At 42.9% G+C, this 57,671-nt stretch carries 59 protein-coding genes (2 of these 59 cut by a window edge); 20 read left to right on the forward strand and 39 right to left on the reverse strand.

Annotated features, from left to right (window positions below):
• From RIF25_RS00270 to RIF25_RS00290, 5 genes are all read left to right on the forward strand, one after another.
• On the forward strand, positions 1-1,111 hold the 3' portion of the coding sequence (locus tag RIF25_RS00270; RefSeq protein WP_322876567.1) for a murein hydrolase activator EnvC family protein. It extends 83 nt beyond the left edge of the window; 1,111 of the gene's 1,194 nt are visible here — the last part of the coding sequence; its start codon lies beyond the left edge, outside the window; the stop codon is at positions 1,109-1,111.
• Positions 1,112-1,243: 132 nt separating this feature from the next.
• Positions 1,244-1,870: a DUF3038 domain-containing protein gene (locus RIF25_RS00275; RefSeq protein WP_322876568.1), complete on the forward strand. Its 627-nt coding sequence runs from the start codon at positions 1,244-1,246 to the stop codon at positions 1,868-1,870.
• Between the two features lie 10 nt (positions 1,871-1,880).
• Entirely contained in the window at positions 1,881-2,564 is a 684-nt protein-coding gene (locus RIF25_RS00280; protein ID WP_322876569.1) for a DUF4335 domain-containing protein, read from the forward strand.
• Between the two features lie 3 nt (positions 2,565-2,567).
• Positions 2,568-3,056, forward strand: coding sequence for a GNAT family N-acetyltransferase (locus RIF25_RS00285; protein WP_322876570.1), 489 nt, complete (start codon positions 2,568-2,570; stop codon positions 3,054-3,056).
• A gap of 38 nt (positions 3,057-3,094) precedes the next feature.
• Positions 3,095-3,472 carry a (2Fe-2S) ferredoxin domain-containing protein gene (locus RIF25_RS00290; RefSeq protein ID WP_322876571.1) on the forward strand — a complete coding sequence of 126 codons (378 nt, stop codon included), beginning with the start codon at positions 3,095-3,097 and terminating at the stop codon, positions 3,470-3,472.
• A 7-nt stretch (positions 3,473-3,479) separates the two neighbouring features.
• On the opposite strand, the gene galE is transcribed toward RIF25_RS00290, so the two are convergent.
• The 16 genes from galE to RIF25_RS00370 all read right to left on the reverse strand — a co-directional run bounded on the left by galE (position 3,480) and on the right by RIF25_RS00370 (position 19,599).
• Positions 3,480-4,475: a UDP-glucose 4-epimerase GalE gene (galE, locus tag RIF25_RS00295; protein ID WP_322876572.1), complete on the reverse strand. Its 996-nt coding sequence runs from the start codon at positions 4,473-4,475 to the stop codon at positions 3,480-3,482.
• The gene (locus RIF25_RS00300; protein WP_322876573.1) at positions 4,472-5,338 is read right to left on the reverse strand and encodes a glycosyltransferase family 2 protein; all 867 of its coding nucleotides are present in this window, start codon (positions 5,336-5,338) and stop codon (positions 4,472-4,474) included. The genes galE and RIF25_RS00300 overlap by 4 nt, the downstream gene beginning before the upstream one ends.
• A gap of 39 nt (positions 5,339-5,377) precedes the next feature.
• Positions 5,378-5,938, reverse strand: a complete 561-nt coding sequence (locus RIF25_RS00305) for a WcaF family extracellular polysaccharide biosynthesis acetyltransferase (RefSeq protein ID WP_322876574.1) — start codon at positions 5,936-5,938, stop codon at positions 5,378-5,380.
• A 225-nt stretch (positions 5,939-6,163) separates the two neighbouring features.
• Positions 6,164-6,328 (reverse strand): hypothetical protein, encoded by a 165-nt coding sequence (locus RIF25_RS00310; protein WP_322876575.1) that lies wholly within the window; start codon positions 6,326-6,328, stop codon positions 6,164-6,166.
• A 37-nt stretch (positions 6,329-6,365) separates the two neighbouring features.
• Complete coding sequence (locus RIF25_RS00315; protein ID WP_322876576.1) at positions 6,366-7,367, reverse strand: DUF4351 domain-containing protein; 1,002 nt, start codon at positions 7,365-7,367, stop codon at positions 6,366-6,368.
• 2 nt (positions 7,368-7,369) lie between these two features.
• Positions 7,370-8,539, reverse strand: coding sequence for a glycosyltransferase (locus RIF25_RS00320; RefSeq protein WP_322876577.1), 1,170 nt, complete (start codon positions 8,537-8,539; stop codon positions 7,370-7,372).
• A 76-nt stretch (positions 8,540-8,615) separates the two neighbouring features.
• Positions 8,616-9,743: a glycosyltransferase family 4 protein gene (locus RIF25_RS00325; RefSeq protein ID WP_322876578.1), complete on the reverse strand. Its 1,128-nt coding sequence runs from the start codon at positions 9,741-9,743 to the stop codon at positions 8,616-8,618.
• A 27-nt stretch (positions 9,744-9,770) separates the two neighbouring features.
• Complete coding sequence (locus RIF25_RS00330; protein WP_322876579.1) at positions 9,771-10,721, reverse strand: GDP-mannose 4,6-dehydratase; 951 nt, start codon at positions 10,719-10,721, stop codon at positions 9,771-9,773.
• On the reverse strand, positions 10,718-12,058 hold the full coding sequence (locus RIF25_RS00335) for a hypothetical protein (protein ID WP_322876580.1): 1,341 nt from the start codon (positions 12,056-12,058) through the stop codon (positions 10,718-10,720). The genes RIF25_RS00330 and RIF25_RS00335 overlap by 4 nt, the downstream gene beginning before the upstream one ends.
• A 23-nt stretch (positions 12,059-12,081) precedes the next feature.
• A complete protein-coding gene (locus RIF25_RS00340; RefSeq protein ID WP_322876581.1) occupies positions 12,082-13,323 on the reverse strand; it encodes a glycosyltransferase family 4 protein in 1,242 nt (413 codons plus the stop codon).
• Entirely contained in the window at positions 13,323-14,348 is a 1,026-nt protein-coding gene (locus tag RIF25_RS00345; protein ID WP_322876582.1) for a glycosyltransferase family 4 protein, read from the reverse strand. The genes RIF25_RS00340 and RIF25_RS00345 overlap by 1 nt, the downstream gene beginning before the upstream one ends.
• A 246-nt stretch (positions 14,349-14,594) precedes the next feature.
• Positions 14,595-15,668: a hypothetical protein gene (locus tag RIF25_RS00350; protein WP_322876583.1), complete on the reverse strand. Its 1,074-nt coding sequence runs from the start codon at positions 15,666-15,668 to the stop codon at positions 14,595-14,597.
• A 156-nt stretch (positions 15,669-15,824) separates the two neighbouring features.
• Positions 15,825-16,634, reverse strand: a complete 810-nt coding sequence (locus RIF25_RS00355) for a 6-hydroxymethylpterin diphosphokinase MptE-like protein (RefSeq protein ID WP_322876584.1) — start codon at positions 16,632-16,634, stop codon at positions 15,825-15,827.
• A 14-nt stretch (positions 16,635-16,648) separates the two neighbouring features.
• Positions 16,649-17,308, reverse strand: coding sequence for an HAD family hydrolase (locus tag RIF25_RS00360; RefSeq protein WP_322876585.1), 660 nt, complete (start codon positions 17,306-17,308; stop codon positions 16,649-16,651).
• A complete protein-coding gene (locus RIF25_RS00365; protein ID WP_322876586.1) occupies positions 17,301-17,987 on the reverse strand; it encodes an acylneuraminate cytidylyltransferase family protein in 687 nt (228 codons plus the stop codon). Before RIF25_RS00365 ends, RIF25_RS00360 begins: the two co-directional genes overlap by 8 nt.
• Before the next feature lie 4 nt (positions 17,988-17,991).
• Complete coding sequence (locus RIF25_RS00370) at positions 17,992-19,599, reverse strand: aldolase catalytic domain-containing protein (RefSeq protein ID WP_407682275.1); 1,608 nt, start codon at positions 19,597-19,599, stop codon at positions 17,992-17,994.
• Between the two features lie 553 nt (positions 19,600-20,152).
• Between RIF25_RS00370 and RIF25_RS00375 the strand changes: the two genes are divergently transcribed.
• Positions 20,153-20,644 (forward strand): acyltransferase, encoded by a 492-nt coding sequence (locus tag RIF25_RS00375; RefSeq protein WP_322876588.1) that lies wholly within the window; start codon positions 20,153-20,155, stop codon positions 20,642-20,644.
• A 244-nt stretch (positions 20,645-20,888) separates the two neighbouring features.
• Here the strand turns inward: RIF25_RS00375 and RIF25_RS00380 are convergent, their stop codons facing one another.
• The 10 genes from RIF25_RS00380 to RIF25_RS00420 form a co-directional block, all read right to left on the reverse strand.
• Entirely contained in the window at positions 20,889-21,818 is a 930-nt protein-coding gene (locus RIF25_RS00380) for a glycosyltransferase family A protein (RefSeq protein WP_322876589.1), read from the reverse strand.
• Positions 21,819-21,827: 9 nt separating this feature from the next.
• A complete protein-coding gene (locus RIF25_RS00385) occupies positions 21,828-22,880 on the reverse strand; it encodes an NAD-dependent epimerase/dehydratase family protein (protein ID WP_322876590.1) in 1,053 nt (350 codons plus the stop codon).
• Positions 22,877-23,779, reverse strand: a complete 903-nt coding sequence (locus tag RIF25_RS00390; protein ID WP_322876591.1) for an NAD-dependent epimerase/dehydratase family protein — start codon at positions 23,777-23,779, stop codon at positions 22,877-22,879. The genes RIF25_RS00385 and RIF25_RS00390 overlap by 4 nt, the downstream gene beginning before the upstream one ends.
• Complete coding sequence (locus tag RIF25_RS17010; RefSeq protein WP_407682263.1) at positions 23,776-24,174, reverse strand: DUF29 family protein; 399 nt, start codon at positions 24,172-24,174, stop codon at positions 23,776-23,778. Before RIF25_RS17010 ends, RIF25_RS00390 begins: the two co-directional genes overlap by 4 nt.
• A gap of 231 nt (positions 24,175-24,405) precedes the next feature.
• Positions 24,406-25,752 carry a lipopolysaccharide biosynthesis protein RfbH gene (gene rfbH / locus RIF25_RS00395; protein WP_322876592.1) on the reverse strand — a complete coding sequence of 449 codons (1,347 nt, stop codon included), beginning with the start codon at positions 25,750-25,752 and terminating at the stop codon, positions 24,406-24,408.
• On the reverse strand, positions 25,749-26,939 hold the full coding sequence (rfbG, locus tag RIF25_RS00400; protein ID WP_322876593.1) for a CDP-glucose 4,6-dehydratase: 1,191 nt from the start codon (positions 26,937-26,939) through the stop codon (positions 25,749-25,751). The genes rfbH and rfbG overlap by 4 nt, the downstream gene beginning before the upstream one ends.
• Positions 26,900-27,673: a glucose-1-phosphate cytidylyltransferase gene (rfbF, locus tag RIF25_RS00405; RefSeq protein WP_322876594.1), complete on the reverse strand. Its 774-nt coding sequence runs from the start codon at positions 27,671-27,673 to the stop codon at positions 26,900-26,902. The genes rfbG and rfbF overlap by 40 nt, the downstream gene beginning before the upstream one ends.
• Before the next feature lie 158 nt (positions 27,674-27,831).
• Positions 27,832-29,655, reverse strand: coding sequence for an ABC transporter ATP-binding protein (locus RIF25_RS00410; protein ID WP_322876595.1), 1,824 nt, complete (start codon positions 29,653-29,655; stop codon positions 27,832-27,834).
• Between the two features lie 151 nt (positions 29,656-29,806).
• Positions 29,807-32,062 carry a GumC family protein gene (locus RIF25_RS00415; protein WP_322876596.1) on the reverse strand — a complete coding sequence of 752 codons (2,256 nt, stop codon included), beginning with the start codon at positions 32,060-32,062 and terminating at the stop codon, positions 29,807-29,809.
• Between the two features lie 21 nt (positions 32,063-32,083).
• On the reverse strand, positions 32,084-33,187 hold the full coding sequence (locus RIF25_RS00420; RefSeq protein ID WP_322876597.1) for a polysaccharide biosynthesis/export family protein: 1,104 nt from the start codon (positions 33,185-33,187) through the stop codon (positions 32,084-32,086).
• A 464-nt stretch (positions 33,188-33,651) separates the two neighbouring features.
• Between RIF25_RS00420 and RIF25_RS00425 the strand changes: the two genes are divergently transcribed.
• Positions 33,652-34,149 (forward strand): Spy/CpxP family protein refolding chaperone, encoded by a 498-nt coding sequence (locus RIF25_RS00425; RefSeq protein ID WP_322876598.1) that lies wholly within the window; start codon positions 33,652-33,654, stop codon positions 34,147-34,149.
• 185 nt (positions 34,150-34,334) lie between these two features.
• Complete coding sequence (locus tag RIF25_RS00430) at positions 34,335-34,547, forward strand: hypothetical protein (protein ID WP_322876599.1); 213 nt, start codon at positions 34,335-34,337, stop codon at positions 34,545-34,547.
• Positions 34,548-34,552: 5 nt separating this feature from the next.
• On the opposite strand, the gene RIF25_RS00435 is transcribed toward RIF25_RS00430, so the two are convergent.
• Together RIF25_RS00435 and RIF25_RS17015 are read right to left on the reverse strand one after the other, a co-directional pair.
• Positions 34,553-34,984 carry a GNAT family N-acetyltransferase gene (locus tag RIF25_RS00435; RefSeq protein ID WP_407682276.1) on the reverse strand — a complete coding sequence of 144 codons (432 nt, stop codon included), beginning with the start codon at positions 34,982-34,984 and terminating at the stop codon, positions 34,553-34,555.
• Positions 34,893-35,153, reverse strand: a complete 261-nt coding sequence (locus tag RIF25_RS17015) for a DUF29 family protein (protein WP_407682264.1) — start codon at positions 35,151-35,153, stop codon at positions 34,893-34,895. The genes RIF25_RS00435 and RIF25_RS17015 overlap by 92 nt, the downstream gene beginning before the upstream one ends.
• A gap of 196 nt (positions 35,154-35,349) precedes the next feature.
• Here RIF25_RS17015 and RIF25_RS00440 point away from each other — a divergent pair, with 196 nt between their 5' ends.
• Entirely contained in the window at positions 35,350-35,736 is a 387-nt protein-coding gene (locus RIF25_RS00440) for a helix-turn-helix domain-containing protein (protein WP_322876601.1), read from the forward strand.
• Positions 35,737-35,780: 44 nt separating this feature from the next.
• Complete coding sequence (locus tag RIF25_RS17020; RefSeq protein ID WP_407682277.1) at positions 35,781-36,146, forward strand: transposase; 366 nt, start codon at positions 35,781-35,783, stop codon at positions 36,144-36,146.
• 30 nt (positions 36,147-36,176) lie between these two features.
• On the opposite strand, the gene RIF25_RS00445 is transcribed toward RIF25_RS17020, so the two are convergent.
• From RIF25_RS00445 to RIF25_RS00465, 5 genes are all read right to left on the reverse strand, one after another.
• A complete protein-coding gene (locus tag RIF25_RS00445; RefSeq protein WP_322876953.1) occupies positions 36,177-36,479 on the reverse strand; it encodes a DUF2887 domain-containing protein in 303 nt (100 codons plus the stop codon).
• 72 nt (positions 36,480-36,551) lie between these two features.
• Positions 36,552-37,400: a DUF1838 domain-containing protein gene (locus tag RIF25_RS00450; RefSeq protein ID WP_322876602.1), complete on the reverse strand. Its 849-nt coding sequence runs from the start codon at positions 37,398-37,400 to the stop codon at positions 36,552-36,554.
• Between the two features lie 31 nt (positions 37,401-37,431).
• A complete protein-coding gene (locus tag RIF25_RS00455; protein ID WP_322876603.1) occupies positions 37,432-38,580 on the reverse strand; it encodes a pyridoxal-phosphate-dependent aminotransferase family protein in 1,149 nt (382 codons plus the stop codon).
• 58 nt (positions 38,581-38,638) lie between these two features.
• Positions 38,639-39,655: a type I glyceraldehyde-3-phosphate dehydrogenase gene (locus tag RIF25_RS00460; RefSeq protein WP_322876604.1), complete on the reverse strand. Its 1,017-nt coding sequence runs from the start codon at positions 39,653-39,655 to the stop codon at positions 38,639-38,641.
• 131 nt (positions 39,656-39,786) lie between these two features.
• Complete coding sequence (locus RIF25_RS00465; RefSeq protein WP_322876605.1) at positions 39,787-41,382, reverse strand: photosystem II high light acclimation radical SAM protein; 1,596 nt, start codon at positions 41,380-41,382, stop codon at positions 39,787-39,789.
• Between the two features lie 196 nt (positions 41,383-41,578).
• On the opposite strand from RIF25_RS00465, the gene RIF25_RS00470 reads away from it, so the two are divergent.
• Entirely contained in the window at positions 41,579-41,941 is a 363-nt protein-coding gene (locus RIF25_RS00470; RefSeq protein ID WP_322876606.1) for a DUF1830 domain-containing protein, read from the forward strand.
• A 39-nt stretch (positions 41,942-41,980) separates the two neighbouring features.
• Here the strand turns inward: RIF25_RS00470 and RIF25_RS00475 are convergent, their stop codons facing one another.
• On the reverse strand, positions 41,981-42,757 hold the full coding sequence (locus tag RIF25_RS00475) for a slipin family protein (protein ID WP_322876607.1): 777 nt from the start codon (positions 42,755-42,757) through the stop codon (positions 41,981-41,983).
• Between the two features lie 228 nt (positions 42,758-42,985).
• Here RIF25_RS00475 and RIF25_RS00480 point away from each other — a divergent pair, with 228 nt between their 5' ends.
• Together RIF25_RS00480 and RIF25_RS00485 are read left to right on the forward strand one after the other, a co-directional pair.
• The gene (locus RIF25_RS00480; RefSeq protein WP_322876608.1) at positions 42,986-43,552 is read left to right on the forward strand and encodes a photosystem I assembly protein Ycf4; all 567 of its coding nucleotides are present in this window, start codon (positions 42,986-42,988) and stop codon (positions 43,550-43,552) included.
• Positions 43,553-43,935: 383 nt separating this feature from the next.
• Positions 43,936-44,610 (forward strand): Uma2 family endonuclease, encoded by a 675-nt coding sequence (locus RIF25_RS00485; protein WP_322876609.1) that lies wholly within the window; start codon positions 43,936-43,938, stop codon positions 44,608-44,610.
• 94 nt (positions 44,611-44,704) lie between these two features.
• On the opposite strand, the gene RIF25_RS00490 is transcribed toward RIF25_RS00485, so the two are convergent.
• The 4 genes from RIF25_RS00490 to RIF25_RS00500 all read right to left on the reverse strand — a co-directional run bounded on the left by RIF25_RS00490 (position 44,705) and on the right by RIF25_RS00500 (position 48,619).
• Entirely contained in the window at positions 44,705-44,899 is a 195-nt protein-coding gene (locus RIF25_RS00490) for a DUF6887 family protein (RefSeq protein ID WP_322876610.1), read from the reverse strand.
• The gene (locus tag RIF25_RS17025) at positions 44,889-45,071 is read right to left on the reverse strand and encodes a DUF6888 family protein (protein WP_407682278.1); all 183 of its coding nucleotides are present in this window, start codon (positions 45,069-45,071) and stop codon (positions 44,889-44,891) included. Before RIF25_RS17025 ends, RIF25_RS00490 begins: the two co-directional genes overlap by 11 nt.
• 39 nt (positions 45,072-45,110) lie before the next feature.
• Complete coding sequence (locus RIF25_RS00495; RefSeq protein WP_322876611.1) at positions 45,111-47,735, reverse strand: TIGR03960 family B12-binding radical SAM protein; 2,625 nt, start codon at positions 47,733-47,735, stop codon at positions 45,111-45,113.
• A 101-nt stretch (positions 47,736-47,836) separates the two neighbouring features.
• The gene (locus tag RIF25_RS00500; RefSeq protein ID WP_322876612.1) at positions 47,837-48,619 is read right to left on the reverse strand and encodes a DUF3800 domain-containing protein; all 783 of its coding nucleotides are present in this window, start codon (positions 48,617-48,619) and stop codon (positions 47,837-47,839) included.
• A 243-nt stretch (positions 48,620-48,862) separates the two neighbouring features.
• On the opposite strand from RIF25_RS00500, the gene RIF25_RS00505 reads away from it, so the two are divergent.
• From RIF25_RS00505 to RIF25_RS00520, 4 genes are all read left to right on the forward strand, one after another.
• A complete protein-coding gene (locus RIF25_RS00505) occupies positions 48,863-51,007 on the forward strand; it encodes a polyribonucleotide nucleotidyltransferase (protein WP_322876613.1) in 2,145 nt (714 codons plus the stop codon).
• A 715-nt stretch (positions 51,008-51,722) separates the two neighbouring features.
• Positions 51,723-53,453, forward strand: coding sequence for an ABC1 kinase family protein (locus RIF25_RS00510; protein WP_322876614.1), 1,731 nt, complete (start codon positions 51,723-51,725; stop codon positions 53,451-53,453).
• A gap of 14 nt (positions 53,454-53,467) precedes the next feature.
• Complete coding sequence (locus RIF25_RS00515; RefSeq protein ID WP_322876615.1) at positions 53,468-53,761, forward strand: DUF5666 domain-containing protein; 294 nt, start codon at positions 53,468-53,470, stop codon at positions 53,759-53,761.
• 121 nt (positions 53,762-53,882) lie between these two features.
• Positions 53,883-55,115 (forward strand): DUF445 domain-containing protein, encoded by a 1,233-nt coding sequence (locus tag RIF25_RS00520; RefSeq protein WP_322876616.1) that lies wholly within the window; start codon positions 53,883-53,885, stop codon positions 55,113-55,115.
• Positions 55,116-55,132: 17 nt separating this feature from the next.
• On the opposite strand, the gene bchM is transcribed toward RIF25_RS00520, so the two are convergent.
• Positions 55,133-55,843 (reverse strand): magnesium protoporphyrin IX methyltransferase, encoded by a 711-nt coding sequence (gene bchM / locus RIF25_RS00525; protein WP_407682279.1) that lies wholly within the window; start codon positions 55,841-55,843, stop codon positions 55,133-55,135.
• A gap of 79 nt (positions 55,844-55,922) precedes the next feature.
• Here bchM and RIF25_RS00530 point away from each other — a divergent pair, with 79 nt between their 5' ends.
• The 3 genes from RIF25_RS00530 to dnaK all read left to right on the forward strand — a co-directional run.
• Positions 55,923-56,336: a gamma-glutamylcyclotransferase family protein gene (locus RIF25_RS00530; protein ID WP_322876618.1), complete on the forward strand. Its 414-nt coding sequence runs from the start codon at positions 55,923-55,925 to the stop codon at positions 56,334-56,336.
• A 244-nt stretch (positions 56,337-56,580) separates the two neighbouring features.
• Entirely contained in the window at positions 56,581-56,964 is a 384-nt protein-coding gene (crcB, locus tag RIF25_RS00535; protein ID WP_322876619.1) for a fluoride efflux transporter CrcB, read from the forward strand.
• A 169-nt stretch (positions 56,965-57,133) separates the two neighbouring features.
• Positions 57,134-57,671, forward strand: the 5' end (the start) of a protein-coding gene (gene dnaK / locus RIF25_RS00540) for a molecular chaperone DnaK (protein ID WP_322876620.1). Its footprint extends 1,499 nt past the window's final position; only the first 538 of its 2,037 coding nucleotides appear in the window; it begins with the start codon at positions 57,134-57,136; its stop codon lies off the right edge, out of view.

A 57,671-nucleotide genomic window follows, 5' to 3' on the forward strand; every position in this document is an offset into this window, starting at 1 on the left:
GTTGGCTTGGGTGGGTTCCGCCGGATGGGCCACAGGCACTAAAGCTCCCCCTTCCACGACACAACTTCAGCAATGGCAGGAAACGATTAAACAATATCAAGTCGGCGTGAGTCAAAAAAAGGAAGAACTGGAACGGATTGAAACCGCTGCCCGCCAACGCCTCCAGGCCCTACAAACCAGCATCCAGTTAACCGATGATCAAATTGCTACGGCTGAAGCCAACATTGCCACCGCCGTTGCCCAACTCGAGGATTTGGAAGCCCAACAAAAGCAAGCCGCCGCCAAGTACCAGGCCCAGTTTGATCTCACAGCGGTGCGCCTGCGCTTTTTACAACAACAACGGAGCCAAAATACCTGGGCTTTTCTCCTCGACAGTGGCAGCTTGAATCAATTTCTCACCCGTAGGCAACGGCTAAAACAGCTATACCAGGCCGACCAACGCCAACTGATTACCCTCAAGGCCGAACAGGACAAAATTCAACGGCAACAACAACTGATTACGGCCAAACAACAGCAGATTGCCTACCTAAAACGTCAACTGGAGGTTCAGAAAAACACCCTCACCACCCAGGCCAAGAGCCAAGATCAGATGGTGAATAAACTCAGCCAAGATCGACAAATCCTCGAAAACGCTGAAGCCCAACTGGATCAAGATGCCGAAACCCTGACCCTGCTGATCCAACAACGCCTTGGCTATGTCACTCCCCAACCTGGCCCGATTACTGGCACTGGACGCTTAAGTTATCCAATTCGGGCCCCGATTACCAGTACCTTTGGCTGGCGGATTCATCCAATTTTAGGTACCCAACGCTTTCACAATGGCCTGGACTTTGGCGCACCCACCGGAACTCCGATTCAAGCCGCAGAACGGGGGCGGGTGATTTATGCGGGCTGGTATGGGGGCTATGGCAACGCGGTGATTGTGGATCATGGCAATGGCGCGACAACTCTCTATGCCCATGCCAGTCGCCTAGTGGTTGCCGAAGGGGATGTGGTGCAGCGGGGACAGGTGCTGGCCTTGGTGGGTTCCACGGGTTTGTCCACAGGCCCCCATTTACACTTTGAAGTCCGAATTAATGGTGAACCCCAGGATCCAAGTTATTACCTCTGAGCCGGACAATGATCCTAAACTCCATGTCTAAGGCTATGGTCTGTGGTGTAACATCATTAAGGCTGGGGTGGTTTTTACCGATGGCCGCACTGATCTGGAGTATTTAGGGTTTTTTAGGCTTGAAATGAATTGATGGAGACACAGAACCCCACCACGGCTTTGCCCCCACCCCTGGAATCCAGTCCCATACCCCTACTGGCGAAATTACCAAATCCCCCAGGCCTGGCCAGCTGTCCGCGCCGGGCCCGTTGGCAGTTGGATTTAATGCTGATGGCCCTTGAGTCTTTAGATTTAACTGCGGCGGAAGCGATGCTGCAAATTGTTAAGGACTTAAACTTAACGGTAATGATTCCCAACCGGGTCGTGTTTTGGTTATTGCGCTCCACCAATCCATTTCGCAACTTAGCCCAACGGCTACCCATGCCCTTAGATGAAGGGAAGGTGCTGGCGATGATTGTTTGTGATTTAGCCCGCCGCCAAACTGCGAATCTGCGTCATTTAGTCTTTGTGATCCCCCAAATTGAACAACAAAATCTCGACTATGCGGCCTATGCTCCCTTGGCTGAGTATTTAGATCGGTTTCGCCGAAACTTTCGCAAGCGGATGAACTTAAATCGCTCCAGTTTGTTGATTTATCGGGATACCGCCAAGTTGGATGAATTAGCCATCAAACTCTTGCCCCAGTTGTTGTTTTGTACGGGAACGGCTGGCCTGGAGCGGTTATGGTTTAGTTTGTTTGACGGGGAAATTGAGGCTTAGGAACTCGATCATGCTCAATCAACGCCACTATAGTTTGCCCAATTGTGTCATTACTCTGGAGGGGATGAGTAGCCAGGCCGGGAATAGTCTCCTGCTGGATTTGGTGACCTCTTGTCAAATTCAAATTATCGGGGAGTCGGAACCCCTAAAAGGCGGTCGGGAATTTTTAGAAGCCTTGATTGCAGCGATCAATCCCGTGATTCAAACTTGGCTGAGTGGGGTTAAGCCCTTAAAACATTGGTTTCAGTTGCCGGATCAGAATCAAGTCACCAAAATCCATGTCCAGGCCCAAACCCCCGATGCCCACTCATTCTTAATTTTGATCCCCAAGCAACTCCTGGTTCCCACAATCACCGATACCACTACTACGGATACCCCAGCCCCAGAGACTAAGGACTTTCTAGAGCTAAAACTGTCCACGGTGCAAATGTTTGATTTAGTGGAAGCCTTGGATCAACTCTGTCAGGACGAATTGACCTTGCCAAGCTTGCAGTTAGAACTCGCCTCTCTTCCCCGCCGGGATGTGGCCCCAACCATCACCCTAGCCGCACAAGCCACCCCCATTGGCCTGGGAGCCGTGAGTTTAGCCATTGCTGCCACGATCTTCTTTTTTGTCCCTGTTCCCGCTCCCCGCCAAGAATCCCCCATTACACCAGCACCCTCTCCTGCTCCCACGGCTCCCCCTAGTCCCTAATTGATGCTCTTGAGTAAATTTTCCCAATCTCCGGCGTTCTCCCATCCCCTGAAAATTTGCCTGGGCTTTTCCCAAGGGATGATTCCCACCCCAACTGAAGTCCAGCAAGTCCAGGCCCTCTTGAATCAAGGTACGTTTTGGGCCCAAGGGCGAGATTTGGCTGAGTTAACAACGGCTCTTTTGGCCAGCGATGTTGTGGTCACGGCCTGGGATGGGGGAAAATTGATTGGCATGGCCCGGGCGCTGTCGGATCGGGTTTATCGAGCCACGATTTGGGATGTTGTCGTCTTGCCAGATTATCGAGGCCTGGGCCTGGGGAAACAGTTAGTCAAAACCTTGTTAGAGAGTCCAGAACTAAAAAATGTGGAGCGAGTTTATTTAATGACGACCCATCACCAGGCCTTTTATGAACGCTTTGGCTTTCAAATCAATGCCACAACTACAATGGTAATGGTTCTGACGCAACCACCCCCAAGCCATCATCCCGCCTAGATTCTCGTGAGTCCACCCATTGATACCCTGACTGATTTATGACAATTGCTGCCGAACTTAGCCCCAGGATCCAAAAACTGGGAATTCCCCAAATTAGTCGCCACTTGTTTTTATGTGCGGATCAGAGTAAACCGCTCTGTTGTGATCAAGAACTGGGTTTACAGGCCTGGGATTATCTGAAACAGCGATTAAAAGAATTAGGCCTGGATCAATCCTCAGAGCTACGGGATAGCTGCATTTTTCGGACTAAAGCTAACTGTTTGCGAGTTTGTCAACAGGGGCCGATTCTCCTGGTTTATCCAGATGGGGTTTGGTATCACTCGGCAACTCCAGAGGTAATCGAAAGAATTATCCAAGAGCATCTTCTAGCTGGGCAAGTTGTTCATGACTATTTGTTAGTGACCCATCCCCTATGAGACCTGATTAACCATGTCGTTTTTGATGCCATTTCCAGGCGTGGGCAATAATATCTTCCAGGCCTGGATATTTTGGATTCCAACCTAGTAACTTCCGGGCTTTTTCGGCACTACCAACTAACAGTGGCGGATCTCCCTCGCGACGGTCACATTCGATGGCTTTAATGGATTTACCTGTGACTTTTTCAGCAGTTTCAATGACTTCTTTCACTGAAAACCCGTTGCCATTGCCTAAATTAAACACATCACTTTGGTTATGCTCTAAAAGATACTGCAACCCGAGAACATGGGCTTCGGCTAAGTCATTCACATGAATATAATCCCGAATACAAGTGCCATCAGGGGTGTCGTAATCGGTGCCAAAAATTGAGATGGCCTCCCGTTTACCTAAGGCGGTTTGCAGCACCAAAGGAATTAAATGGGTCTCTGGGTTATGGTCTTCCCCTAACTCCCCACTGGGATCGGCTCCGGCAGCATTAAAATAACGAAAAATAATCGATTTCAACCCATAGGCCTGGTCAAAGTCCGCTAACATTTGCTCGACCATGAGCTTACTTTTGCCATAGGGATTGATCGGGGCCTGGGGATGGGTTTCGGGGATGGGAATGGCCTGGGGAACACCGTAAGTCGCGCAGGTTGAAGAAAAAACCAGATTTTTGACTCCGGCTTTGACCATTTCTTCCAAAAGGGTTAAGGTTCCAGCGACATTATTCCGATAGTATTTGGCTGGATCTGTTACCGATTCTCCTACATAGGCATAGGCAGCAAAGTGAATTACCGCATCAATGGCATCACTTGCAAATATCTGATCTAAAAAAGCTCTGTCATTACAGTCGCCAATAATGAGTTTAGTTTTAAGAACTTGATCAACTAAGTCTTGATGGCCATAAACCAAGTTATCTAAAATAATGACATCATACCCAGCATTGGCTAAAAGATTGACAGTGTGGACACCAATGTAACCTGCACCGCCGGAAACTAATACTGTTAATTTGTCTTTCATAAATTAGTCCATCGACTTTTCTTGTTTAACTCTAAGATTTTGACATCGACGAGAAATCGAAACCAAAATGCCTGCAAAACAGAGTGGATCAAGCCTATCCTACCATCCAAGAAACCAAGCTTTATAAAATAACTATATACAAAAAATATAAAAGGTCGAAGTAATAAAGGTAAACGATACCATACGTTATTTTTCAGCCATCTTTTCTGCATTCTAGAATCTCCCCAGAGTTTAGCCTGGAGTGTAGAATCTTTTGGCTGACGTTTAGTGCGGTTAAATATTTCTTGAGCTTCTAAGCTAGACCAACGATTGTGAGTTGCCGTCCACCGATCTATAGAAGTTATTTGCAAATCCAGTAACCAGCCAGACAACTGTTTGGTTGAGCCATTAACAATAAAGTGCTGATCATAAAGTCTATCTTCACATTTACCCTTTCCTGATCTGAATAGTCTTAAATGCCAGTTTGGATGTAGATGACCATATTTAATTGGCTGGCCTAAAAAATGAGGTAATCTGCGAAATAAATAACCGTCAACATTCTGAAGCTTAGAGTGAAACTCTTTTTGAATACTTATTGCTAGCTGGTCTGATAAGATTTCATCACTATCAAGATGTAAAACCCATTGACTATCATCGAGACTTGCATAATTCTGCGCCCAATTTCTCTGTCTAGAATAGTTTTCAAACTCGTGCTGAACAACTTCACAATTATAAGATCGAGCAATATCAACTGTTTTGTCGGTGCTGAATGAGTCAACAACTAGAAAATCAGTAGATAATTGCAAACATGAATCAAGAACCTGAGCAATAGAATCTTCTGAGTTAAATGTTAAAACGATAACCTTTATTGGTAGTTGATTCATATCTTTAGGTTGGTTATTAAGCCATAATAATAAATGTATCTAATGGGCTTGAATAGTCCTGACTTTCAAAGGCTTACAGGGGTTGCCAGCACACACCATCCAGGCCGGGATATCCTTGGTAACAACAGATCTAGCTCCAACAACTGCCCCCTCACCAATCGTAACACCTGGACAAATAAAACTTTGTGCACAGATCCAGGCCTGGTCTCCAACATAAATTGGCTTAGCATAAAGTTGAAAATTGTGACTTTCATAGTCATGAGAACCACTACATAAATAAGTTCCCTGCGAAATAACAACTCTTTTCCCTAGATGGATAGTCGCCATTGAGTAGCAGATCACATCATCAGCCATGCCGGAGTAGTCTTCCATAATTAAGTTCCAAGGGGCCCAAATCTTAGCGTTGGGATAAACATGGCAATGCCTACCAATTTTGGCTCCAAATAGACGAAGTAATTGCGATCTCCATTCGTGTAAGGGTCGCGGTGAAAAACGAAATAATAGCTGGTAAAATATATTCCAGATGAATCGAAGTAGCCGATTTCTAAGTGAAAAGCTCGGTTGTGTATAAGGATCATTACTTCTAAGCGTATCACTCATAGATAATTATGTTGCAATTCATTCACTTATTCTACGTTAAGTAGTTAAAAAGTACAAAAATTATAATTTTTATAAAATTCTATTTCAAATCAAGATTTTAATCTCAGCCCCAATTTGTCTAATTGTTCAAACTTTAAGGCTGTCATTAAATATTTTCAAGGATGCTAAATCTCAGTATTTGATTGCATTTTAGCCTTGGGTATCACAACTTATTAGGGTATTGGATTATGGTTGAAGAAGACAGGACTGGATGGTTTTTAGAAATGATTCTGTGGCCTGGTGAATTTCAAAGCGGGACAAAAAACAGGCCTGGGCATTTTGGCGCATTTGTAATTTATCGTCATTAGGAAGATTGAGCCAACGAGTTAAAAGTTCGATCGTCCCGGCCAATGTATCTGGAGCAACAAACCCGGCCTGGAAAAAGCTCCTATCTTAAACTCCCAAGCCAATCCCTAAGGTCGCTAATACCTTCAAAGTCTAAGAGTGCCAGGCCAAGGGTTTCTAATTGCTCTTTCGGTAGTGATTGAACCTGGGCCACCTGTTCCACAGATAAATCCCCAACCTTCCGCTCCAACATTCGGATAATTAAAGCAGCTTCTTGTTTCAATCCTTGCTGTAACCCTTGTTCTAATCCCTGCTGTAATCCTTGCTGTTGTCCTTTTTCGATCCCAATGCGCTCAACACTTGTAATGTATGGCATTTTTTTCTCCTGTTCATAGACAGCTAACTCCTGCCAAAAGTCTAGCGTAAGTTGTTGGGGTAAGCTCAGTAACCAATCAATAAACCGGAATAGATTCACAATTTTGCTTGTCTCATATCCTTTTTCATAGAGTAACTTCACCAGTTCTAATTTCCATTGTTTGCGGAGAATTCGATCTTTTTTCGTGGCCAACGCTCGTAAATGTGCGACCACAGCCATTGCAAAGGGATTAGTTGCCGCTAACAGGGTCTCTTCTTGGGATTGATAATCTAACAGTTTAATGCTCCGAAATCGGGTATAGTCCTCACTTCCCCATAGCTCTTGCCGAAATTCACTGGGTCGCCAACTTAAAGATTCATCCGCTAAAATTGCCACACTGGCTACAGGTTTCCGAAAACGGTCATAAATTCGGTAACGATAGACAAACATCCGCTCGGCAAAATCTGGAGTTGATGTACTTTGAACTTCCACATGAACTAACACCCAGGCCTCGATATTATCAACTTTCCAAATTCTAATCAGCTTATCGGTAGTACGACGACCTAGTTCGGCATCGGCTGTAATTTGTTGGAGTTCATTGTCTAAAAATTGATAGCCTCGACTCCAGTTAATTTCGGTAAATGCTTCTGGTAAAAAGAACTCGATAAATTCGGGGAAGAAGGCTTCAATTAATTCCTTCCAAGGAGAATCACTATCTGTATGTGGTGATATTTCATCAGAGGGGATCATTTTTAGTGGATTGATGGTTGATCAAGATAAGAATGAATAGTTTCTAAAAAAGATTCTGTGGCCTGGTGAATTTCAAAGCGGGACAAAAAACAGGCCTGGGCATTTTGGCGCATTTGTAATTTATCGTCATTAGGAAGATTGAGCCAACGAGTTAAAAGTTCGATAGTCCCGGCCAACGTATCTGGAGCAACAAACCCGGCCTGGTCTGCTTCTATTTCTTGCCAAATATTAATTTGATCAGAGATGAGAACGGGTAAGCCACAGGCCAGAGCTTCCGCTACTGCTATTCCAAAATTTTCCTGATGAGATGGCAAACAAAAAACCTCAGCACTATGAAAAACTCCCCACTTTAAGTCTCCTTGCAACATTCCTGTCCAAGTGATGCGATTTGCAATTCCTAAATTTTCCGCTAATTTTTCCAAATCAGATTGCCACCCCGTTTGATCAGGGCCAGCCATGACTAAATGAAACCTCTCATCGTGATTACAAATTTTGGCAAAGGCCTGGATAAGCAAATCACAGCCTTTTTTGACATGAATCCGGCTCAAGAACAGAACGAGTCGTTTATTGAGTAGATGGGGAAATTTTTCAGAAAATAATCGAGATTGAATATCTGGATTCCCTGTAGGTGCAGCGGTTCCATAGGCAACAACTTTTTCTCGACATTGATACAGCCAAAATGATTGACGGGCAAGAACCTTTTCGGCTTCAGAGGTAAAAAGAACGGCTTTGGCATCTCGCAGTACTCGATAGTCTGCCCAGGGCCAATACAGCCATTTTTTCAAATGTTTGAATGGATACGTCCGCTTAAACCAAGGATCTAGCATCCCATGGGTAAACACAAAATAGGGAACCGAACTACGATGCAAAGCTAGCCAAGTTCCAAAGCTATTAAACTGCCAAATCCCATTAATAATCACACAGTCATAGTTTTTTGCATTTTTTTTCAACCAGGGAACAAGCTTAGAACTATATCCATATCCGGTCAGGCCTGGGCCAAGAGGATAAACTTTGACTGGTAGATTTTCCAAAAAATCAGCATTTGGTGCATCTAAACTAACAATTTTGATCAGATGTCCCCACTGCTTTAAGACAAGCCCACGGGCAATTACCCCAGAAATTGGCCCACCACCTTTGGGATTGACAGATCGAATACAGTGGAGTATCTTCATTTTTTCGTGAAAACAAGCGTCATCATACTGTCTGCAACTTTTGATTGAGTTATCTACTCAAAATTGAGTTATCTACTCAAACTTGATCATCAATAATTTTTTGATACAGTTCTAGATATTCATTTATCATTCTTTTTGTAGTAAATTTTTTTGTATTTTCATACCCTTCCCTAATCATTTGTTCTCGAGTTTGTTGATCATGTATTGCTTTCTCAAGTAATCGCGCCAACTCCTTTTCATTCTCAGCAGGCGCTGTTAAAGCTCCACAAGCAGCAACTTCTGCTAAGGCACCATTATTACTACACACAACCGGACATCCACAAGCCTGAGCTTCAATCACTGGCCAACCAAAGCCTTCATCAAGAGATGGAAACAATAGGGCCTGGGCAGCTGAATACAAGGCTTCAAGTTGTTCATTGGTGGGTTTGATACATTCAATTACTTTTTCTTTTAGTCCCAACTCATGAATATATTGCTTTAAGGAGTGTGATAATGGCTTGCCAGCTAATACCAATTTAACTTGAGACGCTGGATTCTGTTTAAGGTAAAGAGAGTAAATTCGGAGCAGTCCCGGGCGATTTTTGTACCATTTCTCATCACCAATATGAAGAATAAAAGGGAATAGGGTTAAATCTGATAGCTCACTTAATCGATATTGAATATTTTCTTTTTCAAGCTTGTGATAACTGAAGTTCTGTCCCGAGTAAATTACTTGTGTTTGAGAATCATTTAATTTGACTAAAGATATCAAGGCCTGTCGGGTTGCTTCAGAAACACAAGCGGCAAATTTTACTTGTGATAAAGCACTGGCAATCAAATTCTGAAATATACGACCACTTCTTAATGTAGGATTCTCCGGAACTAGACCTAATGCAGAACGTATAGCTAATAAGTCATGGCATGTCACCAAGTGCTTTTTGTATTTGATGTACGGGATAAGCATGGCATTTCCGTGATCGCAAAGATGAATAATATCTGCCTTTATATAAAATAGTTTTAGTGAGAATAGAAAAAATTTGTCAATGTATCCTAACCATTTACCTAAGCCTTGATGAGGCTTACCAAAACGACCCAAAATTATTGGTGGATGAATAATTTTAACATCATGACCAATATCTTGATAATTTTTGTAGAGTAGGCGCGCAAAACGTAACATACTCTCTTGTCCGTCAGGAATATAGTTACTAATGAGGACAATTTTCATGCTAATGTTTTAAACATAGATTAATAATTATAGAACTGAATCTACCATACGTTTTGCAATTTCCTTGAGTGATGTTTGGGCCTGCCAGTTGAGTTTTACAGCTGCTTTGGCTGGGTTACCGCAGCTGTAGGCAATATCTGTTGGACGAAATAGATCGGAGTCACTGATCACGTGCTCTTGCCAATCTAGGCTCAAGTATTCAAAAACATAGGTAATAAATTGTTCCAATGAGTGACTCTTTCCGGTAGCAATCACATAATCTTCTGGTTCAGTTTGTTGTAGCATTCTGTACATGGCCTGGACATATTCAGGTGCCCACCCCCAATCACGCACAATCTTTAAATTACCTAATCTTAGTTTTTCTGATGTTCCACGAGTAATATCGCAAGCAGACTGAACAATCTTCTGCGTAACAAATCGCTTGGGGCGAAGGGGTGACTCGTGATTAAATAAAATCCCTGAACAAGCATAAAGATGATAAGCCTCACGATAATTTGCAACTTGCCAAAATGCAGCAGACTTAGCTACAGCATAGGGGCTGCGAGGGCGAAAGGGAGTTATTTCATCTGCAGGGAGTTGATCAGTATCTCCAAAACATTCACTAGAACCTGCATTGTAGAGCTTGATTTCTGGGTTAAAAAAGCGAATAGCCTCTAATAAATTAAGAGTTCCTAAGGAAATACTCTCCATTGTCTCTACAGGTTGCTCAAAAGACAAGCCAACTGATGTTTGTCCAGCTAGGTTGTAGATTTCATCGGGTTGTACTCGGCTCAAAACCTGCAAAACACTTCTAAAATCATTCAGTGACATAGAGTATAAACAAACTTTATCTCTTATGCCCAACTTAACTAGATTACCAAGTGTACTAACTTGAGCATCGCGAGACGTTCCAAAAACTTTATAACCTTTATTTAATAAAAGTTCAGCTAGATATGATCCATCTTGACCAGCTATTCCACAAACTAAAGCATGTTTCATAAGGCCTTAGAATCAACCCGTATAGCTTTAATCTCATCATACCTTTCCTCATTCATATTATTTAGAGCAGCTAGACATAATCCCCCTCCTAAAACCATAAACCCCAGAGTTGTTGGTTGACCAATCTGCCCATTAAGAATACCAGGCGCAGCAAATAAAAAAAGTAACAGCGGCAAAGAATTGCCAATTGCAGCAGCTTTAAGAGACAACCAGGCCATATTTAAGAGAATGAGAACCCTTAAAAGAATGAACACAAAACCAAAGTAGATGCCAGATTCTAAAATCACCCTTGCCCACTCTCCTTCTGCCAGTAAAAAGGTTGCCTCACCTGTTATGAGAATAGAAGCAAAGTTAGTTCCTAGACCCAATCCATATCCCAATAAAGGCACCAAGTCAATCACATCAAATACACCTAGGAAGTCCTCAGCAACTCGTGAAGGTAAATCAGCACCAACATCTGCATTATAAGAGCGCGAGACATTTTCTAAACGTTGGCTAAAGATATCTAAACCTTCGGAAAAAGCTGGAATATAACTCAGGAAGAAAAGGCTAGTAAGAGCAGAAACAAAAACCATTGGAATCCGCTTACCTGATACTGGATTTAATAGAAACTGGATTGGTAATGCTATAAAAATAAGTAAACAACCAATTACTGAGGTACGGCTTGTTGACACGCCTAGTGCTAAGGGAATGGAAATCGCTGCGCCAAGAAGTAGCCACTTGGGGTATGTTTTCGGTGTGAGTAGACCCCAAAGCATGAAAGATGTTGAAAAAGCTAAAAACTGGGCTGCACCCGAAATAAAAGAAAACAGGCCTGGCGGTCTAATTTTGTTACCCACTCCAACTATTTGTCCAACTTCATCTCCCATTGTCCCTGCATTAATAAAGGCTGTGGGGGGTGAAGAAAATTGCATTATCATGGTTATTGCAATGACAGGTGACAATAGTAGAACCCATTTGCCCATTTCCTTGACATCAGATATTGTAAAGATTGAAGGAATTATGTAAATTAACGGTAAATGTAAAAAGTAAACTCGCCAGCCAAAAATTGTGATGAACAAGTTAGCTTCAGGATTCGTAAGGAGCTGCAAAAACCCAAGAATAATAAATATAAAACCAAGAAATAAAACTAAATTCATTATAAATCGTTTGGGGAAGCAACCAGCACGCATAGCAAAGAAATAAATTGCTAGCACGACAGGATCTCGGATGATTAAAAGAGGGCCAGAAAGACCTGGAAAAATCCACTTGCGGATTGCGCCTTCAAAAATTAGCAGCCAAAAATATGACCAAATTGCCAGCTTAACAAGCTTAAAATTTTTATCTATAGAATTCATGGATGCTAACTTATTAATGTTAACTACATGGCAGAAAGGACTAAGCTGACTATCTTTTTAGAATACTTTTCCCACGTTAAGGCTTTCGCTTTATTAAACGCAGCATAGCTCATTTTAGGTATCTTATCGCGATTGTCAGCAAACCAGGTCAACTTTTCAGCAATGCTCTCCGGTGAACGGATTGGAACCAAAAAACCTGTAACACCATCTTCAACCAAGTCATCCGCTCCAGCATTATAAGTTGTAATCAATGGAAGACCAGAGATCATTGCTTCTTGTTGAACTAGGGCGCGACCTTCTACAATCGAGGGAAACAGAAAAACATCACAAGTACGCATAAGTTTTAAGACTTCAGAGTGGGGGCGAGGAGAAAAATATTGAAAATTTGGAAACTCTTCTTTATAAAATTTCATTGAAACAACAGGAGATCCCAAAACTAATAATTCTATGTCATAACGTTTTAGCAGCCTAAACGCAGCAAATATATCGGCTAAACCCTTGCGCTGAGTCATTGAGCCGACAAAGAGAACTCTCAAAGGCACACCTTTGTTTAGATATTGAAAATCGTGTTGCGATAGATTAAGTTGAGGAGAACCAAATTCAGAGACAAGAATTTTTTTGGAGTCAACAATATTTTGTGGTAGAGAATCCCTGACAAATTTACTGGGACAAATTACATAGTTAGCTAGTTGTAGTTCTTGGGTTTTACGCTCTAACTTGGCCGAAGAATTACGAGTCCCGATTAGTGTAGACTCCCATTGTGGATATCGAGCTGCTTCTTCTTGCAACAATTTTAGGCTGGTTTCCCAGTAGGCAATCGGTAGATCATAAAAACAGGTTATCCCCTTTTGCCTTGCAGTCTTAAACGTTTGTAACGCACCATCTTCATAACAATAGACAGCTTGAATGGAACCTACTTTGGTATCTTGAGATAGATATTCACTAATATTCTGATCTAGATCCTGATACACGGCATCAATGCAAGCAAAACCTGTTTCGTGTTTAATTAAGAAATGTGCCCCAAGTTTTGGAGCTATCAATCTAATTATTTCTCGAAACGGCCTAGTACGAATATGGTGAGGAGTAATACTAAAGTTTCTTCTTAGTATTTCAGCTCTTACAAAAGACGGTAGAAAAGATAACAAGCGTGATTTCTCATCTACACTCAACGTCGTAAAAAATAAAAAATCAAGATCCTCGTCCTCAAGTTCTTTTAAGAGAGACCTAGAGAAGGTATTACCAGTAGGGTGAGAAATAATAAACATTAGTTTTTAATGAGTGAATTAATCAGAACGTTAAGATATCGTTGAACGACATAACTTGATGAATGCTTTTTAAGATGTTCTTCTCTATGAATTTTAAAGCTTTCGAGGTATTTATTATTGGATAGCAAGCGGATTAAAGCATTAGCAAGAGCAACGTGATCGCCATTAGGAAAAGTTAACCCACAAAGACCAATTGCATCCTTTAAGCCACCTCCTTCAGAACCGACAACAACACAACCACAAGCTATACCTTCGAGGGCGACAATTCCGAATGGCTCTGCCCATCTTGATGGCACTACCATTATCTTAAATTGATTCAGTAAACTAACTAAGACTTGACCAGATTTAACACCTTCAAAGATGATATATCTCTCTAAATTTAGATCTCTAACCTGTGATTCCAAAACAAGACGCTCACTCCCGTCTCCAATAATAGATAGATGAGCTTTTATACCGTAATCATGAACTATCTTAAGGGCGGAAATTAAGGTATCAACCCCTTTATCACTAACAAGGCGCCCCAGAAAAACCAAATCCTTAATTCGTTGATTACACCCAATCACCCTAAATAGCTTGTCATTGTAGGGATTACCAATGATAACAGAGGGAGTTTTTATACTGTCAGCAACAGATTTTGAAATTGAAATAACATTTGAGAATCTTAAACAAGTAAGTTTAACTTTATCAATCAATCGAATTTGGCCATCCGATCTCTGAATCCAAGTGCGTACTGCTATCACACAAGGTTTTTGATAAAGAAAGTTAGGGTACAGGTACAGAAGAGATATATTATTTTGAAATAAAACATCACACCACTTAAGACATTTAAGCATTCTATTTAAGTTTGGCCTACGAATTACTTGGAAGTCAAACTTCTTAGAGCAATTTACCCCTGAGTCTAATGCATGTGTAACTACAATGACCTCATGCCCAAGAGCCACAAAATTTGTAGCTAATAGTTCAGATATTGCTTCAATACCTCCAATATTTGGAAAGAAAGTATATGAGACAAGCAGTATTTTCATAAAAATTATTAGCGATTGCTATTCAAATTTCAATAAGTATAAAGAAAGCTCTCTGTTTGTTACTAAATCCTTGAAATTTTGTCAAAGCTTGGATAAATTCAGAATAACTTGACATAGATTCAAAAAATATTTTGTCAGTAGTATTAATACAAGTGAAGTCGTATGGCTAGGTAGACGATGTATCAAAATCCTTTATCTAAATCAATAAGTCTATAAATACTAAATCTATTTAGTTATTCTTGCCAGTTAGTCTTTAATTATATCAGAAAATATTTTAGTTTGCTTTTCTAAAGTATGGGATTGATACCAATCAAAAACTTGATTTGAAATTGTCTGAAGCTCATGTAAGTTTTCAAAGCTACTAGATGGAGTTAAATAATGAGTTCCATACGCAATATCATCTTTAACTTTCTGATATTTTGTTTCTAGTATTGGAATGATGCCATGAGAACAATATGCTGCAAATACGGTTGATTTTGCCAAAACATTGCTTGGATAACTTAAAAAAGCAGCCATTGAATTAGTTAGATAATAACATATAATATTACGTTCTTGTTTACCAATACACATTACATCAATATTTATAATATCATAATTAATTCCACTAATTGGTTCACCTATATCTATAATCTTAGTAATATCAAGGCTGTTACAAACAAAGTTTAATTTATCTACAGAATTTTTATAGATTAAACGTCGCTTGCTTTTTCCCCCGAATATTATTAAATGCTTGTCTCGTTCAATAAGAGGCTTATTATAAGCAGCTTCACCTACGTTTGAAAATACTGGCAGTGACAATATTTTCAGTTCCGTATTATTTTGTAATTTTTGAAGTAATTCTACATAATGCCTATTACTTGTTATAGAAGCTTGGCTAATAGATAGGATATTTTGACAAATTTTTTTCTGAATATTATGTAACCAAAAAGCGCTGCTTTGAATTGTACCTGAGGCATAGAGTTCATGGAACATGGTTATTAGCTTACAGTTTCTTTGTTTTTTCCATTCTTCCAGGCCATGCACTAACCAAAAGGGACATCCTCGTTTTGCGTATCCATAACCCACATAATGTAAAATAACGATTTCATGATCTTTGATTAGTTCTACTAGAGCATCAGCTTTTCGAGATTGAACGGGTGTTGCTTTGAAGTTTTCGACATACCCAGGTCTATCAGTACTTTTCCAGTTTGGATTACCGACAGCAAATTCTGTAACAATACCATAATTACTATACAGCGGCCTGGCAAGATTTAAGGCATAGTCACCAAGACCATTGACTGATGGAGGTAAATCGGGAACTATTTGTAACAGTCTGACCAAAATAATACCTGAACAATTAAGTAATATTGACAAATTATATTCAAAAATAACAGTCTTATTCTAGCTTAAAAATAAAGCCTTCCAACACTGGATAATCAATTAAGGAGTTCTTCCGAAAATACGTAAAAAGATACAAATATTAGGATAAACATACCATCAATTTACCAGCCAATCTTCTAAAGACATCCTTGGGAAAGTTTCAAGGTATCCGCCCTCTGTACAGTTTATAATTCGACCATTATTAAACTCATATGCGGCCTTCGCAATTGAGTAGCCTAGCTCCATTCCAGCAATATTTGAAACTTGCCATTTATCACCACTTTTGGTATAGTTTGGGTGAAAATGATTAATATCTTTTTCAGCAGTTATTTCGATCGAGCCAAAAGTTTTTCGAGTTTTATAGCTATGATCACAACCAATAATTGCAACATCTCTAAAACCCATATGGAGAGCTAACTGTAAAGCAGTGTAGGTTACTGTTCCACAATTACCGATATTCCAGGAACAATCCTGGGCAAATGAAAAAGTATTTAAAAATGATGAATATATATAAATATTATTATTGTGCTGGAGATTGCTTTTGGAGAACTCATGTGCAAGAAACAAAGGAATTTCAGTTGTTTTGAAAAAGTCAAGATTCTGATAGAAAATAATCGGATCAACACAAACAATAGATGATGGACGAAAAGATGATTTATCAAACAAAAGATTAATTTTGTTTAACCCAAAAGTATATATACCATTTAGGTTTGATAAATTACTCTTTAAAAGTGAAGGTCCATTACAAATAATTACAGCTTTTTCATTGACATATTTATCTTTAAGATGCAATAGTTGAGTTCTAGATTCCCAAGAAAGAGGATCAATATCCCAGAGCACTCTTTTACTTACTTCTAAACAACTTCTTAGAAAACTACGATAGGGATTAATACTTTTACGTTGATATGAAAAAGGATTATTAACCATCAGTTCATCCATATCTATAGTAATGATAAAAGACTTGAAATAGATTTAGTAGATTGAATTTTATGGAAATCAACAAAACTTTTCCAATCCTGTAGTTCACTCCATTCCGATAAAAAAATAAAATCGATTTCAGTATTAGCAGTTACTTCATAATCATATTTACTATCTCCAAAAAATATACTTGGAAAGAGATTTTTTTCTGCCTTTAGCTCTCGCTCAAAGATTGCTTTTTTATCATCTGGACTTCCAAATATACCGCCATCAAAAAAACTATGAATTCCTCTACGATTGAATACTTCTCGTAGTTCAGCTTGATCACCACCAGATACAACTAGCCATTTAGTATTAGATGCCGCTTTTCGAAGCGCACTCAGACCCGGAGCCATTTCACAAGAATATAATCCTTCACGAACATATGAAGCATATGATTCCAAAAGCAGTCTCATTTGTTCGTGATCGATAGGAATTTCAAGGATAGACTGAAAGAAATAGTTAAATTTACTATAACGTGAAATTCCTCCATGATTGATATGATATGCTCTTAGAGCTTGAGCAGCTTCTTCGCCATAAGGTAGAGCCGCGTAATAAAAACCTTCAGTTTTTAATTTGTTTGAATTAAGTATTACACCATCACAATCAAAGATAAAGGTCTTATATCTTCCTAAGTCAAACATACGCTACCTTTTTATCTAACAGAGATTCCGCAATAATAAAATCTTCATCCCAGTCAATATCAAATCCCTGAATCTTATCTAAAGTATAAAGAAAGGGGTTTTCTCCAATCCTATCATTATAGTTTTTATAGATATATGCATCACACAAGAAAGCACCACTATTAACCTCATGCAGTGGGGTAATCGTCTGTGTTCTAGGCCATTTCTCAATAACCCTGTCATAGTTAACTGGGCCATTTTGATTCCATATAAAAGATCGTAGCTCAGTTGTCGTCATCAATGAGTCATAGCCTTCGTCAAGACTTTTGAAGTAGAGCTTAATTATTTCTACATAAGATTTAGAAGTCAAAAATGGCGATGTCACATGTGTCCAGAGAATATGCCCTTGGTCAATAATTTTAGAAACATAGTGAATTAAGTCGTCCGTTCTAGTTTGGCTAGCACATAAAGAATCATCACGTTTATCGATCACGAGCTTTTCAAGGCTAAGAGTCTTAGCAAACTCAATAATAGTATTATCATTGGTTGACAATACTATTGTATCAATTAAATCTACATTTGCAAGTTGATTAATTTTAATTTCGATAAGCCCATGATTGAAACCAGCAAATGGCTTTATATTTTTATTTTTTATTCGTTCACTTCCTTGTCGACAGGGTAAAAAGCACGTCACAGTCATTGAGTTAACCTACCTCATAAACACTAGTTCTCTTAATTCTATATTTAGTCGGTGTGATAGCAACAAGAGGCAATGCCCCTGGAGTTGAACTGTAAAGATTCAACAGGTAATCCATTTCATGATTTCGCAAATCATCCGATCCATAACCATCAAAGCCAGCCAGTAGGATTTTTTTAGCCCTCCCACTGGTCGCAATTGCCAAGGAGTAGGCGATAACCATAGAAGTAGGTAATATACAGTAGTTGTCTTCAAACTTAAAGGTTTCAGATTGTACTACCAAGCCAAAGTCTAAAAGCTCTTTACCTTCTAATTCATTTCTAATATCTTTAGATAACATTGAATATGGAATAACTAAGGGCTGAGATAAATTTAAGTGTTCTTGACAATCAGCTAATAAGCGAACCGGATGACATGCTGCTCTTAAGTCAATTAAATCTGAAGCAATATGAGTCTGAGTATTTAAAGCAATAACGATAGGGTGCTGAGAACTAATAAAATTTTCCAAAGCTTGCTGATGAACTTCTACTCCAGGCCCTGTTCCTAGAATTAAAACATCTCTACCGGCAATTAATGATTTTGGAGACCAAGTTCCAATAGGTTCTCCTGTATAGAAATGTCGTGCTGAATTAAGAGCATTAAGACTAAACCTCTTCCCACCTGATGATTTTAAATGATCAATTACACCTAAAATATCCTCATCCAAATAACGATTATCTGCTAGCATTTCTTGAATATAAGTCGGATGAATACCATACTTTCCGGCCAAATAATAGTACGTGTTTGTCCCCCAACCATATTCATGTTGCATTGGACTAAAGTAGTTTGAAATCAATTCCATCAGAGGTATAATGTTACATGACACATTAGGACGAATTTCAGCTAATTCAACAACAAGATACTCAGTTTTAACATTTCCGGCTCCACGTCCCATACCTGTTACAGTTCCATCAATCCAGGTAACACCATCCTTAACTGCTTGTACACAGTTAGATAATGCTCGTCCCATATTATCGTGGGTATGAATCCCTAAGTCTCCTGACCAGCCTTCACGTAGGGCATGGATAATCTGTGATGTTTGTTTAGGATTCATACTACCCATACTATCGGCAAAGTACAAAACATCTAAATGATAATGACTAGCAATTTGGGACAACTGTTGAACTTCGACTAATGAACGATCTGCAACTTGCATTAAGTTAATACCTACCTGATAGCCTTGGTCTTTCAACCATTCACATCCTAATAAAGTTTGTTCAAATTCATAGTAGTGACAAGGAATACGGACTAATGAAACTGGAGAATCACTAGCGGGCTTAAACAACTGATGAAGGGCAGGGATAATTCCATCTGCATATTTAATTAACTCACTCGCATTAACCATTACCCCAATCTTTAAGTTCTCTGGTATGGTTAGACTGCGTATAAATGTATCGGTAGTATATGCACACCCACCCAAAAAATCATCCTGAGGAAATCCACGGAAGCCCAGCTCAACATAATCCACGGAAATAGCCGCCATAGACTGAAGATAATCATGGATTAAATTTTGTGAAAAATTCCAAGAATTATAGTATCCACCATCTCTCAAAGTACAGTCTAGGAGCTTAATCATAATTACTGATTGGCGTTGTAAAGTTTTCTTTGGGTTTATGTGATTATAGCACGCACGGCACATATTTTTTACTTTTTTTGTCAATAAATAAGGTTTAGGTTTAGACAGTCTTTTGTTTGCAGTACTACGATATTTCGGTTTTGCATTTTTCATCAGTTTTGATTAATTATAGGTGACAAGTAAATAATTTGCAGAACAGAATAATATTTATAAGAAACTGATGTTATTCTTATATCTTGATTAATAAAATAGCCTTACTTATATAAAACTAAAGAAAGTGAGCGAAAGCTTTCGCCATCCATCTAATGAAAGGCCCTTGTAATAATGTTTATAATCAAGAATTTGGAAAGTACTTATCTCAGCAAAGCAGTATTAAAATAGGAAAAATGAATCATTTAAGTCTGGCATTTACATCTTTTCTACCGGGAAAATATCAGACAAAGAAAAGTATGGAAAAAGTTAATAAATAAAACTTTCAATATTTAGTTCAGTTAAAGTAGTTTATGTAATGCTATGCTTTCTTGATATAAGTAGAGTGATAGAAGTTTATATTATGTTTCAATTTTTATTGAATTTTATATTTAGAGTATTTGATAGGTTCATGCGTGATTATGAAAAATTTAAAATTAAACGTATGAAAAGCTGCTTTAAATCCTGCGGCAATAATGTTGAAATTAATAATGTGGCAATTACCCCTTGGCCAAAAGTTGAAGTTGGTGATAATGTTATCATCAATTCATATACAAATATCTTTGCTGGTGGGGGAGTAATAATTGGTTCAGGGACACTGATTTCCAGTAATTGTGTTATTGTAAGCGTAACCCATCCAACTAACACCACTGATCGGTTCAATGCAGAGTGTATTCGTAAGCCCGTTACGATTGGTCAAAATGTTTGGATTGGAGCAGGAGTGATAATTTTGCCAGGAGTATATATTGGCAACAATTCTGTTATCGGAGCTGGAGCTATTGTCACAAAAGATGTTCCCTCAAATACAGTTGTCGTTGGTAATCCAGCACGGATTTTAAGAACTATGGAATTCTAATTTTTTTATTTTTCTAAAGTTGTTAGCAGGTGATCTTTAATGTCAAGAATGCATTACAGCAGATTCGATACTAGGCTGATACAGCTAAAAGTCATCCCTTATGTGAAAAAGGATTTACTGTGCCACATGGATGCTGAAACCGCTGTATTTATCTAATACTGTAGGAAGTAATATTTTTATTTTTGAGATCTGTATTTTCAAAATATTTAAAATATGCTGAGTTATTAAGATCATAGTTACAGTGCTATCTTAAAATTCTTTGAAAAAGGCTGTAAGAGGATGCGTATATAAAATAAGCTACTAGTGCTCCTTTTAAGCTTATAGGGATTCTATTGCTATGCAATATATTATTCAAACTTCTAAACGACTTTTTAATACTTCCAATTCTAAGTCTCCATTTTTGCTTATCCGTAAATACAATACAAGCAAGAATTCCTTTGAATATATTTTTTTGATATAACAATAAATAATTCAAATAATTATCAATTAGTAACCCTGATTCATCAAAGTTCCAATGTCTATGATTAAAGTGAGAAACAAGTATCTTATATTTTTCAGCATAAATGGAGCTCTTGATATTTATATTGAATGCGATAAAATAAATAAACAACTGAATATTTCTATATTTACTAGTTGTGTATTTTTCAATCATTGTCTCATCTCTTAAGAATGTGAGACCACTGAGTTGATGTCCAAAATAGGAGATTTTTAAAACAGACTTAAATCCTGGTTTTAAGTAAGTTAGCTTATCTTTATCCCCATGAGCAATTTTTATATCACCATTAGAGTATAATCGAGAAGATCCAGGAATAATACAGCCTAAATCACGCCTTGTTGAAACTTGCTCGATAATAAATTCTAAATATTCATCAGGCAAATAATCATCATCTCCTAAAAACATGACCCATGGAGCAGTTGCAGCATATAAAGCATTAACAGCATTTATTTCTAAGCCCCTATTGCAATCCTGCTGTAACAAGCGAATTTTTAATGATGATTTCGCTATATATTCTTGAACGACTTTAACTGTATCATCACTTGAACAATTATCAGAAATAATAACTCCTACTTGAGTAGGATTGGGCAGTTTGGAGATTTGAGAGTTTAATAAATCAAGGTTTTTGATTAAAAACTTTTCTCGATTAAATGTTGGAATAAGGATTTCTAAGAGCATGTGAACCCTTCATATTTGATGTTGATTTTTAATCCAAACAAGCTGCTTTACTATACCATCATTTTTACTTAGTTGAGGCGACCATTGAATTAGATTCTTTACCTTACCTATATCTGCAACAAAGATCTTTTGATCAGAATGACGCCATTCTAATGATTTATACAATAACTTGACTTTCAATATTTCTTCCAAGTAATGAAATAGTTCGAGCAGGGACAAGCTATTATCCATCCCACCACCGATATTAAATATTTCGCCTTGGATTTTATCTCCAATTTCAAATGCCTGATGATACAGTCTAACCAAATCTTCTGCATGAAGAACATCTCGCACCTGCTTGCCATTTCCTGCAATGGTAAATGAATCAATGGACAAGCCATCTTTCATTCGTTTTTCCTGCTCGAGAGCTTGAGCAATAAACCATCCTACCCATCCCTGATCAAAGGTAGAAAACTGACGGCCACCAAAAATTGAAGAGTGACGAAAAACAATTGTTTTTAGGCCAAAATTTCGATGCCAATCGCGCATATATTGATCTGCAGCCCCCTTAGAACAACCATAGGGACTTGAGAAATCAAGAGGGTAAGTCTCATCTAAGCCACGGGGATAATCGGGAGCGACAAATCGAGTTTCTTCCTCAATAAAAACTAAATTTTTCAATTCTCCGTAAACCTTATTGGTACTTGAGTAAATGAGAGTTGCATCTGGAGAAAAGTGTCGAGTTGCCTCAAGAATATTAAATGTACCGACAACATTAGTTAAAAAATCTCTGTAAGGATCTGTCATTGAAGTTGTCATTGCAACTTGACCAGCCAAATGAGCAATTCGATCAAATCTTCCATGAGTCTTGAAAAAGTGCTCAACATCAATTTTATTGGCAACATCAAATTCTTCAATAGTTAACTGATTCTTAGCTGCTTTTTGATTCAGCCATTCCTTATTTTTCTCAGAGCCGAGACGAAAAAGCGCATCAATAATAAATACTTCAGCACCCTGATCTAAGTAAAAGGAGGCAATATTGCTACCCAAAAAACCACAACCACCTGTAACTAGAACTTTCATAGTGCTACCTCATCCATGCAACTATTTACTGATTCCGCTTCGTACATTAACTGTAGGGCAGTATTTAAAGAATACTTAGGATACCACCCAAGAGAGTTTAGTATTTCAGTCTTGGCCTGCGAAATCATTATTTCATTTTCTCTATAGGGTATCACACCAAAGTTAAGGTGTGAACTTGAGAGTGTAATTCGATGAATCATCTCAACTAATTCACGGATCGAAATTACATTACCTGTACCTACTTCAACTTGGATAAAATTACTATAAAGTTTTTCTACATTATTAAACAGAGACAAGTAAGCGGAAATGACATCATCAATATAAATAAAGTCTCTTTTTTGATCGCCAGGAGTAAGGTCAATAGACCTAAAGTTTTGAAGACACTTTTTCATGATGCTGGTTACAAATTTTGAGTCATCATCACCAGGCCCATAAATATGCTGTAGCTTAATGTTAATAAATTGTGTCTTTTTATTTTTTAGTAACTGCCTTGCCCAGTCAAGAAAATGTTTCTTACTCAATGCATAGTAATTCAAAGACGAGTCAAGAATAGTATCAGTATTAAAAAAAGTATTGATATTAAAAGAAATTGCAGTTTCAAGTAAGTCAAGAGGAAATTCTATATTAGACCTTAGGATTGTTGCTGCTGATTCATTATTCCTTCCATAGCAGGTGGCCGTGTGAACCACTATATCAATCTGCTTCAAATCTTCAAACGGCTGATGCAACTCACATTGATCAATATCATAAATAATACATTCAGATAATATATTTTCAATACGAGTGGTGTTTGAGAAGCTTCGCTTCAGGATAACCACCTGATGGCCATGACCAAGAAAGGCTCTAACTAAATGACTGCCAAGAAAACCCGTTGCACCAGTTACTAAAACCGTAGTCATAGATTATCACCTTTGCCTATTACCGATTCAAAATCCAATGTCGAATTACAGATGAACTCGGAATCTAAAACTTTCTCAATCGTGTAAGGGAAATCATACTGACATAAAGTGGCATTCTCTTTTAACACATCTTGGAGATCATCTCGCTGGTGAGTAATAGCAGTGAACGAGCCAATTGAATGATGAGATGATGGAGACGGCCCTTTCAACAAATAAGCTAATAAAATGACTAACTGACTCTTGATTTCATTTTTTTGATTACTCCTCACTAAGACTAACTCTTGAGCCAGATACTCCCAGTTCAAACATTCGACCCGATGCTTAGCTAAAGAATGGACTTGTTCGCTAACCCAAATATAAAAATTTCGTTTATATCGTGATGAATTAGGTGTCATTGATATGCCTTAAAATTTAACTTGTTGACATAGTTTTTGCATTGATATCTAAAAATCAATAGAATTTAAAGTTGACTTTTTACCCTTGAAATGGAATCAAAAGACCACCATTCATCTTCCTGCTTACTAAATTTCTCCACATAACAAGCGGATTGCAAAATGAGGATATTGATCAGATAGCCTTGAAGAATATGGCTCCTAGCGTGTAGTTGTAAAATCATAATTTTTGTCCTAATATCTCCAACAAAAATCTTTGATAACAGTCACGACATAATCTAACATTTCCGTAGTTAGTCCTGGATACAGACCAATCCAGAAACTCCGCTCCATCACATCATCCGTATGTTTCAGATTCCCCACCACTCGATAATTTAAGCTCTTATAAGCTGGTTGCCGGACAAGATTTCCTCCAAATAATAATCGAGTTCCAATCCGCTGCTCTTCTAGGTATTGGACTAACTCATTACGAGAGAACGGTGCATCTTCCCTGACATAGAGCAAAAAACCAAACCAGCTTGGAGTCGAATTAGGTGCAGGTTCTGGCAAAATCAAATAGTTCGCCAGGTCTTGCAATTTCTCATGCAAAAATTGATAGTTGGCCTGACGTTGGGCAATAAATTGAGGTAACTTCTCTAGCTGGGCTACACCGACAGCAGCTTGCATATCAGTCATTTTCAAGTTATAGCCCACATGACTATAGGTATATTTGTGATCATAACCAAAAGGTAACATGCCTAATTGCCAGCCATACCGCTTGTTACAGGTATTATCTACACCTGGTGGACACCAACAATCTCGCCCCCAATCTCGGAAAGATTCAGCAATTTTTTTAAGTCGAGTGTCATTAGTCAAAACAGCCCCCCCTTCGCCCATAGTCATATGATGCGCTGGGTAAAAACTCACTGTAGCTAAATGTCCAAAGCTCCCAGTTTTTCGACCGTTATATTCACTCCCCACAGCATCACAGTTATCTTCAATAACCCAGAGATCATATTTTTCAGCAAATGCCATAACCAGATCTAGGTTGAAGGGGTTGCCTAAGGTGTGAGCAACCATAATGGCCTTAGTCTGGGGGGAATAGGCCGCTTCTAGTTGAGAAGTATCAATATCATAGGTTCCCAATTGAACATCTAAAAAAACTGCCTTCAGTTGATTTTGAAAAATGGGATTGACTGTAGTTGGAAAACCTGCTGCCACAGTAATAACTTCATCACCAGGCCGTAAACGTTTTTCACCCAGTTTTTCTGAAGTTAGAGTTGACAGTGCCACTAAATTCGCTGAAGAACCAGAATTAACAAGCAGACAATGCCTAACGCCCATCCACTGAGCAAACTGAGTTTCAAATTCAGCGGCATAGCGTCCTGTTGTCAACCAAAAATCCAAGGATGCATCAACAAGACTAACTAGCTCATTTTCATCAAAAACCTTGCCAGAAACCGGAACATAGGTTTGGCCTGGATGAAACTCTCGTTCGGCAAATTTATATTGATAGAACTCTTTAACGGCATCGAAAACTTTTTCCCGCAAAGACTCTTCTTGATCAGCTATTCCAGAGGGTTTAATTGGGGTCTGGGTCATGATTTTTGTCCTATAACATCAACTGAACGATCTGAAGATTCTTTGTGCTTCTGCTCAACTTGGTCTCGGGAATAGTCCTGAATCTGATCAAGAGTTAGCTTTCGAAGATCACCATACTGCTGGCTGGAATCAAGTTGACTGGCCTGGCGATACCAATGAACTGTTTTTTCAATAGTTTGCTCAAAGCCCCAAACGGGTTGCCACCCCAATGTATGAAACGCCTTGTCTGTTGTCAAGTTTAAGAGTTGGGCTTCATGGAGAGCGGTTGGGCTTGAGCAATCTTGCCACTGGCCTGGCCAGTAATTGAGGATAGTGGTCACAAGTTCTTTTACAGGACGGTTTGAACTCAGGTTTGGGCCAAAATTGAACGCAGTGTCAAAAAAATTTACTGAGGCTTGCGGCTCAACAATTTGGTGATAGAGTTTCTCAGCTAAGAGTAAGTATCCTCCTAAAGGCTCTAAAACATGCTGCCAAGGACGAGTGGCTCGCGGACTTCTGACCGGAATAGGCTGTTGAGCTTGCAAAGAACGCATCGCATCAGGAACAATTCGGTCTTCAGCCCAATCTCCCCCACCAATAACATTTCCAGCCCGTGCGGAAGCAATTTTGATGTTGATATTAGAAGAATTAAAGAAACTACGTCTCCAACTGGCAATGGCAATCTCAGCCCCAGCCTTGCTGCTGCTATAAGGGTCGTAGCCACCTAAGGGATCATCTTCTCGGTAGCTGTAAACCCACTCTCGGTTTTCGTAGCATTTATCTGTCGTGATAAAAAGCGCAGCACAGGGATAAGCCAATTTCTTGAGGGCTTCTAAAACATGGATTGTCCCGAGAACATTAATGTCCCAAGTTTGCAACGGCTCTATATAACTCCGGCGGACAAGAGGCTGAGCTGCTAAGTGTAAAACGATGTCAGGTTGAAACGAAATAATTTTCTGAGCAAGGGTTTCAGCGTCTCGGATATCTCCTAGGTGATGGTCAATTTCCTTTTCAAGCCCAAGTTGAACAAAAAGAGAGGGATTAGTTTCAGATTCTAAGCTGTAACCATAAACTATAGCCCGCAATGACAACAGCCAAAGTGTTAACCAACTTCCCTTAAAGCCAGTATGGCCCGTTAGAAAAACTCGCTTTCCTTGCCAAAATTCCGTCATGACCATACCTTCCAGGGAGCCTTCCAGGTCTGCCATAAGTCCTCCAGGTGATTTTTATCCCGCAACGTATCCATCGGCTGCCAAAATCCCTGATGCTTGTAGGCTGCCAATTGCCCTTTTTCTGCCAACGTTTTCAAGGGTTGTTGTTCCCAAACCGTAGCATCTCCTTCAATCAGATCAAAGACTTGAGGCTCCAGAACAAAGAAACCACCATTAATCCAACCTCCATCTCCCTGAGGTTTCTCTTGGAACCCAGTAATACCGTCCTGTTCATCCAATTGAAGAGCACCATATCGACCTGGAGGTTGAACAGCAGTCAATGTGGCCCATCTACCATGCTGATGATGAAAGTTCACTAATTCTCGAATATCAATATTGGCAAGACCATCACCATAAGTAAAGCAGAATGTTTCATGTCCAACATAAGATTGAACTCGCTTAAGCCGACCACCGGTCATTGAAGAGTCTCCAGTATCAACTAAAGTAACCTTCCATTTCTCAGCTTTTTTTCGATGGACTTCCATGTAGTTCAAGTCCATATGAAACGTAACATCCGACATATGGAGAAAATAGTTTGCAAAATATTCTTTAATTACATAACCTTTATAACCACAGCAAATAATAAAATCATCAATTCCAAAATTGCTGTAAATCTTGAGAATGTGCCATAGTATTGGCCGACCACCTATCTCCACCATTGGTTTAGGTTTAAGATGTGTTTCTTCACTAATTCTTGTCCCCAGTCCACCAGCCAATATCACTGCCTTCATAAAATAATAGCCTTAAATTATTTAGTTGTTTAGTAATGAGAAATGCATCCTGTGAATGTCTAAAGATAAAATTGAATGTCTTAGTCTAGTACATAAGCAAGAAGTTTTAAATATTTGATTATATTTAATTATCAAGTTTAGTTTAAAAAATATAAATGTCAAGAGACATCTTTGCTCATCTGGGCTAACTTAATAAAGTTCGGTGAAGTCTGCAAAAGTTCTTGGTAAGTACCCTGGGCGATTAAACATCCCTGATTAAGCAAAAAGATTTGGTCACAGTTTTTTACCGTCGATAGACGATGGGCGATCATAATAATGGTTGCCGCTTTAGATGCTTGAGTTATGGCATCCATAACCCTAGCTTCAGTTTCATTATCCAAGGCACTTGTCGCTTCGTCAAATACTAAAACTGATGCCTGCTTATATAGTGCCCGGGCGATTCCCAGCCGTTGACGCTGTCCCCCAGATAGTTTTACCCCCCGTTCACCAATCAATTGATCATACCCCTCTGGCTGTGACTCAATTAATTCAGCAACCTGAGCCTGGGCTGCGGCCCATCGAACTCGCTCTTGATCTATCAAATTTAAAGGAACACCAAAAGCAATATTTTCTGTAAAGCTCGCATCTCGTAAATAGATAAACTGAGGTACATGGGCTAGCTGTGAGTGCCAGGCCTGGAGTATGAACTCATCTTGTAAATCAGAACCTCCAATTAGAATTTTACCTTGACTAGGTTTGAGCAAGCCTAGAATTAAATCAATGGTTGTACTTTTACCACTGCCAGTAGTACCCACAAATGCAACTCGGGTACCTTCAGGAATCGTTAAGCTGACATCCTTCAAAGTCCAAGTTTGCTCAGATTGATAGCGAAAAAAAACATTTACCAAGCGAACCGACTTATCAGGTAATGTGGTTAAAAAACTCGATAGGGGCTTTTCATTATTCTTGAGACTTTTATTCGCAAATGGTGCAACCTTATGAATTGAAGCTTGAGAACTTTTGATGCCAGCAATACTGGCAAAGCAAGTTTGCAGAGGTTGTAGTATGCGATAAGCACCAAGGGCAATAGACCCAAGAATAGGCAACTGTGATTCAATACCCTCACCCTGAAAGAACAAAAACAGTGAAATGCATACAATTGAAACCATGGATAATGACTCAATAACATAGCGTGGATATTGTGCCTTAAAATTCAGTGATACACCATTCATCCTAAATGAGCGATATAAGTTGTTAAAGCTTTTAGAGAAGATTTCTTGGGTATCATCAATAATGATGTCACGAATTCCTCCAAACCCTTCTTGAGCAATTTGCATACTCTTACGAAAGTTTTGAGTTCTTGCAAGGCCATCTAGATAGAGTGTTGCTCGTGTTTTTTGGTATATTGCCCAATATGCTACAAACATGATGAGGATTAAACTCAGCATAATAGAAGGTGATATTCTAATTAGGGAAATACCTAAGGCAATAACAATCAAAATATTTGAAAAAAGACCTAATAGACCTGAAATAAAAGCTGATACAGTTTCAACATCTTGGAATATTAATCCCAGAATATAGCTACTATTCTGCTCTAAATGCCAAGCGTAGGGACGATATAAAACGTTGCGAAATACTAAGGATGATAAATCACTAGAGATCAGAGCCGCTAATCTTAGCTGTCCTGCAATTACAGCAATTCTTAGAACTGCACTCAATACTGCTGCGACAGTAAAAGTACTACCTAGGAGTAGCATTAACACAGCTGTATTCAAGTCTGCAACGAAGGGCAAATAGGTTGCTAATTTGTCTGCACCTTTGCCAGGGTCAGCTAATACATTCAGAAAGAATACTAGCGTAGCCAAATTACTGACTTCTGCAACTGACGATCCTAAAGACAAGACCTGTAGTAACAACAGCTGCTTTTTACGCTTCTTTGATAATAGGGAGAATACAATCAAAATTTTATTTGAGTATTGCTTGATAATATTTTTATTTTTCAAGATTTAAATCCTCCCTAACGTAGGCTTTTATGATTGTTGAAATTACTCAAATAGAACACTTATTTCTCAAGTCTTTATAATTCCCAGTCTAATGAGCTACTAATACTATTTATAGATTAATTCATATACTCAGATCATTATTCTTAGAATACTAATTTTTGATGAGATTTAATACTTTGTCAATAAAACCATTTTCATAAGGTTTTTTATCTGAATCAGAGTGATAATAGTAGTAGTAATGAGCTTGAGATTGCCTAACACCATTAACAACCAAGCCTATAATATTCTGTCCAGATTGGCTTAGCATATCCTTTGCTCTTTGAGCAGATGGGCGAATTAATTTATCTGGTCTCGCTATCAATAAAATACAATCTGATATTTTACCCAAAAATAAAGCATCAGCGGCAGCATTTAAAGGAGGGCTATCGATTAAAACATAGTCATAAGCCAACCTTAATTCATTCACAAAAGACAAGAAGCTAGATGAGTTAATAATTGTTATTGGATTTGGTGGAGTCAAGCCAGATGTAATAATATCAAGATTACTATTTTCATGATGCATAAACTTTTGATATGGTAAATCCTCGACTAGAATATTGCTCAATCCAATCTGATTTGGAATTTGCCAGCAGTGATGTTGAGCAGGTCTGCGTAAATCACAATCGATAATAGCAACTCGATAGCCAATCTCAGTCATGGACAAACCCAGATTTGCTGTTATTGTGCTCTTTCCTTCACCTTGCATAGAACTGGTGATCGTAATAACTTTCAAATTTCCGTCGGAGTTAGAGAATTTAATATTAGCCAGTAACATTCTAAAAGACTCACTTGCTGGCAAACGAGGATCATCCCGAACAACAAGCTTTCCACTATTCTCAAATTCCTGACCTGATGGTGGACTTACTTTCTTATCTGATTCATATAAAATTGGAATTGTTGCTAAAATTGGCATAGATGCAAAAATTTCTTGAATCTCATTTTCTGAGTGTACGGAATTATCAAGTTGCTCCAACAAGAAAGCAACTCCAAATCCAATCACAAGTCCAAAGAGTCCTCCCAGGAAAATTATCCGTTTAGGGTCTACTGACACAGGGGTGCGGTTAACTTTAGATCGTTGAACGATCACCGCATTGCCAACGTCTTGATTTTCGGACAGTTGAGCATCTTGAAGTGACTTTAGTAGAGCGGAGTACCTAGCACTAGAGACATCATATTCAAGCTGTAGCTGTAGCAATCGTCTTTGAAGACTGGGTAACTGTTCTACAACTTTGTTTTTCTCATCAATTTTGGATTTTAATAAATCAACCTGTTTCATCAAACTCTTAATTTGAAATTCATTAGTCACGACTTGCGTTAGGAGTGAAATGGTAGAGCTTCCTAGTTGAATCTGGGTTGGACTTTGATTAACTGGATATTCTTGATTACCCAAAAGTTCAGATATCTGGTTTTGAAGAGCATTACTTTGAGCATCTCTCTGTCGCTTCAGTGACAGCACCTCAGGATGGTTCTGTCTGTAGCGACTAGTTAAAGCAGTTAGTTCTGCCTCTGTCTTTTGCAACTCAACCACTGAAGCTTGAATACCTGCTGACTCTGCAAGGAGCTTTAATTGATTGGCTTTGGCAGGAGAAACTCCGAGTAATGATTCCAGTCCTACCTGTGTATTTTGTAATCCTACTAGCTGTACTTGAGTAGTTTGAATGCTTTGTTGTAAAGTGGCTAACTCCTCAATCAGTGAACCAGTCTGAGCATCTAAAGAGACAATATTAAAATCTTGTTTGAAACTAGTAAGTTTATTGAGATTTTCAATGAGATTCTTTTCCGCATTAGGTAACTGAGACTGTATAAATTCCCGAGCAGCTGTTTTCTGAACTCGACTTAAGCGAATACTATTGGCGATAAAGCTACTCATTAAGTTATCAACAGCTTTGACTGCTACTTCTTGATCTGGACTACGAAATGAGACATTTAACAAATCTGTTCGGGGAACTTGGCTTACAGACATACCACTACCTAATTGAGATGCGGTAGCAGAACGACTGATGTCAGTTGAATCTATGCTAAATAATTTGGCAGCCTTTTCAAGCACATCATCCGTTTGAAAGATCGCAATTTGAGTGTTCAGAGGGTTACCCGCAACACTACTCAAATCACCACCTGGTACTCCCTGAATACCAATGAGGGCTGACGCTTGGTTTTGCTTCTGTATCCAAATTAGACCATTAGCTTCATAAACTGGTACACGGGTAACTGCATATAAGCCCGAAAGAGCCAAGACACTGCTAAATGTCAACGTAAATCCCAACCAATGCCGCCTAACTAGCCCAAGATAAGATTGAATATCAAAATCATCATCTTGGGGCTTATTTACTAGGGGATTCTGTGAAATCATGGAGTTTTCTTGTGTCATAAAACAGATAATAATTAAGAGCTATTGAAAGATACGAATAAAGGCAGCCGCAGCACCAAGAGGGCCAAGAACAGTTCCAATTGCATCCAGGAAACGGTAGCCATCACCTTTAGGAATCATAATGACATCGCCATCCTCAATCTGGGTTGGCTCAGTTAATTTTTCGATATTGAGAGTTTTTTCATTAACCGTACCATTAGCTTCTAAGCGATAAAAACGAACCCTAGTTAGATTAGCCTTATCTGTTGGTCCACCCGCTACTGCGATAGCACTACTTAGGGTACTGTCGGGAGACACTTCAATCTCACCAGGCCGCTTAACTTCACCCACAACACGGACTTTAACAGTGGGAGAGCCAAATGCAGATCGGGCTAATAGTTTTTGATCACCTTGGCTCAATGTGGTTGCTTTAGGAATAAAAATTGAGTCGCCATCCCGCAAAGAAATATCTTGATTACTGCTACTAGATTGAATAGCATTCCATAAATTCACGGTCATTGTTTGAGAGACACCATTAACACCAATTCGATTAATGATAATGTCACGAACATCGGCTTCCTTGGTTACACCCCCAGCGGCAGCAATGGCCTGAGTTAAGGTAGGGATTATACGAGATCGCGTTGTTTCATTTCCAGTTGAGCTAGATGCTCCAAGAGGAATAGGTTGGAGTTGTAATGGACCAGGCCGGCGGACTTCCCCCGAGACAGTTACGGTGAGGGGGCGTAGGTTGGTAAGTTGAACTTCAACCGTTGGATCAACTAAATATTCACTTAAACGACGAGTCAGTTCTTGTTTGACTTGAGTGACTGTTTTACCAGAGACAACAAAGCGTTCAACTAGTGGGATGGAGATAGTACCATCTGGAAGAATGACCTGAGGAGGAAGACCTTTATATTCATCAAATCCTAAGACTGAAACTTGTATTGAGTCCCCAGGCCCCAGCAAGTAAACATTCATGTTGTCAGCGGCAGCCAGGCCAGGATTAGGGCGATAATTTGGGGCTGGACTGGAGACTTGGGCCAAGACTCTGGATTCAGCTGTCCAGACTGTAAGGCCCACAGTTGCCAAGACAAAGAATTGAGTCAAAGTGGCTATCGAGAGTGGTTTGGCATAGCTGTGGGACATAGGCAAAGCTGGAGAAATCAACACTATTTGGCGGATTCAGGGTTAGGCTGAATATCAGTTAGTTATAGCAGATGGATAGGCAGAAGATGTGATCTCGATTACTAATTAGTGAGAAAAATTTTACATTTCCTCTAGATTTGACAGCAAAACCATAGCACATAAGTTGAGTGAGTTAGGGAAGAAGTCAAGGGACATGATAAGTTTTTCTCAATAATTTTAGTGATTGCCCAGGCCTTAACCAATGCGCTCATCAGAACATTGCTCTCCAATTGGGGAACTTCCGAGCCAGCGAGCAGGTCAAAAAATGGGCGGACTTCAGAATTTTGAGAACACTGGAGCTTGCCCTCGCCGATAAAGTCGGATGATCTACTCAAAAAGTATGCTAAGTCTATGGTGTCGGGTTTAGCCTGTTTCAGTCTTTGTGGGCTAATGTATTGTATTTGTCTTGAGGGAGAGTACTCGTCATGTTTGGTTCTCGGGGATGGTCTCAGAAAGTTCAATTCATTTTGGCTAGCAGTACTCTCGGGGCAATGACCCTTGTGGGAGTGATGATCGTCAATGGGCCGATGGCTACAGCCGCAACTCCTTCCCCAACAGCAGCAGCGACCGTTCCAAGGTGGATCACAGCATTGAAGCTATCCCCTGCCCAAATTCAACAAGTCCAGGCCATTGAAGCCAAGTTCAAACCCCAGGCCCAGAGCCAACAAACTCAACTGAATCAGGCCGAATCACTGCTGGAATCCCTACTCGTCAAAGGAGCCAGTAACGAGGATATTCGCGCTCAGCACCAGATTATCCAAAACTATCGGCGGCAATTAGAGACAACCCGTTTGGAAGCAGCCCTAGAAATTAAAGATGTTTTGACTCCGGCCCAACGACAACAATTAGCAGAACTGAATCAGCAGCGGTTGACCCGACTCCGAGATTTAGTTTTGGGGAGTGGTGGGACAACCCCGCGCTAAAGATGTCTATTAACCATTAGGAGAGGAGTTACCCCTAGACCGAGTTAGGCACTATAGCGTTACCCAGGCGGTGCTAAGAGCAGAGAAATGTTAAAAAGGCTGACTATTAAGCATTTTCTGACGTTTTCTCGTCTTACCCTAAATGAGTAATGCCATATCTCAGGAGACATTGAGGATCAAGAAAAATGCCACTGGAGTTAGTCATCACGGTGGGGGCCCTATTAATTTCTTGGTTTGTCTTTACAGGCCTGGTCCGGTTGCTCAAAGTAACGGTGGGAACAGCGATTAAAATTGCCCTTGTTCTTTTTGCCCTACAGGTTTTTTTTGGGATTGGCCCCGAGGCCTTAGGAGAGCGGATAGTTCAACTTGGGGAGCAACTCTTAGGAAAAGGAAAGTAGACTAATCAGGCTGGAGGCAGTTGTAAACGATTAGCCCACAGGCCGGGAAAGGAGTCCGGAATTGGGATCGCCCCCACAACCTGTTGATAAAATTCCGCTGGCCCGACCCAACCAATCACGCCATAAGCATAACCTTGGGTTCTCATCATCTCAAGGGTTAGCTGGGTTAAAATTGTGCCAATTCCTAGGCCCCGCGAATCCGCATCCACCCCCATCGGCCCAAATAATCCTAATGCCGCCGTATCGTAACAGGCAAATCCCAAAAGTTTTCCACTCTGAACGGCAATTAAACAGCGGGGGGGGCGTTGGTGCAGCGCAATTTCAACTTCACTAACCCAGCCCAGGCTAAATCTTGCTTTGACCCAATCTAAAATTAAATGGGTTTCGGAACCGAGGGGCTGCCGATAGATAATCCCTTGGCTGTGGTGTGTTTCCAGGCGGGCCTGGTCGAGAGGTAATGCATAGAGCTTGACTAGCATATCCATAGGACTTTTCTTGAGCCAGATGCTCCCAATCTAAACGTTCAACTTGACGATTCGCGACGGCCTGGGCCTGTTTACTAGACCAAGTATAAAAATCTTGTTCAGACAAAGAGAGACTGGGCATAGTTTGATTTCCTTGCAATCTTAAATATTATTCTGAGGCGCATTATCAACACCTATGCCCAATAGTTCTGATCTCGAAGCTGTTGGGTGTCAAAACAAGCAACCTCAGGAAAGAGCGAGTCTGCTATAGCAATACCTATTAATAAGTGAGCTATAATTAAACTTATCTATTGTCAAGTAAGATGAGGGAGACAACCATGAGTTACAGCGAAGATTTACGGAAGAAAGCCTTAGAAGCAGTCGCTAGAGGAGCAGTAAAAGCGCAGCTATGTAAAACTCTAAATATTAGTCGAAATACTCTAGATTCTTGGATAAAACGTTATGTAGAAACTGGCTCATATACTCCTCCTTCTTATCATCATCAAAGACGTAAACCCAAAATAGATAATCTGGATAAATTCAGAGAATTTGTTCTTGAGAATAATGATAAGACTCAACAGCAATTAGCAGATTTATGGGGTCATAATATTACTCAGCAAGATGTTAGTCGCGCTCTGCAAAAGTTGAATATAACCCCAAAAAAAAGACCTACACCTATGCAGAAAAAGATGAAGACGAACGCAATAAATTTACGGCTCAGTTAAAAGAAACAGCCCCTTGAACCATCCTATACATAGACGAAGCTGGGATTGTAGACCACAGGTCATGCGTAGCTAATCGAGATCATTACCCTTATGGTTACAGTCTCAAAGGAACCCGATGCTATGGCGTTAAATGCGGTCGCAAGCGTGAGCGAGTGAGTTGGGTCGCTGCTCTATACAATCACCAGTTAATTGCCCCCTTAGTTTTTTCAGGGTCATGCAACCGAATTTTAATAAAAGAGTGGTTTAAAACCAAGTTATTACTTCAACTTAAACCCAACACTAAAATTATCTTAGATAATGCCTCTTTTCATAAAGGACAAGACTTAGAACAAGTAATTGAAGAAGCGCATTGTCAACTCTGGTATTTGCCTAAATATTCACCAGACCTCAATCCAATCGAACGTTGTTGATCTACATTAAAGAATAGCATGAAGAAATCGCTAAATGCCTTTGATTCGATTCATGAATGTGTAAATAATGCATTTATAAATAGTCCTATAGTAGTTGAGTAGTGTTACAATTTCGCAATGTCGATAGAGAAAGATAAAAAGTTCACCGAAAAAGCGTTCATAAAACTGCTCATCTTTTTGACATTGAATTTCCAGGAAATAGACAGGGCCAGGCCTGGTTTCAGGGGGGGGTAGGAAAACACTATCGAGTTGAAAAGCGGTTTCTTTGACCGTGACGGATTCAAACCGATATTCAGCGGCATTGCTGGGTTTATCGTCCAATAACTCAAACAGGCAAGTGGGAAACTATTGAAAGAGTTGGTAAAAAATGGAATCGCGGCGCATAAGTGGGTTGATCGAAAACTATCAATTTGAGTCATTAGGGGCTGGCAACGGAAATTGTTCATTCGCCAAGTAGGCTTCAAAATTCTGGGCAAAATATCGCCAGGAAGTCATGTCTTCAGTATCGAGTTTCTGAGATGGGGCCTGGGAAAATAAGGGTAAACGGGTTTCAATTTGCTGCTGAATCAGGCGGGGTAAGGCTAAAACTTCCATCACCTTGCGACCACTGGCACTATAAATCATTTGCCCAGGCCTTGCGCCCATCTTCATCCACGGCAACCACGGCCCAATCCGACTCCAGGCCAATAGCAGGTTCTCAATAGAGGGTGGGTCTGGGTTTAAAATCTCAACCGTGGGGACAGTCAGCTTAAACAGTTCTACTGCTTGGTACAGGGCCTGGGGACTGTAGTCTTGAAATTTTGGGTCAGTCGCGAGGGCGTTGGGATAGTTGGGAAACAGATCAAAAATAAAGGTTGTTGTTTGTGGAGTGACTAGAGCCGGAAATGGATGCCGAAACCGACCCTGCACCGGACTATTGGCTACATGAACCACCGTTACCGTCTCCTCTGTCCAGGGATTCTGCCAGCGATGGAGCAACTCACCGGATTTAGGGTCAAGGTAAAACAGTAATTCCCGTGAGGTAAAGTCCCAACCGCCCTCAGGATGGGCCAAACAGCGGGCCGCACTCATGCCGACAATATCAAACAGATGTTGCTTTTTCTCCCCCGGAACAAGACTGTAAATCGCCCCTTGCCAGACAATAAACGCGGTTTCTTCCGTTAAGGTTGCGCGTACCCGGACAAAATCCCGGGCTGAAAATTCATGCCAAATCCCCTCACCTGCTGGAATGATGCTGAAATCAGGGAGACTCATGGGGGTACTTCAGTTGTAAGTAAATGATGGGTTAAGCAGAAATAGCTTTCGCCGCCGCTGCCACACCCGCCCCGGGCGCAAAGGCCTCATAGCCCAACTCCCGTAACGAAGCTTCCAGGCCAGCAATCGCTGCCAAAATATCTCGGTCACAGACAAAACCCAAATGTCCAATCCGAAACACTTGCCCCTTGAGGTGATCCTGCCCACCCGCTAAGGCAATATCAAAGCGTTTTTTCATAATCGAGCGAATCTTTTCCGCATCAATCCCTGCTGGGGCCACAGCCGTAATGGCCGGACTAGCCGCATCATCGGGAGCATAGAGGGCTAAATTGAGAGCTTTAATCGCTGCCCGCGTGGCCTGGGTGAGTCGGGCATGACGGGCAAAAATGTTGTCTAATCCCTCCGCTTGCATCATCTCCAGAGCCGCATCCAAGGCAAAGAATAAATTCACTGGCGGCGTAAAGGGTGTGGTGTTCTTCCCGGCATCTTTGCGATATTTGCCTAAATCCAAATAAAACTTGGGTAATTTGGCCGTTTTATAGGCTTCCCAGGCCTGGGCACTGACAGAAACAAACCCTAAACCGGGGGGCATCATATAGCCTTTTTGAGAACCGGAACCCACCACATCCAAGCCCCAAGCATCCACTGGCACTGATACGGCCCCAAGACTGGTCACGGCATCGACAATAATCAACGCGCCATGAGCTTTGACCTGGGCATTAATGGCTTCAAGATCATTGAGTACCCCCGTAGAAGTCTCGCTGTGGGTAATCACAACGGCTTTGATGGTTTTAGCGGTGTCAGCCTCAAGAGCCGCTTTGAAATCATCGGGATTAAGGGCCGTACCCCAGGGAGATTTGACCTCTTGCACATCCAGGCCATAGGCCAAAGCCACCTCTGCCCAGCGTTCGCCAAACTTCCCATTGGAGCCGACTAAGACCCGATCCCCTGGACTGAGGAAATTGATCATCCCCGCTTCCATCGCTCCAGTGCCACTAGAGGCCAAAATTAGGACATCATTTTTCGTTTGATGCAGCCATTTAAGACCTTGGGTAACGCGAGCAAAAATCTGGCTAAATTCCCCACTGCGATGGCCGATCGGATGAGTGCCTAAGGCCCGCAAAACCGATTCCGGCACCGGAGTCGGGCCTGGGATCATGAGCATGGATTTATCTTTCATTCAACTCAAACCTAAGCGCAATCGCAGTAGAGATAGATTTTAATTCTAGAACATCAACCTAAGCTGACCAATGGGCGGCGACATATTCAGCCAAATCCAGCACCCGTTGGCTATAGCCCCATTCGTTGTCATACCAGGCCACCACTTTAACCATGTTGCCACCCATGACCATCGTTAAGGAGGCATCTAAAATCGAAGAGGCCGGATGCCCACGATAATCACTCGAAACAAGTTCTAAATCGCTGTAATGGATGATCCCCTTCATGTTGGTTTCAGCAGCTTGCTTGAGGGTTTCATTCACCTGTTCAGCCAAGGTGGGGGTTTCCACTTCCGCAACAAAATCCACCACGGAAACATTAGGAGTTGGCACCCGCAGGGCAATCCCGTTCAGTTTTCCTTGTAATTCTGGAATCACTAATCCAACTGCTTTAGCTGCCCCGGTGGAAGTGGGGACAATGTTCATTGCAGCGGCTCGGGCCCGGCGTAGATCTCGGTGACTGGCATCTAATAACCGTTGATCCCCGGTGTAGCTGTGGGTGGTGGTCATCATCCCCTGTTTAATCCCAAACCGTTCATGGAGAACTTTCACAATCGGAGCTAAACAGTTGGTGGTACAACTGGCATTACTGAGGATCGTTTCATTGGGATCATAATCGGTATGATTCACGCCCACCACATACATCGGCACATTGCCTTTACCGGGAGCCGTAATTAGGACTTTTTTAGCCCCGGCGTTGACGTGTTTACTCGCCCCATCGCGGCTGACAAACACCCCGGTGGATTCAATGATCAGATCAATATCCCACTCTTTCCAGGGTAGGTTTTCTGGGTTACGATCCGAGACACATTTCACCGTTTCGCCGTCAGCATAGATACAATTGTCATCAGCGCTGATCTCGACATCATTAAACGTACCCAACATTGAGTCGTAACGCAGCAAGTGAGCATTAGTCCGGGGATCAGACGTATCGTTAATGGCAACAATATTGAGTTTGCTATTCGCTTTCCGTTGCAGCCAGCAGCGCATAAAGTTACGCCCGATCCGGCCAAAACCATTAATTGCGACTCTAACCACCTGATTCCTTCCTCGTATCAAAAACTACGTCAAAAAAATTGGTTGCAAAACCCCATTCCAGGAATGCCCTAGATCATATCCTAAGGGGGAACGGCAACTTTTGATCCGTGTCTGTGATTTCGGCTACAGGATTAGCGGGCAGATCCAACTAGGGTCGGCTCTGGAACTTTTTCATCTAGGGAAGCGTGTAAAGCCTCAGCCAATGGGGCGCGACCAAATCGTTGTTCGAGAATATTCATCACTTCCCGGCCAAAGTCATTGGGGTTCCGTTGCCAGGCCTGGAGACAGACTTCTCCAAACATTGACCCTAGGGGCTCCGGATTCCAAAGGAGCTTTTTCGCCACCCAGGGTAAGTGGATTGCCAGGGGATCATAGCCCGGTTTGAGAATATTTTTCTTAAAGGCGTACTCTTCCAGGTGCGTATGGGGTTGCAGGCCAATAAAGAAAATTGCCGGTTCCACCTTGTCCGCACCAAAAATCTCCTCCAAAGCTCGGTGATAAGCCACGGTCTGGGCAATGGTCTCGGGCCGCTCATCAATCACATTAAAGGAATAGTTTACGGATACGAGATCATTAAATCCAGCGGCTTTTAAGTCCCGGCAATTTTCGAGTACCGTCCGCAGGTTATAGCCCATTCGCATTTTCCGGACGAGTTCCTGGGAGCCACTGGTAATCCCAATTTCAAAGTAATTCATCCCCGTTTTGACCATCAGATTGCATAGACGTGGAGTGAGATTATCCGCCCGAATATAGGCCGCCCAGTGAATATCTTCCATGCCCGCCGCCAAGATTTTTTCTAGGAGTTCCTCGGCATCAGGGATAAATTTTCGGGCTGGGATAAATTGCGCGTCCGTAAACCAAAAATTCCGCATTCCCTTGGCATAAAGTTGCTGCATCTCAGCCACGACTTCATCGGCTGGGTTGATCCGGACTTGTTTGCCTTCAACGACGGTATAAACGCAATAGCAACAGTTATGGGGGCAGCCGCGCTTGGTTTGCACGCCTATATAGAAGTCATCTTCTTGGAAGTAATACTCAAACTCCGGCCAAATTTGGCTGATGTAGGGATAATTACAGGCGGTTTTCTCAATTGGGGTCGGCCATTCATGGATCAAGCGTTCCCGCGGGGCTGCTTCTCCAACCACATAACACCGCTCCTGGCGAAACTCCTTCCTTTCCAACACATTGGTTAAAAGACTTTCCCCTTCTCCAACTGAAATAATTGTGCCTTTGGGTAAACTCTTTCCAAGTTGCTGATAAAAGACACTGACCGCCCCGCCGCCGACAATGGTTTTAATTTCGGGATGATATTTTTTCGCCCGTTTTAGGCCTTGTTTAATCAAACTCAGATTTCGCCACAGTTCCCATAAATAGGTTGAGGCCATCCGCAAGCCCCCCCAGGCCCCGCGCAGTTTAATCAGGGGATTTTTGGCATAGTAAAACTCAAAGGCATTTTGTAACGGATTTCCCCCCCGCCCCCCTACGGGCGCATAGATTTGAATATCCCGCCAGGAAAAAACCAGTACCGTTGGCCGAAACTGATCGATACATTCATTCAATGCGACACGAAAATCCAAGGGTGGCACTGTCCCCAGGTCAAAAATCCGCTGCTCAACCCCTGGCAGTTGCTTATGAACATGATCCGCAAGATAAACAACACCAATGGGAAAGATGGGGTTACAGGGCAGTCGGACATACAAAACTCGGTCTGATTTGGGGTTGGCCATGACTAAAAGCCTATAGTGAGAGAAATAAAAATACTTCACACTTCTTTATTTTCTAGCACAATGCTCTCAGACTCAGGCCTGGGGATCAGGATTAGGGATGATCTGCCTAAGTTGTAGTTGACTTTACAATCAGCAGTTTTCAGGAGTGTTAGCCTCTAAAGGTCGTTAGTCGCGCTCGCGTGTAGTGATCTCCTCCATGTCTCAGGTCTTTGATCCCGTCCCCAGCGAACACCCTGACCGGATTCTTTGCTGCTATGTCAATGTCAGTAGCAAAATGCAGATCGCCCGGATTAGCAACATTCCCAATTGGTATTTTGAGCGGGTTGTCTTCCCAGGCCAGCGGCTGGTGTTTGAGGCTATACAGGCAGCCCAGCTAGAAATTCATTCTGGGATGATGGCCAGTGCGATTTTATCCGACACGATCCCCTGCCAACGCTTGGTCATCCAAGAGGGGGGAGAAGAGTTCTTTACTGCCGATCCCTATGCCCAACAACGGATTGAAGAATTTAATGAGGGCCGTTCTCCCGTACCCAGCCTCAGTGGCGAGCGTGACAGTTAGGAAGACTTAGATATACTTAGATATATTTTATTGTTGTAATTAATTTGGTGATTGATTTTGGGCCGCTTTTGCCTCCGACCAGTTTTTTGCCAGCGTAATCAAATCTGAGGGCAACATCACAATTGTCGTTGTGTTATTTTCTGCGCCAATTTCTGTTAGCATTTGTAGCCGTCTCAACTCTAAAGCCGCCGGGTTTTCCATAATGTTACGAGAGGCTTCCGATAGTTTAATGGAGGCTTCTTGTTCGGCAGTGGCTTTGATTAAACGGGCCCGTTTTTCCCGGAAAGCTTCCGCTTCTTTGGCCATAGCCCGCTGCATCCCTAGAGGAATTTCTACATCCTTCATTTCCACCCGCTCAATCTCAATTCCCCAGGGTTCTGTAATTTCATCAACAATTTCTTGAACTTTCTGATTGATCCGATCTCGATTTTGTAAAACATCATCCAAATTGTTCTGCCCGACCACATTCCGCAGGGTTGTCATTGCCACCTGATAGACGGCCATTTGATAGTTTTCGACCCGGTTAATGGCTTTATCCCCTCGCAAAATCCGATAATACAAAACTGCATTAACTTTGATGGTGACACTATCGGCAGTGACCGTTTCTTGAGGCTCGATATCTACCGTTTTTGTGCGGACATCTAGCTGCACCTTTTGATCCATAAGTGGCACAATCCAATACAGGCCAGGCCCCCTGACCCCTTGTAATCGCCCCAACCGAAAAATGACCCCCCGTTGATATTCCCGATCCAACTTAATCCCGCTACTGGCAAAGATGAACAGGGCAATTAAAATTGTGATGACTGAGCCGCCCATAGAAACTCTACCCTAAACAATGAGAGTTACTTTTATTGTCCTCCTCTTCTCCTCGGTTTGCATAAAGTCTTGATTTCTTGTCACTGAGTCTAGTTGTGGATGCTGTCAATAGTTATCTGATCGACTGGATACAATTCAATATAACCACTGACCATCGCGCCCAAAGCAATGAACCCAAACCCCTTATACTCAAAGATGGCAAGCTGTTTAACCTGAACAATTTTTCCTATGGTGACTTCAACTCCCTCAACCCAAAAATCTATTCTGCGCTATGGCGTGGTTGGGGCCAGACGGTTTAGTAATTACTTTTGGGCTGTCGTTGTCGCCATTGGGGGCCTGGGCTTTTTTTTGGCGGGGCTATCGAGCTACTTACATCAAAACCTGTTACCCATCGGCAATCCGCTGGAACTAGTGTTTATTCCCCAGGGGATCGCCATTGGCTTTTATGGGGTGGCGGCGTTACTCCTTTCCACCTATCTGTGGTTAACCATTGCTTGGGACGTGGGTGGTGGTTACAACGAGTTCAATAAGGAGACGGGTCAAGTTAAAGTGTTTCGCTATGGCTTTCCGGGCAAAAATCGCACCATTGAAATTTCCTGTCGGATGAGTGATGTCCAGGCCTTGCGGATCATTATTCGGGAGGGGTTTAATCCCAAGCGGGCTTTATATTTACGGATCAAAGGCCGAGGGGAAATTCCCTTAACCCGGGTTGGCCAGCCCCTACCCCTCGCAGATTTAGAAAACCAAGGGGCTGAAATTGCCAGTTTTCTCGGTGTCCCCATGGAAGGACTATAGGCCTAGTCCATCGGCGTTAGGATTATTTTGACCACCGCGGCATCAATGAGGCTAATTGGGTGCTGGGGAACCTGTTCCAACATCATGACTAAATCCTCTGGGTGTAGTAGCGTGCCGTCATGGCAACAACTGCCTAAATAGTGAATCTTAATCTTGGCCTGGGGTGCGGTCTATGGCTGATTTGTGAAGCGAGAGTAATGGTATTTTGCGATCGAAGGTGAGATATGAAGACAAAAGGCAAAATTTATCATCAAAACCAAGGGAGCAGAACAGTTACAATGTTTTAGATTTTTGGGTTCCAGATTATCTGGTAGCTTCGGGCAGTAACTCTTGCTAGAATTTTCAGTTATAAAGTTGATTGACTTCCTGCTTGCTCAACTGCCATGAAAACTCAGATTCCCCCCCTAGAAAATGGCGACCGGATGAACCGCTATGAGTTTGAGACACGAGCGAATATTCCTGCAGCCCCCAAAAAGCTGGAATTGATTAATGGAGTGGTATTCATGGCCGCAGCGTTGCGATATCGTTCCCATGCTTTACCCCATAGCTACATTATGGGTTGGTTGGCCCTTTATGCTGCGAATACGCCCGGTGTTGAATTGGCTGATAATGCCACGATTCGTCTAGATACAGATAACGAACCTCAACCCGATGCACTTCTTCGCATTGAAACAGAGTCTGGTGGGCAGTCGAAAATTAGCAAAGATGATTATATTGAGGGAGCACCAGAGTTAATTGTTGAAATTGCCGGATCGAGTTTTTCCTACGATTTACATGACAAGTTAGAAGTCTATCGCCGCCATGGAGTTAATGAATATATTGTTTGGCGGGTTTATGATCACCAAATTGATTGGCTTTATTTACAGGAGGGACGTTATATTTCCTTGCTTCCTAATGAAATTGGACTGATTGAGAGTAAAACATTTCCAGGCCTGGCATTAGCTCTTGAATCCATGCTTGAGCACAATTTACTTGATGTTTTGGCCCAACAACAGGAACAACTCAAGTGTGAAAGTTATATTGAGTTTTGTCGAAAATTAAAAAATCGAGACGATTAAATACCTGTCTATTAGACATCTCTTCAATTCTTCAATATTTCCAAAAGTTTAGCCCTCACTGGATTAGAAATAGGCTGTATCAAGCTATGTAAATTTATTGATTGAGCTTCAGCTTTTGAGCCAAGACGTTTTGAATCTGTGCTGGGGATAAGTCAATATCATACCAAGTTGCTTCAGTATCTGGGCTGCGGCGGCTTATGAGTGCGTCAATCGCCTCTTGATCATCCCGATGGGAAAGCACATAGGTTTTCAGCTCTTGGCGAGTCATTTTTGTATAATCAGGCTTCATTAACAAACCTCCAGCGGCCATGGGTTGTAATTAGGATTTCAATTTCATCACCAGCTAAGATATAAATTTCGGACGTAAGCTCGTTAAATCGAAACAACTTAATTTCTTGATACATATTGGAGAGACTTTGGCAAATCTCAACAGTTTTTAGGCATTGCTCGAATGAAGGAATAAAAACCTCGCTCTGGCGTTACAACAACACTATTCTAATTTAGCCTATGGATTGCAAAACTAATTTTAGCCGCTGGGCCTGGAGAAGAATCATGGCTTTTCCTGAAACCTGCTCCAACATCATAATCAAATGCTCCGGGCGTAAAAGTGTTCCATCATTGCGACAACTGCCAACATAGCGAATCCGGGCTTGAGAGTTAGTTTCCAAAAGTTCAAGTTCAAATAACCGCTCCCGGAGATTGACGAGTTTCTTCTTCCCGGATTTGGTTTTAGTTTCATAGGGAAAGTCGGGAGTATTTTGAATTTGCTCAATCCAGTCTTGCCAGGCCCCGCTTTCTTCCCCTTCACAACTGACAGTTAAGACATATTCAGCTTTGTCTAAAATTTGGGTTGCAGAGGGAGCAGCTAGAGGAATTTCCAAGACTTGATAAAGCGGTAAATCGGTTGGAAGTTGGGCCGCTAAACGGGTCTGAAATTCAATTGGATCACACGTTTGCCACAATTCAAAATCAACAATTTCCCCGGTACTGGTCATTCCTAAGGGTAGGGCATTGGCCGGGGCAATTCGGGGCGAGGGATGAAAGCCATTGGTAAAGGAAATTGGCAAGCTGGCCCGGCGTAAGGCCCGATCAAACAAGCGCAATAAATCCAAGTGACTAATTAACGCTAAATCGCCTAATTTGCCAAACCAGACTCGTAAGCGTTGAACTTTTTCACCGTGGGCCTGGGGCTGGCCGTAAAATTCCGGAATTGGCAGGGGCGGGACGACAACATTATGACCAAACTCCGAACCACACACGCCGCAACTATAACAGGCATCAAAGGAACAATCGGGAACAACCACCGCTTCTAAGGCTTTTTTCAGGTCAGTTTTTAACCAGCGTTTACTCACCCCCGTTTCAATGTGATCCCAAGGCAAGGGCGCATCCAGATCCCAATCTGCCAGGATTTCTTTCGTCGTTTTGGCCTGGGAGTCATCGGATTGGGTCTCAAAAATATTCCATTCGCCCGCGGCCACTTTGCGATATTGCCAACTCAACCCGGCCGCATCAATCGCATCAGCCCAGGCCTGGTAAGCCCGCTCGACACTTTCCCACCATGAATCTTCCCTTGCCCCTAATTCCCAGGCCCGTTTAATTACCGCACCTAACCGCCGATCTCCCCGGCCAACAAAGTCCTCCATGGCCGAAATTCTGACATCGGTAAAATTCACCTTTAAACCGCGAATGGTGCGAAATTCAGCCCGAAGTAACTCCTGTTTACGGCTAAATTCTTCTGTGGAAACCGAATGCCATTGAAAGGGGGTATGGGGCTTGGGCGTAAAGTTAGAAATTGTGACATTGAAACTCATCGGCTTGCGGCCCTTTTGCCAACATTCCGACTTGAGCCAGCGAATCGTCTCGGCAATCCCTAAAACGTCAGCATCCAGTTCCCCCGGCAAGCCAATCATGAAATAGAGTTTGACCTTATCCCACCCCTGTTCGTAGGCTGTTTTCACCCCGCGCAAGAGTTCCTCGTTCGTTAAACCTTTGTTGATAATGTCCCGTAAGCGTTGAGTTCCGGCCTCGGGCGCAAAGGTAATACTGCCTTGACGCGTCCCACCGAGGATGTTGGCAATGTTTTGATCAAAGCGATCCACCCGCTGACTCGGCAAAGAAAGGGAGATATTTTCATCCTTGAGGCGATTCTTAATCTCCAGACCAACGGCGGGCAACGCTAAATAATCGGAGCAACTCAGAGACAGCAGCGAAAACTCGTTATAGCCCGTGGCCCGCATCCCTTTTTCGATGGTTTTAATCACCTGCTCCGGATCCACATCTCGGGCCGGCCGCGTTAACATTCCGGGCTGACAAAATCGGCATCCACGAGTACAGCCCCGGCGAATTTCCACCGTCAAGCGATCATGGACGGTCTCCACAAAGGGGACAAGACCAATGGAGAACTCTGGCCTGGGGGTAGCGACACGGCGGAGAATTTTTTCGGGGACATCCTTACGACATGGAACAACCGCCCCCGACTCAGTTCGCTGATAAAACTGCGGTACATACACTCCCGGCACTTGAGCCAACTTTAGGAGCAATTCCACTCGATTTAATCCGGCTGCTTTTCCTTGAGCCACCACCTTGCCAATTTCTGGTAAAACGTCTTCTCCATCACCAAGGGCAAAAAAGTCAAAAAAGTCAGCGTAGGGTTCCGGGTTGGATGTGGCAGTTTGTCCCCCAGCAAAAATTAAGGGAATTTCCGTAATTGCCGCGCTTTGCCGTTCTCCCCAAGTTAAGGGAAGCCTGGCCAAGTCCAGCATTTCCAAGATATTGGTCGCCCCCAATTCATAGCTGAGGCTAAACCCTAAAATGTCAAATTCACCTAAATAGCGGCGGGATTCCACAGCAAATAAGGGAGTTTCGGTAGCTCGTAACTTGGCGGCTAAATCACCCCCCGGTAAATAGGCCCGATCACAGAGTTGATCTGCTTGAGCATTGAGGATGTTGTAGAGAATAATATGCCCGAGATTGGAGGCCCCGACTTCATAGACTTCCGGATAGGTCAAGGCCCAGCGCACCGATGCCGCATCCCAATTTTTATGCACCGCGCCTAATTCGTTACCCAAGTACCGGCCTGGTTTGGCAATCTCTGCGGTTAAAAGGGATTCGACTGCTACTGCCATTGTTGCGTCACCTAAACTTTAAATGAGAATTAAAAACCTGATCATGATTAAGCCTAATTGTCCATGCAAGCTCAGGGGTCTAGAGAAGCCAGAAGGTGCGATTATAAAACACTCTCACCTGTCATACCACGGAACGCTTGCGATACTCTGCGGCTCAAACAAGCTGGACACATACAACTTTGATCAACCATTTGTTTGTGAGCCAAGCCATGTACAACTCCATCGGCGGAGTCAAATTTAGAAGCAAAGATATCAAAATATTGGGTATCTCGTGCGTTGTATCGCCTAAAAATTGAGTACGCAACATGATCAGCCAGTTGAACTAATCGTGATGCATGGGAATCTACAAAAAATGGCGTATCTGCAAGGTTGCGAATCACACCCCACTGAGTTCCAAGTGTTTGAAAATCTCTGGCTAATCTTTGTAACGGTGTTTCATAGGTGCTCTTATCAAGAATCAATAAACCCTGTTGACGATCACCTAAGGCTCGCAACCGAGATAAGTAAAGATTAAATCGGCTACATAAATCCTCAAAAGCCATCTCAACAGGGTCACGGTCTGGGAAGGAATCTTTATGTACTGCACAAGCAAATACTCTAGCGCTGTCATAACTTCTCGCGAGTACCTGTAAGACTGCTTTAATCACTCCTTGAGCATCTTCACGAGACATTGAATTCCATGGAGATTTTTTACGGGAAAATATTTCTGAAGCATGAAACTCGATTTGACCTGGATTTCCTGCGTCAATACTTTGAGCTAGGCGATCTAACTCTTGAGTGAACCAGCTTGTTTGAGCTTCAAAAACAGATACACCTGCCAAGACAAAATATTCTTCGTTGCGGTTAGCGGCTGAACCAGAATCGTCAAGATACAGAAGGTGCATTTTATAGTAAGCAAAAAAACGGCAGCCGAGTGAGTTTAACCTCAACGAACCGCAGATGCAGCTCTCTCAACCGCTACACCAAATATAACAAGAATTTAGAAGCATATCTTGCGATGGATGGCTGTTATTAGTGAACGCGGTTCTACCGGACAAATTCTACCCTGCCTGTGGACTGCTCATCTTTAAGGAACTGGATCGCATACAGTAGAAAAAGAACAAAAGTAAAAAGAGACGACCCAGAAAATGACAAAACTGGAAAAAGTGATCCCCCTAGATGGGCGGGATCTCCATTTGACAATTGGATGTTTTGCACCCCAGGCCGATGGTGCTGTCTTAGTTCGCTCCGGGAATACCGCTGTTTTAGTCACTGCAACCCAGGCCGGGACTCGGGATGGAATTGATTTTCTCCCCTTAACCGTTGACTACGAAGAACGCTTATATGCAGCCGGTCGGATTCCAGGGGGATTTTTACGCCGGGAAGGCCGCCCCCCAGAAAAAGCCATTCTCACCGGCCGGTTGATTGATCGCCCTTTACGCCCCCTCTTTCCCAGTTGGTTACGAACCGATTTACAAGTGGTAGCCACAACGGTCTCCATGGATGAGCAGGTTCCCCCCGATGTTTTGGCTGTAACGGGAGCTTCCATTGCGGTTCTTTTAGGGCAAATTCCCTTTAATGGGCCGATGGCGGCGGTGCGGGTTGGCCTGGTCGGCGATGACTTTATCATTAATCCGACCTACGCCGAAATTGAAGCGGGTGATCTGGATCTAGTTGTGGCCGGCACCGACGCGGGTGTGGTCATGGTTGAAGCCGGAGCGAATCAACTGCCGGAACAAGATGTCATCGAAGCGATTGACTTTGGCTATGAAGTGGTTCGCGACCTCATCCAGGCCCAGCGGGATTTATTGGCCGAGCTAGGAATTCCTCTGATTGAAGTGGCAACCCCAACCCTCGACCCCACTCTGCAAGATTTCATCTACCAAAAAGCCGCCGGCCCGATTCAAGCAGTTCTCCAACGCTTTGAACCCAAAACCATCCGAGATGCTGCCCTCGATGAAGTCCAGGCCGCGATTGGGCAAGATATTAACAGCCTCGATGAAACGGATCCAGTCTATTTGGCTGCTACGGCCTCACCCAAAGCCCTGCCCACCCTGTTTAAGAGCGTCACCAAAAAACTGATGCGTCAACAGATTATCGAAAAAGGCGTGCGGGTTGATGGTCGCCAACTGGATGAAGTTCGCCCGATTAGCTGTGATGTTGGGGTTTTGCCGACTCGGGTTCATGGCACTGGCCTGTTTAACCGGGGCCTAACTCAAGTCATGTCGGTGGTGACCTTGGGGACTCCCGGTGATGCCCAGGAAATGGACGATCTCCACCCTGATGAAGAAAAACGGTATCTCCACCACTACAATTTTCCGCCCTACTCAGTCGGTGAAGCTCGCCCAATGCGCTCTCCAGGCCGGCGGGAGATTGGGCACGGAGCCTTGGCCGAGCGGGCCTTAATCCCTGTCTTACCCCCCCAACAGGAGTTTCCCTATGTAATCCGGGTGGTCTCAGAAGTTCTTTCGTCCGATGGTTCGACTTCAATGGGGTCTGTCTGTGGTTCAACCTTAGCCTTGATGGATGCGGGCATTCCGATTCTTAAACCCGTCAGCGGTGCGGCGATGGGACTCATTAAAGAAGGGGAAGAAGTCCGCATTCTCACGGATATTCAGGGAATTGAAGATTTTCTGGGGGATATGGACTTCAAAGTGGCTGGAACGGAAACCGGGATTACGGCCCTGCAGATGGATATGAAAATTACGGGTTTACCCCTCGATGTGATTACCCAGGCCATCCAACAAGCCCGTCCAGCCCGTCTCCACATCTTGGAAAAAATGCTCGCCTGTTTGCCTACTAGCCGCAGTCACCTCTCTCCCTTTGCCCCGCGCCTAATCTCCTTCAAAATTGAACCGGAGTTGATTGGTCTAGTTATCGGGCCGGGCGGAAAGATGATCAAAAGCATTACCGAGGAAACCGGAGCCAAGGTGGATATTCAGGATGATGGGACAGTCACGGTTTCCGCCATTGATGAAGACAAAGCCAAACGGGCCCGTAGCATCATCCAAGGCCTAACCCGCAAAATCAACACGGGCGATGTCTTCCTCGGCAAAGTCACTCGCGTCATTCCGATTGGGGCCTTTGTTGAATTTCTGCCCAATAAAGAAGGGATGATTCATATTTCCCAGTTGGCTGAATACCGAGTTGGCAAAGTGGAAGATGAAGTGAACGTTGGGGATGAAGTCATCGTCAAAATTCGCGAAATTGATCCCCGCGGCCGGGTCAACCTCACACGCTTAGGCATCCATCCCGATGAAGCGGTAGCGGCCCGGACAGTGGTTGCCGAATAAAACTCAAGGGAGAATACTCTAAATAGTCGAGTGGGCCATCAGGGACAGCCGCAGTCCGTTGGTAGCAAATCTATCCCTGCTGCACTTAGCTGCCTAGAACTCTAGATTGCCCCTCGCTGACAGCATTTTTACAATCAACCTCTACAGGCTTACGCAGATTGTTCTGAACCATGATGATTTTGGCATCCTGCCAGCAAGCGGCCTGGGAACGAACCCGAATGTATCGCGTACGCAGACTGTTCTGAGAGAGTAGAAATCTTAAAAAGACTGCCCGTAAAGCCCGTTCTAACTTGTCCCAATCAGTGCCCTAAATAGTAACGCCATAGGTAAAAACGCCGCTCGATGAAATCTTCAATGGGTAACCCTAGATTCAGCACAATCCTGTTCACCCAATCTACTTTTCCCAGGCCATAGGGGTAGAATTTAAGCTATCCATGTAGGTTGCAAAGATTTACTAAGAAAAAGGTTACAAATCGCCAGTATTTGTGTAGTTTTCTATACTAAGCTTAGGCAAACAGGTCTGATTAGCGGGCAGATTTAGATGGGGATCACTGATCTCTCTCAGAATCTTTTTCCTCTATTGCGAAGGTTTGTTTTCCTCGGCTTTGGGACACCATTTTTTGGCAAAATATAGCTTCTGCTTCAGAGGGCGTATTGTACCTTGAGGGTGTGGCCATCGCTATCTCCGTATTCTCGATTGACAGGCAATGCTTCTATGACAATTACGGTCAGTTCTGTGCGTCCTACCTGGGGCCCTGAGACTCAAAATCGTTATGCTTGGCCAGCCCGTAAATATGATCCCCAGTCCCTCAATCGTTACTACGGATTCCGCCCTTGGTTAACCTTTGGTCGCCTCTTCCGCATCATTGCCTTGTTCACCCTTTTTTGGTGCAAACTCCGCTGGGATGAGTGGTTTAATCAAACGGAAGAAAATTTACCAATCCGGGCGATGCAATTGCGCCAACTCTTAATTAAGCTTGGGCCCACTTTTATCAAGGTTGGTCAGGCCCTCTCCACCCGCCCAGACCTGATTAACCGGAATTACCTAGACGAATTAACCTTACTGCAAGACAAACTCCCGCCATTCTCCAACGACATTGCCCGCGCCATCATTGAGCGGGAACTCAGTTTGCCCTTAGCAGAAGCCTATGCCGAATTTTCCATTGACCCTGTGGCAGCCGCCAGTTTAGGGCAGGTGTATCGGGCCAAGCTCCATACCGGGGAAGATGTTGCGGTCAAAGTCCAACGCCCCAACCTCCTGCCTGTCCTCACCAAAGATTTATACCTACTCCGACTATTGGTGAACTGGTTTGGGCCGTTTCTCCCCCTGAATTTAGGCCATGACCTCCGGGACATTGTGGATGAATTTGGCCGCAAGCTTTTTGAAGAAATTGACTACATTAACGAAGGCCATAATGCCGAAACTTTTGCCCGGAATTTCCGTGATGACCCAACGGTGAAAGTCCCCAAAATTTACTGGCGCTACACAACCCAACGAGTGTTAACCCTGGAGTGGATCAATGGTCTGAAGCTCTCTCAAACTCAATGTATTGTTGATGCCGGAGCAGACCCAGATCAACTGATTCGGGTTGGGGTTATTTCAGGTTTACGGCAACTGCTAGAATTTGGTTTTTTCCATGCGGATCCCCATCCTGGAAACCTGTTTGCCCTGGCCGATGGCCGGATGGCCTACATTGACTTTGGCATGATGGATCAACTGGAGGAAGCTACCAAAGAAAGTCTTGTAGACGCGGTGGTACATCTAGTCAATAAAGATTATTCCCAATTAGCCCAGGATTTTATTAAACTCGGATTCCTCAGTCCAGAAACAGACATCAATCCGATTATTCCCGCCTTAGAAGATGTTTTAGGCAGTATAGTCGGCTCCAGTGTGAGTGATTTTAATTTCAAAACTATTACGGATCGCTTTTCCGAGTTGATGTTTGAGTATCCGTTCCGAGTCCCGGCCAAGTTTGCCTTAATTATTCGCTCACTGGTGACTCAGGAAGGGATTGCCCTCTGCTTAAATTCTGATTTTCGGATTGTGGATGTGAGCTATCCCTACATTGCCCGACGATTGTTGCGGGGTGAGTCTCCTCAGTTGCGGCGGCGATTGTTGGATGTTTTATTTAAGGATGGCAGACTTCAATGGCAACGCTTAGAAAACCTGATCACCATTGCCCGCACCGATACCCATTTTGATATGGTTCCCACTGCCACGATGGGGCTGCAATTTCTCATGTCAGAAGAGGGCAAATATCTGCGACGGCAAATTGTGTTGGCTCTGACGGAAGATGATCGGCTCCACACCGAGGAAGTTCAGCGACTCTGGAATTTAGTCAAAGCTGATTTACCACCTTTTTCCTTGATGGATGTGGCCTTGGGGGCTTTAACGGGGGCAATGGCTGGAAACCGGCTTGAGTCAGATGTACCTGTGGCTAGTTAGGACGTTTGAATCGGATGTTTAAGTTTTCCAAGGTGATCCTGCTTGGAATTGGCCTGGCGAGTGGGCTACTGATGGTCAGTCCAGTTGCGATGGCCGACAATGAAGTGCAGGGATTAATTGAGTCTGTTGATCGGCATAGCCAATCTTTCGTTGTTCAAGGTATTAATTTTTTTGTTACTTCTGTAACTGATTATGACGATGGATTGCAGAGTTTTGCGGATCTCCAGCCTGGCTTGCGGGTTGAGGTTAAATTCGACTACCGGAACTCAAAACATTATGTGATTGAAGTAGAACGGGAGGATAAGTAAAGAGGCAGAGAGGCAAGGCTCTAAAATGGCTGTGGTGGCAGAAACAGTTTTCGGTATATTGAGATTATCATTGCATCCACTCCAGATAGAGAGGAAGTCAGTTGGGTAATGAGTCAACACCTTGCTTAGCATCTCTTGGATTAACCTGATTGTGCCACCGATTGCGGGGGGGGTGATTGGCTATTTCACTAATGATTTAGCTATTTCCATGTTGTTTAAGCCCTATCGGCCGGTGAAAATTGGAGACTATCAACTGCCCTTCACCCCAGGCCTGATCCCCCGTAATCAAGAACGTCTGGCCCGGCGGATTTCTGATGCCATTTTAGGTTCATTATTAACTCCAGAAGAACTCGAAAACTTGGCCCGACGGCTGTTGCAAACGGAACGGGTGAAAGCGGCCATTTTTTGGTTATTAGAACTGACATTGGAGCAAGTTAAAAGCCAAACTGAACAGCGTTCAGCCCAAGTTTTAGCTAATATTCTCCGGGACTTATTTGGACAAAGCTTACCCCGTTTAGTCAAGGTCTGGGCCCGGCGCAATGATTTTTTAGAGACTCAACTGAACCAAATTTTTGATCAAGTCCTCGTTGAGTTGCAATTTAGTGAAGACCAGGCCGGGAAGCTGGCGGATTGGCTGTTGCAGGTGGTCTTACCCCCGGATCGCTTACGGATTGCCCTGATTGATTTTTTGACGGATCGGAATATTGAAATTTTAGATGAACGGTTACGGGAAAAAACCAGCGGCACCTATTGGATACTAGCAAATCTCTTTGGGGCTAGGAATACCCTGCTTCGCTTGCGGGACTATTGTGTCCATGAACGGGAGGAATGTAATCAACGCTTAGGAGATCTGATCATTGCCTTGGGAATTCGTGAGCGGCTGCTGGAATCGCTGCAAAACATTACCTTACAAAGTTTACCGACTGCGACAACCCGCCAATTACGCGTCTTGTTCCAACACAGTGTGCGGGACTATATCCAACGGCAAGGCTTGCAATTTGTCCAGGGATTTAGTCAGACGGTGGATTGGGATCACATGGCCTTAACGATTCTCAATCGGCTCAAAAGCTCAACTACTTTGACCCAATCCTTAGTGGTTGTCAGTGAAGATTTAGCTTTAGTTTTGGAACGCTATTTAGAACGGGATTTAGAACTGATTGTGGAAAAAGCTATCCCAATTTTGGATTTAGACACGGTGATTATGGAACGGGTCAAGGCCACCTCGCCGGAAAACTTAGAAGCCGCCATTCAAGGGATTGTGAAAACGGAACTCCAGGCCATTGTCAACTTAGGAGGCGTGTTAGGTTTTCTGATTGGCTTGGGGCAAACGCTATTTCTGGCCTGGCAGGGTTAATTCATGATTCAGTCCCCTCAAATTCGCCAGGCCTCTAGGAGTCGCGAGAAGTAAAATTGAGTCTTAGTCATGGCATTGCGCTCAATCCGCCACCCCAGGCTGGTGAGGATATTGACAATTTCTGACTCCCGATGGAGATAGGCGCGGGTGGCTTTGCTGGGGCCGGGAAAAAACTCACCAATTTTTTTGAGAATAGTATAGGCGGTGGTTTTGGGGGCAAAGCTGAGAATTAACCGATGGCTGGCGAGACTACTCAGGTGGGCAATCATGGCCTGGGCCTTGTCTTCGGGATAGTGAATCAACACATCTAGGCAGATCACCGTGTGATACTCACCCCGTAAGGTTTCTAAATCTGAAACTGAGAAAATTAAGTTGTCGGTGCGCTCTAGGGTAGCTCTAGCCCGGTCTTGGGCTTCCGTAACCATTTTTTCGGATAGATCACTGGCATAGATTCTCGCCCCGGTAGCGGCTAAGGGAATGGTTAAACTGCCAACACCGCAGCCCGCGTCACAGATTAACTTGCCGGCCATATTGGTATCGGCTTTAATCCAGCTAATCACGGTGTCAATGGTTTGTTGATGGCCAGTCCGAATATCCGCTTGGACTTTGTTAACTTCCCCATTGCCATAGATGCGTCGCCAGCGATCAAAGCCAACGGTGTTAAAGTAATTCTGCACAATGGTCTTATCGTCAGTCTGCTCAGAGGTTGGAGGCTTAATCGTGGTCATAGGGGCCTGGGCTAGGGAAAAATTGGCAATTGTCCGCACTTTATTTTAGGGCCTGTGGAGAAAGAGAGGCAGGGGTGAGATGGCCAGTTCCCAGCAACATTTTTTTGTCTATGGCACATTAAAACCTGGTTATCGGGGCTTTCGCCAGTTTTGCCAGGCCCATGCTCCCAAAATCCAAGCGGCTCAAACCTCTGGACGCATCTATCACTTACCCCAGGCCGGTTATCCTGCCATGACCACTGAACCTGGCCGGGTGCGGGGAGTCCTCTTGATTTTTGCCCATGTCCCCGGCCTGATCCAAACTCTTGATGACTATGAAGGCTATGACCCCGATGCGCCCCCGACCCATAATCACTATCAACGAGTCTGGCAGCAAGTTTGGAGTTTGGAGGGGTTAGATTTAGGCGGGGCCTGGGTTTATGTCATGGATCGGCAACGGGTGGCCTGGGAACATGGGCAATGGTTAGCGGCAGGGGAATGGCCCCAAATCTAAGCCCTACATATCTGGAGATATTGGGACATCCGTTGCTTTGGCCAAACCGCAATGTCTGGATCATAGAGAACCTAATCCTTGGGCTTGGGTTAAACGCTGGAGCAGATTAGCCGATAAAATTGTTCTGGTTTACTTGAGGGCAAAGGCCTCACAATCCCTACCCAGAGCTAGGGGCAACTCCTTGAATAAACATCAACAAAGTAAGATCAATGATGCTTAGATCCACCTTGGCTAGTCTCTATTTATGATCACTATTCCTGATCCAGTCTGGGTGGCGATTGGGGCTGTCCCTGGTGCTTTGTGTCGTTACTACCTGAGTCTTTGGGCCTTGCAGCGATGGGGGACAAAATTTCCCTGGGGAACCTTGATGGTTAATGTGTCTGGCGCGTTTTTAATTGGATTCGTAGCGATGTGGCCGTGGGCATCCTCCTTACCCCCTGGGATAAAGTTGATGATCCTGACGGGATTTTTGGGAGCCTATACCACCTTCTCCACCTATGCCTTAGATACGGTTAACTTGGGACGGAATAGGGTGGGGCAGAAAAATTGGCTCTATGGCATTGGGAGTCCTCTGGCTGGCCTGGGGGCTGGGGAATTGGGAGTTCTGCTGGGGCAGCATTGGTTTTGACTCGGGCCAATCGCAACACTGCGGGACAATCCTTAACTCCCTCTAGGCCAAAATTGTATCCTCAGATTCTCAGGTAGGGTCTGGAGTACACTAGAACTGTAACAACGGTAAATAATCCGTTACCATAGCCGTATTCTCTACTTTGCCGGGCGAGAGGTTTCAGCAATACATGGGCAAAATTGTTGGCATTGACTTAGGGACAACAAACTCCGTGGTTGCGGTCATGGAAGGAGGAAAACCGATTGTCATTGCTAATGCCGAAGGTTCGCGGACAACCCCATCGGTGGTCGGTTTTGGTAAAGAGGGAGAGCAGTTGGTGGGGCAATTAGCTCGCCGCCAGGCCGTGTTAAATCCCCAAAATACCTTCTACGCGGTGAAGCGGTTTATCGGCCGCCAGTATAGTGAACTCAACGAAGATTCTAAGCGCGTCCCCTACACGATTCGCCGGGATGAGAATGGCAACATTCGCTGTAAATGCCCCCGACTTCAAAAAGAATTTGCGGCCGAAGAAATCTCAGCCATTGTCCTCCGAAAGTTGGTGGAAGATGCCAGCCGCTATCTGGGGCAAGCCGTCACCGATGCGGTGATTACAGTCCCCGCCTATTTTAATGACTCCCAACGTCAGGCCACCCGCGATGCTGGGCGAATTGCTGGCTTAAATGTGCGGCGGATTATTAATGAACCGACAGCGGCATCTTTAGCCTATG

It is taken from the genome of Pseudocalidococcus azoricus BACA0444 (assembly GCF_031729055.1).
In the GTDB taxonomy this organism is placed as follows: Bacteria; Cyanobacteriota; Cyanobacteriia; order Thermosynechococcales; family Thermosynechococcaceae; genus Pseudocalidococcus; species Pseudocalidococcus azoricus.

Excerpts from the sequence above, each read along its gene's own strand:
- RIF25_RS00275 (WP_322876568.1), top strand. The coding sequence starts at position 1,244 with ATGGAGACACAGAACCCCACCACGGCTTTGCCCCCACCCCTGGAATCC.
- RIF25_RS00280 (WP_322876569.1), top strand. The coding sequence starts at position 1,881 with ATGCTCAATCAACGCCACTATAGTTTGCCCAATTGTGTCATTACTCTG.
- RIF25_RS00285 (WP_322876570.1), top strand. The coding sequence starts at position 2,568 with ATGCTCTTGAGTAAATTTTCCCAATCTCCGGCGTTCTCCCATCCCCTG.
- RIF25_RS00290 (WP_322876571.1), top strand. The coding sequence starts at position 3,095 with ATGACAATTGCTGCCGAACTTAGCCCCAGGATCCAAAAACTGGGAATT.
- galE (WP_322876572.1), bottom strand. The coding sequence starts at position 4,475 with ATGAAAGACAAATTAACAGTATTAGTTTCCGGCGGTGCAGGTTACATT.
- RIF25_RS00300 (WP_322876573.1), bottom strand. The coding sequence starts at position 5,338 with ATGAATCAACTACCAATAAAGGTTATCGTTTTAACATTTAACTCAGAA.
- RIF25_RS00305 (WP_322876574.1), bottom strand. The coding sequence starts at position 5,938 with ATGAGTGATACGCTTAGAAGTAATGATCCTTATACACAACCGAGCTTT.
- RIF25_RS00315 (WP_322876576.1), bottom strand. The coding sequence starts at position 7,367 with ATGATCCCCTCTGATGAAATATCACCACATACAGATAGTGATTCTCCT.
- RIF25_RS00320 (WP_322876577.1), bottom strand. The coding sequence starts at position 8,539 with ATGAAGATACTCCACTGTATTCGATCTGTCAATCCCAAAGGTGGTGGG.
- RIF25_RS00325 (WP_322876578.1), bottom strand. The coding sequence starts at position 9,743 with ATGAAAATTGTCCTCATTAGTAACTATATTCCTGACGGACAAGAGAGT.
- RIF25_RS00330 (WP_322876579.1), bottom strand. The coding sequence starts at position 10,721 with ATGAAACATGCTTTAGTTTGTGGAATAGCTGGTCAAGATGGATCATAT.
- RIF25_RS00335 (WP_322876580.1), bottom strand. The coding sequence starts at position 12,058 with ATGAATTCTATAGATAAAAATTTTAAGCTTGTTAAGCTGGCAATTTGG.
- RIF25_RS00340 (WP_322876581.1), bottom strand. The coding sequence starts at position 13,323 with ATGTTTATTATTTCTCACCCTACTGGTAATACCTTCTCTAGGTCTCTC.
- RIF25_RS00345 (WP_322876582.1), bottom strand. The coding sequence starts at position 14,348 with ATGAAAATACTGCTTGTCTCATATACTTTCTTTCCAAATATTGGAGGT.
- RIF25_RS00355 (WP_322876584.1), bottom strand. The coding sequence starts at position 16,634 with ATGGTTAATAATCCTTTTTCATATCAACGTAAAAGTATTAATCCCTAT.
- RIF25_RS00360 (WP_322876585.1), bottom strand. The coding sequence starts at position 17,308 with ATGTTTGACTTAGGAAGATATAAGACCTTTATCTTTGATTGTGATGGT.
- RIF25_RS00365 (WP_322876586.1), bottom strand. The coding sequence starts at position 17,987 with ATGACTGTGACGTGCTTTTTACCCTGTCGACAAGGAAGTGAACGAATA.
- RIF25_RS00370 (WP_407682275.1), bottom strand. The coding sequence starts at position 19,599 with ATGATTAAGCTCCTAGACTGTACTTTGAGAGATGGTGGATACTATAAT.
- RIF25_RS00375 (WP_322876588.1), top strand. The coding sequence starts at position 20,153 with ATGTTTCAATTTTTATTGAATTTTATATTTAGAGTATTTGATAGGTTC.
- RIF25_RS00380 (WP_322876589.1), bottom strand. The coding sequence starts at position 21,818 with ATGCTCTTAGAAATCCTTATTCCAACATTTAATCGAGAAAAGTTTTTA.
- RIF25_RS00385 (WP_322876590.1), bottom strand. The coding sequence starts at position 22,880 with ATGAAAGTTCTAGTTACAGGTGGTTGTGGTTTTTTGGGTAGCAATATT.
- RIF25_RS00390 (WP_322876591.1), bottom strand. The coding sequence starts at position 23,779 with ATGACTACGGTTTTAGTAACTGGTGCAACGGGTTTTCTTGGCAGTCAT.
- RIF25_RS17010 (WP_407682263.1), bottom strand. The coding sequence starts at position 24,174 with ATGACACCTAATTCATCACGATATAAACGAAATTTTTATATTTGGGTT.
- rfbH (WP_322876592.1), bottom strand. The coding sequence starts at position 25,752 with ATGACCCAGACCCCAATTAAACCCTCTGGAATAGCTGATCAAGAAGAG.
- rfbG (WP_322876593.1), bottom strand. The coding sequence starts at position 26,939 with ATGGCAGACCTGGAAGGCTCCCTGGAAGGTATGGTCATGACGGAATTT.
- rfbF (WP_322876594.1), bottom strand. The coding sequence starts at position 27,673 with ATGAAGGCAGTGATATTGGCTGGTGGACTGGGGACAAGAATTAGTGAA.
- RIF25_RS00415 (WP_322876596.1), bottom strand. The coding sequence starts at position 32,062 with ATGACACAAGAAAACTCCATGATTTCACAGAATCCCCTAGTAAATAAG.
- RIF25_RS00420 (WP_322876597.1), bottom strand. The coding sequence starts at position 33,187 with ATGTCCCACAGCTATGCCAAACCACTCTCGATAGCCACTTTGACTCAA.
- RIF25_RS00425 (WP_322876598.1), top strand. The coding sequence starts at position 33,652 with ATGTTTGGTTCTCGGGGATGGTCTCAGAAAGTTCAATTCATTTTGGCT.
- RIF25_RS00430 (WP_322876599.1), top strand. The coding sequence starts at position 34,335 with ATGCCACTGGAGTTAGTCATCACGGTGGGGGCCCTATTAATTTCTTGG.
- RIF25_RS17015 (WP_407682264.1), bottom strand. The coding sequence starts at position 35,153 with ATGCCCAGTCTCTCTTTGTCTGAACAAGATTTTTATACTTGGTCTAGT.
- RIF25_RS00440 (WP_322876601.1), top strand. The coding sequence starts at position 35,350 with ATGAGTTACAGCGAAGATTTACGGAAGAAAGCCTTAGAAGCAGTCGCT.
- RIF25_RS00450 (WP_322876602.1), bottom strand. The coding sequence starts at position 37,400 with ATGAGTCTCCCTGATTTCAGCATCATTCCAGCAGGTGAGGGGATTTGG.
- RIF25_RS00455 (WP_322876603.1), bottom strand. The coding sequence starts at position 38,580 with ATGAAAGATAAATCCATGCTCATGATCCCAGGCCCGACTCCGGTGCCG.
- RIF25_RS00465 (WP_322876605.1), bottom strand. The coding sequence starts at position 41,382 with ATGGCCAACCCCAAATCAGACCGAGTTTTGTATGTCCGACTGCCCTGT.
- RIF25_RS00470 (WP_322876606.1), top strand. The coding sequence starts at position 41,579 with ATGTCTCAGGTCTTTGATCCCGTCCCCAGCGAACACCCTGACCGGATT.
- RIF25_RS00475 (WP_322876607.1), bottom strand. The coding sequence starts at position 42,757 with ATGGGCGGCTCAGTCATCACAATTTTAATTGCCCTGTTCATCTTTGCC.
- RIF25_RS00480 (WP_322876608.1), top strand. The coding sequence starts at position 42,986 with ATGGTGACTTCAACTCCCTCAACCCAAAAATCTATTCTGCGCTATGGC.
- RIF25_RS00485 (WP_322876609.1), top strand. The coding sequence starts at position 43,936 with ATGAAAACTCAGATTCCCCCCCTAGAAAATGGCGACCGGATGAACCGC.
- RIF25_RS00490 (WP_322876610.1), bottom strand. The coding sequence starts at position 44,899 with ATGAAGCCTGATTATACAAAAATGACTCGCCAAGAGCTGAAAACCTAT.
- RIF25_RS00495 (WP_322876611.1), bottom strand. The coding sequence starts at position 47,735 with ATGGCAGTAGCAGTCGAATCCCTTTTAACCGCAGAGATTGCCAAACCA.
- RIF25_RS00500 (WP_322876612.1), bottom strand. The coding sequence starts at position 48,619 with ATGCACCTTCTGTATCTTGACGATTCTGGTTCAGCCGCTAACCGCAAC.
- RIF25_RS00505 (WP_322876613.1), top strand. The coding sequence starts at position 48,863 with ATGACAAAACTGGAAAAAGTGATCCCCCTAGATGGGCGGGATCTCCAT.
- RIF25_RS00510 (WP_322876614.1), top strand. The coding sequence starts at position 51,723 with ATGACAATTACGGTCAGTTCTGTGCGTCCTACCTGGGGCCCTGAGACT.
- RIF25_RS00515 (WP_322876615.1), top strand. The coding sequence starts at position 53,468 with ATGTTTAAGTTTTCCAAGGTGATCCTGCTTGGAATTGGCCTGGCGAGT.
- bchM (WP_407682279.1), bottom strand. The coding sequence starts at position 55,843 with ATGACCACGATTAAGCCTCCAACCTCTGAGCAGACTGACGATAAGACC.
- RIF25_RS00530 (WP_322876618.1), top strand. The coding sequence starts at position 55,923 with ATGGCCAGTTCCCAGCAACATTTTTTTGTCTATGGCACATTAAAACCT.
- crcB (WP_322876619.1), top strand. The coding sequence starts at position 56,581 with ATGATCACTATTCCTGATCCAGTCTGGGTGGCGATTGGGGCTGTCCCT.